The 50,379-nt window shown below is 65.5% G+C and carries 45 protein-coding genes, 1 pseudogene and 1 riboswitch; of the genes and pseudogenes, 15 read left to right on the top strand and 31 right to left on the bottom strand.

Annotation, left to right across the window (positions count from 1 at the left end; translation table 11 throughout):
* Positions 1 to 77: 77 nt before the first annotated feature.
* Positions 78 to 323: pseudogene (locus AC1Q64_RS21835) on the bottom strand (transposase); the annotation flags it as partial.
* Between the two features lie 236 nt (positions 324 to 559).
* Between AC1Q64_RS21835 and AC1Q64_RS21830 the strand changes: the two are divergent.
* Entirely contained in the window at positions 560 to 844 is a 285-nt protein-coding gene (locus tag AC1Q64_RS21830) for an antitoxin (RefSeq protein WP_056638830.1), read from the top strand.
* 234 nt (positions 845 to 1,078) lie between these two features.
* Here the strand turns inward: AC1Q64_RS21830 and glmS are convergent, their stop codons facing one another.
* Complete coding sequence (gene glmS, locus AC1Q64_RS21825) at positions 1,079 to 3,013, bottom strand: glutamine--fructose-6-phosphate transaminase (isomerizing) (protein WP_492252806.1); 1,935 nt, start codon at positions 3,011 to 3,013, stop codon at positions 1,079 to 1,081.
* 139 nt (positions 3,014 to 3,152) lie between these two features.
* Between glmS and AC1Q64_RS21820 the strand changes: the two genes are divergently transcribed.
* The 4 genes from AC1Q64_RS21820 (at position 3,153) to AC1Q64_RS21805 (ending at position 6,438) form a co-directional block, all read left to right on the top strand.
* Positions 3,153 to 3,641, top strand: coding sequence for an Lrp/AsnC family transcriptional regulator (locus tag AC1Q64_RS21820; RefSeq protein WP_492252805.1), 489 nt, complete (start codon positions 3,153 to 3,155; stop codon positions 3,639 to 3,641).
* A 181-nt stretch (positions 3,642 to 3,822) separates the two neighbouring features.
* Complete coding sequence (locus tag AC1Q64_RS21815; RefSeq protein WP_291436786.1) at positions 3,823 to 4,851, top strand: DnaJ C-terminal domain-containing protein; 1,029 nt, start codon at positions 3,823 to 3,825, stop codon at positions 4,849 to 4,851.
* Positions 4,848 to 5,228 (top strand): MerR family transcriptional regulator, encoded by a 381-nt coding sequence (locus tag AC1Q64_RS21810; RefSeq protein WP_492252804.1) that lies wholly within the window; start codon positions 4,848 to 4,850, stop codon positions 5,226 to 5,228. The genes AC1Q64_RS21815 and AC1Q64_RS21810 overlap by 4 nt, the downstream gene beginning before the upstream one ends.
* Before the next feature lie 157 nt (positions 5,229 to 5,385).
* Positions 5,386 to 6,438: a sensor domain-containing diguanylate cyclase gene (locus tag AC1Q64_RS21805; RefSeq protein ID WP_291436790.1), complete on the top strand. Its 1,053-nt coding sequence runs from the start codon at positions 5,386 to 5,388 to the stop codon at positions 6,436 to 6,438.
* Between the two features lie 21 nt (positions 6,439 to 6,459).
* Here the strand turns inward: AC1Q64_RS21805 and AC1Q64_RS21800 are convergent, their stop codons facing one another.
* From AC1Q64_RS21800 to AC1Q64_RS21790, 3 genes are all read right to left on the bottom strand, one after another.
* Positions 6,460 to 7,269, bottom strand: a complete 810-nt coding sequence (locus AC1Q64_RS21800) for a sensor histidine kinase (protein WP_492252803.1) — start codon at positions 7,267 to 7,269, stop codon at positions 6,460 to 6,462.
* Positions 7,266 to 8,696, bottom strand: a complete 1,431-nt coding sequence (glmU, locus tag AC1Q64_RS21795) for a bifunctional UDP-N-acetylglucosamine diphosphorylase/glucosamine-1-phosphate N-acetyltransferase GlmU (protein ID WP_492252802.1) — start codon at positions 8,694 to 8,696, stop codon at positions 7,266 to 7,268. The genes AC1Q64_RS21800 and glmU overlap by 4 nt, the downstream gene beginning before the upstream one ends.
* Before the next feature lie 176 nt (positions 8,697 to 8,872).
* Entirely contained in the window at positions 8,873 to 9,628 is a 756-nt protein-coding gene (locus tag AC1Q64_RS21790) for a Crp/Fnr family transcriptional regulator (RefSeq protein ID WP_492252801.1), read from the bottom strand.
* Between the two features lie 127 nt (positions 9,629 to 9,755).
* Between AC1Q64_RS21790 and AC1Q64_RS21785 the strand changes: the two genes are divergently transcribed.
* A complete protein-coding gene (locus tag AC1Q64_RS21785; protein ID WP_291436798.1) occupies positions 9,756 to 10,154 on the top strand; it encodes a BLUF domain-containing protein in 399 nt (132 codons plus the stop codon).
* Between the two features lie 59 nt (positions 10,155 to 10,213).
* Here the strand turns inward: AC1Q64_RS21785 and fabF are convergent, their stop codons facing one another.
* Positions 10,214 to 11,488 carry a beta-ketoacyl-ACP synthase II gene (gene fabF, locus AC1Q64_RS21780; protein WP_492252800.1) on the bottom strand — a complete coding sequence of 425 codons (1,275 nt, stop codon included), beginning with the start codon at positions 11,486 to 11,488 and terminating at the stop codon, positions 10,214 to 10,216.
* Positions 11,489 to 11,648: 160 nt separating this feature from the next.
* Between fabF and AC1Q64_RS21775 the strand changes: the two genes are divergently transcribed.
* A complete protein-coding gene (locus AC1Q64_RS21775; RefSeq protein WP_492252799.1) occupies positions 11,649 to 12,263 on the top strand; it encodes a TetR/AcrR family transcriptional regulator in 615 nt (204 codons plus the stop codon).
* Positions 12,264 to 12,380: 117 nt separating this feature from the next.
* On the opposite strand, the gene AC1Q64_RS21770 is transcribed toward AC1Q64_RS21775, so the two are convergent.
* Both AC1Q64_RS21770 and AC1Q64_RS21765 read right to left on the bottom strand, forming a co-directional pair.
* Positions 12,381 to 12,758 (bottom strand): DUF2917 domain-containing protein, encoded by a 378-nt coding sequence (locus AC1Q64_RS21770; RefSeq protein WP_291436804.1) that lies wholly within the window; start codon positions 12,756 to 12,758, stop codon positions 12,381 to 12,383.
* A gap of 105 nt (positions 12,759 to 12,863) precedes the next feature.
* Positions 12,864 to 13,403, bottom strand: coding sequence for a DUF2917 domain-containing protein (locus AC1Q64_RS21765; protein ID WP_492252798.1), 540 nt, complete (start codon positions 13,401 to 13,403; stop codon positions 12,864 to 12,866).
* A gap of 132 nt (positions 13,404 to 13,535) precedes the next feature.
* Between AC1Q64_RS21765 and AC1Q64_RS21760 the strand changes: the two genes are divergently transcribed.
* Positions 13,536 to 14,540, top strand: a complete 1,005-nt coding sequence (locus AC1Q64_RS21760; protein ID WP_492252797.1) for a LysR substrate-binding domain-containing protein — start codon at positions 13,536 to 13,538, stop codon at positions 14,538 to 14,540.
* A gap of 90 nt (positions 14,541 to 14,630) precedes the next feature.
* On the opposite strand, the gene tyrS is transcribed toward AC1Q64_RS21760, so the two are convergent.
* On the bottom strand, positions 14,631 to 15,863 hold the full coding sequence (gene tyrS / locus AC1Q64_RS21755) for a tyrosine--tRNA ligase (protein ID WP_492252796.1): 1,233 nt from the start codon (positions 15,861 to 15,863) through the stop codon (positions 14,631 to 14,633).
* 204 nt (positions 15,864 to 16,067) lie between these two features.
* Between tyrS and AC1Q64_RS21750 the strand changes: the two genes are divergently transcribed.
* Positions 16,068 to 17,438, top strand: coding sequence for a peptidoglycan DD-metalloendopeptidase family protein (locus tag AC1Q64_RS21750; protein ID WP_492252795.1), 1,371 nt, complete (start codon positions 16,068 to 16,070; stop codon positions 17,436 to 17,438).
* A gap of 35 nt (positions 17,439 to 17,473) precedes the next feature.
* Positions 17,474 to 18,583, top strand: coding sequence for an anhydro-N-acetylmuramic acid kinase (locus tag AC1Q64_RS21745; protein ID WP_492252794.1), 1,110 nt, complete (start codon positions 17,474 to 17,476; stop codon positions 18,581 to 18,583).
* A gap of 33 nt (positions 18,584 to 18,616) precedes the next feature.
* Here AC1Q64_RS21745 and mdtD read toward each other — a convergent pair whose 3' ends face one another.
* The 7 genes from mdtD to AC1Q64_RS21710 form a co-directional block, all read right to left on the bottom strand.
* Positions 18,617 to 20,038 carry a multidrug transporter subunit MdtD gene (gene mdtD / locus AC1Q64_RS21740; RefSeq protein WP_492252793.1) on the bottom strand — a complete coding sequence of 474 codons (1,422 nt, stop codon included), beginning with the start codon at positions 20,036 to 20,038 and terminating at the stop codon, positions 18,617 to 18,619.
* Positions 20,039 to 20,141: 103 nt separating this feature from the next.
* Positions 20,142 to 20,507 (bottom strand): iron-sulfur cluster insertion protein ErpA, encoded by a 366-nt coding sequence (gene erpA, locus AC1Q64_RS21735; protein WP_008907234.1) that lies wholly within the window; start codon positions 20,505 to 20,507, stop codon positions 20,142 to 20,144.
* Positions 20,508 to 20,567: 60 nt separating this feature from the next.
* Positions 20,568 to 20,966: a bactofilin family protein gene (locus AC1Q64_RS21730; protein ID WP_056057955.1), complete on the bottom strand. Its 399-nt coding sequence runs from the start codon at positions 20,964 to 20,966 to the stop codon at positions 20,568 to 20,570.
* A gap of 154 nt (positions 20,967 to 21,120) precedes the next feature.
* On the bottom strand, positions 21,121 to 21,831 hold the full coding sequence (locus AC1Q64_RS21725) for a DUF6776 family protein (protein ID WP_291436516.1): 711 nt from the start codon (positions 21,829 to 21,831) through the stop codon (positions 21,121 to 21,123).
* A 157-nt stretch (positions 21,832 to 21,988) separates the two neighbouring features.
* On the bottom strand, positions 21,989 to 22,381 hold the full coding sequence (gene rpsI, locus AC1Q64_RS21720; RefSeq protein ID WP_005798582.1) for a 30S ribosomal protein S9: 393 nt from the start codon (positions 22,379 to 22,381) through the stop codon (positions 21,989 to 21,991).
* A gap of 11 nt (positions 22,382 to 22,392) precedes the next feature.
* A complete protein-coding gene (gene rplM, locus AC1Q64_RS21715) occupies positions 22,393 to 22,824 on the bottom strand; it encodes a 50S ribosomal protein L13 (RefSeq protein WP_015015720.1) in 432 nt (143 codons plus the stop codon).
* A gap of 191 nt (positions 22,825 to 23,015) precedes the next feature.
* A complete protein-coding gene (locus AC1Q64_RS21710) occupies positions 23,016 to 24,983 on the bottom strand; it encodes a serine/threonine protein kinase (protein ID WP_492252792.1) in 1,968 nt (655 codons plus the stop codon).
* A gap of 249 nt (positions 24,984 to 25,232) precedes the next feature.
* Between AC1Q64_RS21710 and AC1Q64_RS21705 the strand changes: the two genes are divergently transcribed.
* Positions 25,233 to 26,120 carry a 23S rRNA (adenine(2030)-N(6))-methyltransferase RlmJ gene (locus AC1Q64_RS21705; protein WP_291436518.1) on the top strand — a complete coding sequence of 296 codons (888 nt, stop codon included), beginning with the start codon at positions 25,233 to 25,235 and terminating at the stop codon, positions 26,118 to 26,120.
* Between the two features lie 24 nt (positions 26,121 to 26,144).
* On the opposite strand, the gene AC1Q64_RS21700 is transcribed toward AC1Q64_RS21705, so the two are convergent.
* The 4 genes from AC1Q64_RS21700 to ahcY form a co-directional block, all read right to left on the bottom strand.
* Positions 26,145 to 26,705, bottom strand: coding sequence for a septal ring lytic transglycosylase RlpA family protein (locus AC1Q64_RS21700; RefSeq protein ID WP_492252791.1), 561 nt, complete (start codon positions 26,703 to 26,705; stop codon positions 26,145 to 26,147).
* Positions 26,705 to 27,556 carry a methylenetetrahydrofolate reductase [NAD(P)H] gene (gene metF / locus AC1Q64_RS21695; protein ID WP_291436520.1) on the bottom strand — a complete coding sequence of 284 codons (852 nt, stop codon included), beginning with the start codon at positions 27,554 to 27,556 and terminating at the stop codon, positions 26,705 to 26,707. The genes AC1Q64_RS21700 and metF overlap by 1 nt, the downstream gene beginning before the upstream one ends.
* Complete coding sequence (locus AC1Q64_RS21690; protein WP_492252790.1) at positions 27,553 to 28,539, bottom strand: TlyA family RNA methyltransferase; 987 nt, start codon at positions 28,537 to 28,539, stop codon at positions 27,553 to 27,555. Before AC1Q64_RS21690 ends, metF begins: the two co-directional genes overlap by 4 nt.
* Positions 28,540 to 28,690: 151 nt before the next feature.
* Positions 28,691 to 30,124 carry an adenosylhomocysteinase gene (gene ahcY / locus AC1Q64_RS21685; RefSeq protein WP_492252789.1) on the bottom strand — a complete coding sequence of 478 codons (1,434 nt, stop codon included), beginning with the start codon at positions 30,122 to 30,124 and terminating at the stop codon, positions 28,691 to 28,693.
* 73 nt (positions 30,125 to 30,197) lie between these two features.
* Positions 30,198 to 30,277, bottom strand: a riboswitch (S-adenosyl-L-homocysteine riboswitch).
* A gap of 178 nt (positions 30,278 to 30,455) precedes the next feature.
* On the opposite strand from ahcY, the gene AC1Q64_RS21680 reads away from it, so the two are divergent.
* Positions 30,456 to 32,084, top strand: coding sequence for a peptide chain release factor 3 (locus AC1Q64_RS21680; protein ID WP_492252788.1), 1,629 nt, complete (start codon positions 30,456 to 30,458; stop codon positions 32,082 to 32,084).
* Positions 32,085 to 32,090: 6 nt separating this feature from the next.
* Positions 32,091 to 32,900 (top strand): HAD family hydrolase, encoded by an 810-nt coding sequence (locus AC1Q64_RS21675; RefSeq protein ID WP_492252787.1) that lies wholly within the window; start codon positions 32,091 to 32,093, stop codon positions 32,898 to 32,900.
* Between the two features lie 190 nt (positions 32,901 to 33,090).
* Here AC1Q64_RS21675 and AC1Q64_RS21670 read toward each other — a convergent pair whose 3' ends face one another.
* The 5 genes from AC1Q64_RS21670 to AC1Q64_RS21650 all read right to left on the bottom strand — a co-directional run bounded on the left by AC1Q64_RS21670 (position 33,091) and on the right by AC1Q64_RS21650 (position 37,665).
* Positions 33,091 to 34,332, bottom strand: coding sequence for an ROK family transcriptional regulator (locus tag AC1Q64_RS21670; RefSeq protein ID WP_492252786.1), 1,242 nt, complete (start codon positions 34,330 to 34,332; stop codon positions 33,091 to 33,093).
* A 13-nt stretch (positions 34,333 to 34,345) separates the two neighbouring features.
* A complete protein-coding gene (locus AC1Q64_RS21665) occupies positions 34,346 to 34,798 on the bottom strand; it encodes an RbsD/FucU family protein (protein ID WP_492252785.1) in 453 nt (150 codons plus the stop codon).
* Positions 34,799 to 34,808: 10 nt separating this feature from the next.
* On the bottom strand, positions 34,809 to 35,612 hold the full coding sequence (locus AC1Q64_RS21660; protein WP_291436533.1) for an ATP-binding cassette domain-containing protein: 804 nt from the start codon (positions 35,610 to 35,612) through the stop codon (positions 34,809 to 34,811).
* Positions 35,612 to 36,571: an ABC transporter permease gene (locus tag AC1Q64_RS21655; RefSeq protein ID WP_492252784.1), complete on the bottom strand. Its 960-nt coding sequence runs from the start codon at positions 36,569 to 36,571 to the stop codon at positions 35,612 to 35,614. Before AC1Q64_RS21655 ends, AC1Q64_RS21660 begins: the two co-directional genes overlap by 1 nt.
* A gap of 80 nt (positions 36,572 to 36,651) precedes the next feature.
* Entirely contained in the window at positions 36,652 to 37,665 is a 1,014-nt protein-coding gene (locus AC1Q64_RS21650; RefSeq protein ID WP_492252783.1) for a sugar ABC transporter substrate-binding protein, read from the bottom strand.
* A gap of 136 nt (positions 37,666 to 37,801) precedes the next feature.
* Here AC1Q64_RS21650 and AC1Q64_RS21645 point away from each other — a divergent pair, with 136 nt between their 5' ends.
* The gene (locus AC1Q64_RS21645) at positions 37,802 to 38,860 is read left to right on the top strand and encodes a PfkB family carbohydrate kinase (RefSeq protein ID WP_492252782.1); all 1,059 of its coding nucleotides are present in this window, start codon (positions 37,802 to 37,804) and stop codon (positions 38,858 to 38,860) included.
* Positions 38,861 to 38,863: 3 nt separating this feature from the next.
* Here AC1Q64_RS21645 and AC1Q64_RS21640 read toward each other — a convergent pair whose 3' ends face one another.
* The 3 genes from AC1Q64_RS21640 to AC1Q64_RS21630 form a co-directional block, all read right to left on the bottom strand.
* Positions 38,864 to 40,381: an NYN domain-containing protein gene (locus AC1Q64_RS21640; protein ID WP_492252781.1), complete on the bottom strand. Its 1,518-nt coding sequence runs from the start codon at positions 40,379 to 40,381 to the stop codon at positions 38,864 to 38,866.
* 72 nt (positions 40,382 to 40,453) lie between these two features.
* Entirely contained in the window at positions 40,454 to 41,416 is a 963-nt protein-coding gene (locus AC1Q64_RS21635; protein WP_291436542.1) for a Bug family tripartite tricarboxylate transporter substrate binding protein, read from the bottom strand.
* 141 nt (positions 41,417 to 41,557) lie between these two features.
* Positions 41,558 to 41,989 carry an Lrp/AsnC family transcriptional regulator gene (locus AC1Q64_RS21630; protein WP_056057905.1) on the bottom strand — a complete coding sequence of 144 codons (432 nt, stop codon included), beginning with the start codon at positions 41,987 to 41,989 and terminating at the stop codon, positions 41,558 to 41,560.
* A gap of 128 nt (positions 41,990 to 42,117) precedes the next feature.
* On the opposite strand from AC1Q64_RS21630, the gene ctlX reads away from it, so the two are divergent.
* Positions 42,118 to 43,056 (top strand): citrulline utilization hydrolase CtlX, encoded by a 939-nt coding sequence (gene ctlX / locus AC1Q64_RS21625; protein ID WP_492252780.1) that lies wholly within the window; start codon positions 42,118 to 42,120, stop codon positions 43,054 to 43,056.
* A 76-nt stretch (positions 43,057 to 43,132) separates the two neighbouring features.
* Here ctlX and AC1Q64_RS21620 read toward each other — a convergent pair whose 3' ends face one another.
* The 3 genes from AC1Q64_RS21620 to uvrA all read right to left on the bottom strand — a co-directional run bounded on the left by AC1Q64_RS21620 (position 43,133) and on the right by uvrA (position 50,254).
* A complete protein-coding gene (locus tag AC1Q64_RS21620) occupies positions 43,133 to 43,483 on the bottom strand; it encodes a hypothetical protein (protein WP_291436547.1) in 351 nt (116 codons plus the stop codon).
* A gap of 197 nt (positions 43,484 to 43,680) precedes the next feature.
* Positions 43,681 to 44,187 (bottom strand): hypothetical protein, encoded by a 507-nt coding sequence (locus AC1Q64_RS21615; protein ID WP_492252779.1) that lies wholly within the window; start codon positions 44,185 to 44,187, stop codon positions 43,681 to 43,683.
* A gap of 193 nt (positions 44,188 to 44,380) precedes the next feature.
* Entirely contained in the window at positions 44,381 to 50,254 is a 5,874-nt protein-coding gene (uvrA, locus tag AC1Q64_RS21610) for an excinuclease ABC subunit UvrA (protein WP_492252778.1), read from the bottom strand.
* Between the last annotated feature and the right edge of the window lie 125 nt (positions 50,255 to 50,379).

The following is a 50,379-nucleotide window of genomic DNA, read 5'->3' as shown; positions in this document are numbered from 1 at the left end:
GGGTAGGTAAAACACCTGGCTCAGTTTTAGGTCGGCATCACACCAAAAAGTGGCTCAGTTTTCGGTCGGCGTCAACAGATCGGGGTGTCAAAGAGGGCTTCTTCCATCGCCAGATCCGACAAGGTAAACCACTGCTGCATGCAGTGGATGCGCAGCATGGTCTCCAGGGCAAAGGGTGGGCGGCCGTTCTTGCCCTCGGGGTAGTACGGGGCAATGACATCGATCAATGCAGCCCAGGGAACCACCCGATCCATCTGGACCAGCAGTTCCTGTTTGCGGGTCTTCTTGGTGCTCAGATTCAGGTCAAGGCTGCTTTGCTTCATGGCCTGTGAGGATGCCATTGCATGCTGACATGTACCAAACACTGCGGGGGGTTTTGCAGGATTTCCCTAGATGCTTGTTTACGACTTTAATTGCGTGTTTACGACTTTAATTACCCAGAATACCGACGATGGGCCGCTATCTCCTGCGCAGATATCGGTGCTTCAGGCAGTGGCCAATGAGGATCTGCCGAAGGGGGCAGTTGTTCGCATAAGCAGTCTTTTTGCTGGAGGATGACATGCCGAAAAAGCACACCACCAACCCTTTGCTGATAGCCCGCGTCGGCTGGAGCAATGGCTCCCAGACGGTAGTGTTGCCGCCCGGATTCAGGTTTGCCGATTCCGTCCGTGAGGTGTTCATCCGCCGCGATGGCGAGAGGCTGGTGTTGACCCCGCGTCCAACCGATTGGTCTGACTTCTTTGCTTCGGGGGTGAAGACCTCGGCCGACTTCATGGCGGTGCGCGAACGCTTGCCAAATTCAGGAACGTGTGGTTTGACGTCCAGCCTGTTGAGCCCGAGGTAGTGCGTGGATTCACGACTCCTTGTCGTTCATGCGTCCGTCCGAACCGCTTCCGGTGACAGGTACCCTTGGGGCTTTATCTACAGGCTGCAGAGCTATCTTTACGACCCACAGTGCATGAGTCAAATTTGTAGAAAATTCCCACAATCGAAAAATAATTGTTGAAATCTAATTTTTATACATGAAAAAGTCCATAACTTTAGTCAATTAAGGATGAAAAACGGCCTGTTCACCAAGTCACTCCACGGTGACGCTCTTTGCCAAATTCCTTGGCTTGTCCACATCCGTCCCCCGCGCACATGCCGTGTGATACGCCAGCAGCTGCAGCGGCACGACATGCAGCAGCGGGCTCAAGGGGCCATAGTGCTCGGGCATGCGGATGACGTGGATGCCTTCGCTGCTTTCGATGCGGGTGTCAGCGTCGGCCAGTACGTAGAGCACTCCGCCGCGGGCGCGCACCTCCTGCATGTTGCTCTTGAGCTTCTCGAGCAAGGTGTCGTTGGGTGCCACGGTGACCACGGGCATGGCGCTGGTGACCAGGGCCAGGGGGCCGTGCTTGAGTTCACCGGCCGGGTAGGCCTCGGCGTGGATGTAGCTGATTTCCTTGAGCTTCAAGGCGCCTTCGAGTGCGATGGGGTAGTGCAGCCCCCGGCCCAGAAAGAGCGCGTTTTCCATGCGCGCAAAGTCTTCGGCCCAGCTGATGATTTGAGGCTCCAGCGCCAGCACGGCCTGCAAGGCCACGGGCAGGTGGCGCATGGCCTTGAGGTGGGCTGATTCCTGCTCGTCGCTCAAACGTCCCTTGGATTGGGCCAGCGCCAGCGTCAGCAAGAACAGGCCCGCCAGTTGGGTGGTGAAGGCCTTGGTGCTGGCCACGCCAATCTCCACCCCGGCGCGCGTGATGTAGGCCAGCTTGCATTCGCGCACCATGGCGCTGGTGGCCACGTTGCAGATGGTGAGGGTGTGTTGCATGCCCAAGGACTGCGCGTGGCGCAGCGCGGCCAGCGTGTCGGCGGTTTCACCGCTTTGGCTGATGGTGACGACCAGGGTACGGGGGTTGGGCACACTGGTGCGGTAGCGGTATTCACTGGCCACTTCCACCTGCGTGGGGATGCCGGTAATGTCTTCCAGCCAGTATTTGGCGGTGCAGCCGCTGTAGTAGCTGGTGCCGCAGGCCAGGATCAACACGTTGTCGATCTCCTTGAACACGCGCCAGGCGGCGGCGCCAGGCTCGCCGTACTGGCCCACGCCGTCGAACAGCTCGGGCACGATGCCGGCCAGGCCTTCCAGCGTGTCGGCGATGGCGCGCGGCTGCTCGAAGATTTCCTTTTGCATGTAGTGGCGGTAAGGGCCCAGCTCGGCCGCGCCACTGTGGGCGAGCACGGTGCGCACGGGGCGCTGCTCGGTGGTCAGCGCGTTGCCGTCCTTGCCTACGATCCAGTAGCGGCCCAGTTGCAGGTCCACCAGGTCACCTTCTTCCAGGTAGATGATCTGGTCGGTAACGCCCGCCAAAGCCATGGCGTCGCTGGCCAGAAAGTGCTCGCGTGACGCTGAAGCCCCGGCGACAGCGTCCTTGCCCACCCCCAGGATCAGTGGCGACCCGGCGCGTGCGCCTACCACGCGGTGGGGTTCGTCCTTGTGCATGACGGCGATGGCATACGCACCATGCAGCTCGGCCACGGTGGCCTGTACGGCTTCGAACAAGTCACCGCTGTAGTGGCTGTCCACCAGGTGGGCAATGACCTCGGTGTCGGTCTGGCTCGCAAACACGTAGCCGCGCGCCTGCAATGCCTTTCTCAGTTCTTCGTGGTTTTCAATGATGCCGTTGTGCACCAGGGCCACGCGGCCCGCGCTTTGGACCTGCGCGTCTGCGCCTGTACCGTGGCTGAAATGTGGGTGGGCGTTGTGCACGGCGGGCGCGCCATGCGTGGCCCAGCGGGTGTGGGCGATGCCGGTGGCACCGTCGATGTGCTCGGTGCTCACCTGCTCCAGCAGCTCGGCCACGCGGGCGGTGCTGCGGGCGCGCTGCAAGCCAGCGGGGCGGGTGGCGTCCAGGCTGGACGCATGCACTGCCACGCCGCAGGAGTCATAGCCACGGTATTCAAGCCGTTGCAGGCCTTGCACGAGGATGGGAACGATGTTGCGCGTGGAGACCGCGCCGACGATACCGCACATGGTGGTTGCCTCTGGGTTGGATTCGATGGGGCGATCGTAGGCAGCACGGAGAAAAATTATCGATTGATATTTATATATTTTTGAACTTTAATTTCACAGATCTTCATTAATGAAATTTTTATTCAAATTTCTCCTAGCAATGGAATCAATATCCCTCGACACGATCGACCTCCAGCTGCTCAACCTGCTGCAAACCGATGCCGCACAGAGCAATCAGTCCCTGGCCGAGCAGGTGCATGTGTCCCCACCCACCTGCCTGCGCCGCATCAAGCGCCTGCACGATGTGGGATTGATCGAGCGCCAAGTGGCCATCCTGCAGCCCGACCGGCTGGCCGCGTTGCAAGGCCATGGGCTGGCGTGCATCGTGGAGGTGTCGCTGGACCGCCAGGGCGCCGAACAGCTCGACGCCTTTGAGGCCCGCGCCGTGCAGGAGGCCGCCGTGCAACAGTGCTGGCGCGTGTCGCCCGGGCCGGACTTTGTGCTGGTGGTGCACACACGGGACATGCCAGGTTATTTGGCGCTGTCGCAGCGCCTGTTCACAGGCGATGCCAACGTGCGCAACGTGAAAGCATTTTTTGCGACCCGCCGTGCGAAATTTGAGACCAAAGTACCTGTAGCGCTAGATTGATATGCCCGAACAGCTATCAATACAGTAGCAATTTGCATTCATTGCAGTTTCGTCTGCGCCGGGTGGTCGCGTTGTCCTCGCGTTGTCCTATTGCCTTCGGGCCGCATCGGCATAGAGTGTTCCGATACACAGGGTGTGCGCCGCGCATGTTGCCAACGCTCCTTGTGCAGGAGCCTGCTGCATGGAGTTCAAGGACTACTACCAGACCCTGGGCGTGAGCCCCACGGCCACGGCCGACGAGATCAAAAAGGCCTACCGCAAGCTGGCGCGCAAATACCACCCCGACGTGAGCAAAGAGCCCGACGCCGTTGCCCGCATGACGGCGCTGAATGAGGCCAACGCCGTGCTGTCAGATCCCGAAAAACGCGCCGCTTACGACCGCCTGGCACAGGAGCCCCACGCACGGCCCGGCCAGGAGTTTCGCCCGCCGCCCCACTGGGATGCCGGTTTCGAATTCTCCGACGGCGCAGGCAGCCATGGCGGCACCCACGGGCCCGGCGGTGCGTCGGGCGACTACAGCGACTTTTTTGAGCAGCTGTTTGGCCGAGCCGCGCGGGCACGTGGCACATCAGGCCGCGCCGAGCGGGGTGATGGACCGCAGGGCCCGCAAGCCCACGCACAGCGCGGCACCGACCACCATGCCCGCATCGAACTCGACCTGGCAGACGCCTACCGGGGCGCCGAGCGCACCCTCACACTGCAAAGCGCACACCAGGCCGACGACGGATCGCTGGTGCGCGACGAGCGCCAGCTGGCCGTCAAGATTCCCCAGGGCGTGCGCGAGGGCCAGCTCATCCGCCTGGCTGGGCAGGGCAGCCCGGGCTGGGGCGGCGCACCAGCGGGCGATTTGTTTCTGGAGGTGCTGTTCAAGCCCGACCCGCGCTGGCGCGCCGAAGGGCGCGATGTGTACCAGCCACTGGCCGTGACCCCGTGGGAGGCCGCACTGGGCGCGTCCGTCGAGGTCACCACGCCCGGCGGATCGGTGATCGAAGTGAGCGTGCCCGCAGGCTGGAAGTCCGGGCGCAAGCTGCGCCTGAAGGGCCGTGGCATTCCAGGCCACCCCCCGGGCGACCTGTACCTGGAGCTGCACCTGGCCTTGCCCCCAGCCACCAACGACGCCGAGCGAGCCGCCTACGCCGCACTGGCGCAAGCCTTTGCCCACTACCAACCGCGCCCCACCTCCACGGCGCAGCCAGGAGCCCAGCCATGAGCCCAACCATGAGCCAGCCCACGCCCACCACCCCGCTCGCCGAGCTGCTGGACGATACCGACCACGCTACTGACCACACTACAGCCACCCCGCCCAACGGCGCGGCCCTGACGCTGGACGCCTTGGCCCGCGCCTGCCGCATGGACGCTGACTGGGTTATGGCCCGGCTGCAGGACGGCCTGCTCCAGCCGGGCGCCGTAGGGGTTGACGACCCCAGCACCTGGCGCTTCAGCGGCGCCACCGTGGTGCGCGCGCGGCGCATCGCTCACCTCGAAGTCACCTTTGACGCCGACCCCCACCTGGCCGCGCTCACGGCCGACCTGATCGAGGAAGTGGCGACGCTGCGCCAGCAACTGCGGCACCTGCGGGCGCATTGAAAGAGCCATAGCCCCCAGTAGCGCGCTGCAGTAGCCGCGTGCGCGTGGGTGGTCATTTCGTGCTGGTATCGCTTCGCAGCGCGTTGTAAGCTCCGTCGCACTTTCTACCCATGGCCGGTGGACGCCCCGGTGGCGCCCCTGGCTCCCTTTCACATCCATGCCCACACCCCGCCGCCAGATGCCCCGCCGCATCTACCCCTTGCGCATCCTGGGCATGGGGCTGGGCGGCATGGTGGTGGCGATGGTGCTATGGGAGCGCCAGGCATCCGCCATGGCCTGGGCGGCGCTGCTGCTGCCAACGCTGGTGTGGCCGCATGTGGCCTACCTGCTCACACGCCGATCCGCCGACCCCTATGCCGCCGAGGTGCGCAACCTGCTCATCGACTCGGCCCTGGTCGCCACGCTGGTGCCGCTGATGCACTTCAACCTGTTGCCCAGCGTGCTGCTGCTCACCCTGACCATGGTGGACAAGATCACCACCGGCATCCGGGGGCTGTGGGCGCGCGCCCTGTGGGTGATGCTGGCGGCCGGCATCGCCAGCACCGCCGTCATGGGACTGCACTGGTCGCCAGAGACCTCCATGCGCGTGATGGTGGCGTGCCTGCCGGTGATGTCGCTGCATACGCTGTCGGTCAGCATCGTCAGCTACCAGCTTATCCGGCAGTCTGCGCGCCATAACCAGATGCTGGACGAACTGCGGCGGGTGGACGCGCTGACCGGCCTGTTCGGGCGCGGCCACTGGCAAGAACAGGCCGAGGCCGCACTGCGCCGCCACCACACCACCGACGAGCCAGCCTGCATGCTGATGCTGGACATCGACCACTTCAAGGAGATCAACGACGCCTACGGCCACACCGTGGGTGACGAGGTGATCCGCGCGCTCGCCCATGTGGTGCGGGGCAACGTGCGCGCGGGCGACTGCGCGGGGCGCTACGGCGGGGATGAATTTGCCATCGTGCTGCCCGGCATGCAAGCACGGGATGCGCTGGCCATTGCCCAGCGCATCCGCGAGCAGACCGAAGGCGTGCGCTTGCGCAGCCTGCCCGAGCTGCGCATCACCAGCAGCATCGGCGTGGCCCCGGCCGACCACCGCCACAGCAGCCTGCGTGCGTGGATCGACGCGGCCGACGCAGCGCTGTATGCGGCCAAGAATGGTGGGCGCAATCAGGTGGCCGGGTGCATGGAGCCGGCGCTGGTGCCGGCTGTATAAAGGCCACCACGGCGGGTAGCTTCAGATCTCGTTGGCGGCTGCAGGACTCACCGGCCACTGCACCCTTACCGTGCAGCCTGCCCCCGGCACTGCCGTCGCACTGATCTGTGCGCCGTGGCGCTGCGCAATGGCACGGCACAGCCCCAGGCCTGTGCCCACACCCTCGAACTCGGTCTCGCGGTGCAGGCGCTGGAACACGCCAAACAAGCTGCCCGCGCGTGCCGGGTCGAACCCCACACCGTTGTCCTGCACGGTGAAGGCGACCTCGCCTGCCGGTGCCGCGTCCGCCGACACCGTGATGCACGCTTGCGCCACGGGGCGGGTGAACTTGAGGGCATTGCCCAGCAGCTGCACCAACAGCTCCTGCAGCAGCGTGGGGTCGGCCTGCAGCGTGGGGAGGTCCGCGCCTATGCGCCACTCCACAGCTCGCCCTGCTTCGGCAGCGTCCAAGGTGATGCGTGCCTGCGCGATGGCATCGACCAGCGGCACGGGCTGCAGCCGCAGAGGCGCGCGTGTGGCACGCACCAGGGCTTGCAGGCCGTCGATCATGAGCCCCATGCGCCGGGCCGATTGGTCCATGGTGGCGAGGAAGCCCAGTGCCTCTTGCACCTCAGCGCCCTGCACCACCTCGGGTGGCAGGTCGCCCAGCACCTCGCGTACCAGCGTGCCGTACGAGGTCACATGCCGCAGCGGCGCACGCAGGTCGTGCGACACCGCGCGCAAGAACTCCTCTTGCGCAGCCACCATGTCGGCCACCTGCTGCTGGCTGCGGGCGAGTTCGGCGCGCAGTTGCTGCAGATCCTGCCCGGCGCTGGCGTCTGGCTGGTTCATGGCTTGGGTTGTTTGGCGGGGCGATTCCAGTTGGCAATACTGACTTGCTTGCCCCGCGCCACGCTCAGCGCGCCGGGCGCCGTGCTCTTGGTGATGGTGCTGCCGCCGCCCACCGTACCGCCAGCGCCAATGGTCACAGGCGCCACCAGCACGCAGTTGCTGCCCACGTGTACGTCGGCCTCGATCACCGTGCGGTGCTTGTTGGCGCCGTCGTAGTTGGCGGTGATGCTGCCTGCGCCATAGTTCACGCGTTCGCCCACGGTGGCGTCGCCCAGATAGGCCAGGTGGTTGGCTTTCGCACCATCGGCCAGGGTGCTGTTTTTCACTTCCACAAAGTTGCCGATGTGCACCTCGCGGCCCAGCTGCGCGCCGGGGCGCAGGCGGGCAAAGGGACCGATCAGCGCACCTTCGCCCACCGTGACGCCAGCCTTTTCGCCATCGATATGGGTGTAGGGGTGAATCACAGCGCCGGCCGCGATGCGCGCATTGGCAATGCAGCAGTTCGCGCCGATGCTCACGCCCTCGCCCAGCTCCACGCGGCCGGTGAAGACGCAGTTCACGTCGATCTCCACGTCCTGCCCGCAGACCAGCTCGCCACGCACGCCGGTGCGGGTGTCGTCGCGCAGGTCAAAGCGTGCTGGGTCGGCCAGTCGCACGCCCTGCTCCATCAGGCTGCGCGCGGTGCGCAGCTGGTGGGCACGCTCCAGCTCGGCCAGTTGCAGCGGGCTGTTGACGCCCGCCACCTGCAGTGCGTCGGTGATGCGGTGGGCCACCACGGGCACACCGTCGGTCACGGCCATGGCGACGATGTCGGTGAGGTAGTACTCGCCCTGGGCGTTGTCATTCTTCAGCCGCGCCAGCCAGGGCGTGAGCAGCCGCGCAGGTACGGCCATGATGCCGCTGTAAACCTCGGTGATGGCTCGCTGGGCCTCGGTCGCATCCTTGTGTTCGACGATGCCTTGCACGGCGCCTTCTGCATTGCGCACGATGCGGCCGTAGCCCGCGGGGTCGGGCAGGGTCACGGTGAGCAGCGCCAATTGCTCGCCTGCACTCGCAGCCACCAGCGCGCGCAAGGTGTCGGCCTGGGTCAGCGGCACATCGCCCGACAGCACCACCGCCGTGCCGTCGTCACGCAGGTGAGGCACGGCCTGCAACACGGCGTGGCCCGTGCCCAGCTGGGGCTCCTGGCGCACAAATTTCAGGTCAAAAGTGCCGGTAGCGCCGATCGCTCCTGCGGTAGCTGCTTCTACTTCTGCAGCACCATGGCCCGTGATGACGATGGCGCTGCGGGCCTGCAGGTGCGCGGCCTGGTCCAGCACATGGTGCAGCAGCGGGCGCCCGGCCAGGCGCTGCAGCACTTTGGGGGTGCGGCTTTGCATGCGCGTGCCCTTGCCGGCCGCCATGATGAGGATGTCGAGTGGGGTCATAAACAGATCGGTGTGGTGAGCGCGGTCAGGGCACGCCGCGCGGGCATGGCGAGGATTATCGTGCTGCCACCTGCAGGGCACCCAGCGCTATTTATTTGATAGCTGCTGGCGCTTTCACTATAGGCGCCTTCGCCCCCTGGCACACGAACTTTGTCGCGTTCAGGAGTCTGCGTGGCCTACAGCAGCGGCATCAACCGTGGCGGGGTGTCGTAATACTCGGCGATGCGCGCCAGCGCGCGGGTGTTGAGCAGGCGCAGCCGCCCGTTTTTCAGCTCGTGCAGGCCCAGCATGGCCAGGCGCCGAAGCGTCTTGTTGGTATGCACCAGCGACAACCCGAGCGCATCGGCAATGTGCTGCTGGTTGAGCGGGAACGCCACCGAGCCCTCTTCCACCAGCCCGATGCGGTCCAGCCGGCGGTACAGGTGCATGAGCAGCATGGCCACACGCTCAGTGGCGTTGCGGCGGCCAGCGGTGAGCAGGTTGTCGTCCACATGGCCCTCTTCGTGCGCGGACAGCCAGGTGATGTCGTAGCCCAGGCGCGGATGCTCGCGAAACAGCGCCCACAGACTGTCGTTCTGGAACACGCACAGCGAGCAGTCGGTCAGCGCCTCGATACCGTGGGCCGACACATCGCCAAACTCCTGCTGCAGGCCTACCAGGTCGCCGGGCAGCAGGAAGTTGAGGATCTGGCGGCGCCCGTCGCTCAGCGTCTTGTAGCGAAACGCCCAGCCCGCATACAGCGTGAACAACTTGGCGTTGGTCTGGTTCTCGCGCACCAGCGCACCGCCCGCTTCCACGGCGAGGCTGTCGGTACGAAAGCCTTCAATGAAATCCAGCACCTCCGGTTTCACGGCCGTGAAGGCTCCCGTTTTGCGCAAGCGGCATTGCTGGCAGGCAGGCGGACACGCGTGGGGCGGCAGGGAGACGTTCATGGTGGCGCCATTCTAGGGACCAGGGCCGTGACCGCGAAGCAGTGCAGCGGCCCCGCAACGCCTGCCGTACCTCTATGTCTTTTGACATTGCACCGCGCAGGCGGCCCTCCTACATTGGGCGCTACTTATGAAAATCAGCTCCGCCCTCTACGAAGTTCTCTACGTCAGCACGCTGGCGCCCGACCAGCCGACCGCCGTCGTGGCAGAGATTGCCGCGAAGGCGCGCCAGGTCAACGCCGAGCTGGACGTCACGGGCCTGCTGATCTTTGACGGCCAGCGCTTTTGCCAGCAGCTCGAAGGCCCGCAAAAATCGGTGCTCAAGCTCATCGAACGCATCCGCAACGACCCGCGGCATGTGAATGTGGAGGTGGTGCACAACGGCCCGTTGGCGGGGCGGCGGTTTCAGCAGTTCAGCCTGGCGTTCAGCACGGTGGAAGACGCCGACGCGCTGTCCCGCATGGAGCGGCTCGATGGCGAAGCGGCACTGGCCGCGTTTGAAGCCATGCGCGGCGAACTCGTGATCTGAACAGGCGCTGCCCTGCGCCCGTTGCGCACCGTGCGGCACATGCGCCCGCGTGGGCAGTCTCAAGCCGTTGGCAACCAGCGCCGCAGGATCAGCGTGGCATTCACGCCACCGAAACCAAACCCGTTGAGCATGGCGTGCGTGACCGCCATGGGCCGGGGCCGCAGCGCCACCAGGTCCAGCCCCTCGGCCAACGCATCGGGCGTGTGCAGGTTCAGCGTGCCCGGCACCACCTGGTCGCGCAGCGCCAGCGTGGTGAAGATGGCGGCCACCGCGCCCGCCGCTCCCAGCAGGTGGCCGGTGGCCGACTTGGTGGAGCTGATGGCCACCTGTGCCCCCGCGCCAAACACACGGCGGATGGCGGCCAACTCACCCCGGTCGCCCACACCCGTGGAGGTGGCGTGTGCGTTCAGATGCTGCACGTCCTGCGCCGTGAGGCCCGCCTGCGCGAGCGCGGCCAACATGCTGCGCGCGGCGCCGTCACCATCTTCGGGGCCTGAGGTGATGTGGTACGCGTCGGCCGACGTGCCGTAACCCACCAGCTCTGCGAGTGGCGTGGCGCCGCGCGCGAGGGCGTGGTCCAGCGCCTCGATCACCAGCATGCCCGCGCCCTCGCCCATCACAAAACCGTCGCGCTGCGCATCGAACGGGCGCGATGCCTGCTCGGGGGTGTCATTGAACGCCGTGCCGAGCGCCTTGGCCGCCGCAAAACCGCCCAGGCTCACACGGTCGATAGCGGCCTCGCTGCCGCCGCACACGGCCACATCTGCCTCGCCGCTGCGGATCAGGCGTGCGGCATCGCCAATCGCCTGCACGCTGGCGGCGCACGCGGTGACCGGCGCTCCCAGCGGTCCCTTGAGGCCATGGCGAATCGACACCTGCCCGGCGGCCAGATTGACGAGGAAGGAGGGCACCGTGAACGGCGACAGGCGCTGCGGGCCGCGCGTGTCGGTGGTGCGCACGGCCTCGGCAATCGCGCCAAAGCCGCCAATGCCCGAAGCGATCACCGTGGCCGTGCGCTCGCGCGCACGCTCATCGGCGGGCGGCCAGCCGGCCTGCGCCAGCGCCTGCTGCGCCGCGCCCAGCGCAAAGGGGATGAAGCGGTCCATCTTGCGCTGGTCTTTGGACGAGACGATGGCGTCCACATCCCAGCCGCCCTCGGGGTCTTGCGCTATGCCGGGAACCTGCCCGGCGACCTTGGCGGCAATGCCTTCCGTCACCGCGTCCGGCAAGCGCGAGAGGCCGGAGCGCCCAGCCAGCAAGCGCTGCCACGCCAGTTCCACGCCGCAGCCCAGCGGCGACACCAGGCCCATGCCCGTGACCACCACGCGGCGCATCAGGCCACGCCCTCGTTGCTACACACGCCACTCGCTTTTTTCATGGATTCACCTCGTCAGACAGTTGCGGCACAGAGGTTCTGCGCCTTTATGATTGCAATCGTCATCATAAACCGCGAACCCACTTTTTGCGTACGACCGCAATCAATAAGAGGCTTTCATGAAGGTTTCCAAAGCACAGGCCGCAGAAAACCGGCAGGGCATCCTGGACGCAGCATCCCGCTTGTACCGCGAGCGGGGGCTGACCGGCGTGGGGGTGGCCGACATCACGCGCGATGCCGGGCTTACGCATGGCGGGCTGTACCGGCATTTCGCGTCCAAGGATGCGCTGGTGCAGGAGGCGTGTACACGAGCGTTTGACTGGTCGATGACCCCGCTGGAAGGCGCAACACCCCACACCACCGTGGGCGAGCGCATCCAGCGCTACCTCTCGCCCCAGCACCGCGACGCGCCGGGCACAGGTTGCCCCGTCGCTGCGCTGGCGGTGGACGCCGCACGGGCGGGCGGCGGGCTGTCGGAAGTGTTTGCCCAGGGCATCGAGCGCAACATCCAGCGGTTTGCCCAGTTGCTGGCAGACGGCAGGGCCGAGGCAGGCAGCGCTACGGTGCAGCCACAAGACCGGGAGCGCGCGATACAAGTGCTGGCCACCATGGTGGGCGGGCTGGTGCTGGCCCGGGCCACCGCTGCGGCGCAGCCCGCGTTGTCGGATGAATTGCTGGCGACGCTGCAGACCCAGTTGATCGGGCTGTTGGGCGAAGACCCGCAGACGGCCTAGCGCTTGCCCCAATGCTATCAAAAAAAGAGCTGCTACCGCTTGACGGACAAGCGCTAGCAGCTCTTTTGGACTCTGACTCCACGCCCCCACCGAGGCACCCAAGCCCCTCAGACCAGGTCAGGCGCAGCAGGCGTCGCCCCAGGCGGGAGCCCCATTGCCCACAGACGCACGGCGCCACCACGATGCAGGGCGGGCACTGGCGGCATCGCCGCGCACCCAGCGGTATTGCAGGCGGCGCCCGTTCAGGGGCTCAACCACCACCGACTGGCCTGCCGCCACAGGCAGCGACTGGCCGGCACACAGAAACACGTCGCTGCTATCGCACAGGCCCTTGCCCAGCGTAACCCAAGCCTGGCCTTCGGAGATGCGCAAGGTCATCGCGGCCCTGGGGGCCAGAGTGACGGCGGCGCCAGCGGCCACGCTGCCAGCCTCACCGGAGGCAGCGCCCATGGCGCGGGAAGATGCGAACAGATGCAGAGCGTGAGAGGTTGTCATGATTTTCTCCGGGTTAACCCTAATAAGACCGTATGGTGCGCGGGTTGCAGAACAACGTCCAATGAAAAGCACGGCACCGATTGATGCTTTTCCTGCATGTCGTCGTCAAGCAGCCCTGCGCTGCCACTGGGGCGCTATCCGATTGAGAGCAAACCGGGCCAGGCCAGCGGCAAACCGCCCGCCTGCGCCCGTCACATCGGCCAGTGCCGCACCCAGGGCGCGTCCGCCTTGGGCGAGCGCCTGCACCAGGTCGCGCAGCGGCTGCACCACGCCACATTCCCAATCTCGGGCGGCCAGGCTGGCAGGCGGCACCAGGGCGGGGGATGCCATGACGTCCCAGCGGAAAGCCACAGCCTCGGCGCTGCCCCGGGGGTTCCAGGCCTCCATCACCACATGCTGGCCCGGCGCAATGGTCAATTGCTCGCCAGCCCGCAGCACATGGTCGGCCGCCGCACCCGGCAAATCCGCCAAAGACCCGCTCAAAGTGAGCCAGACCTGCCCCTGGGCAATCTGCAACACACCATGGGTGTGCGGGCGCAGCGACAAGGCCCGGCCTGTGGCAAGTTTCCAGCAACCGGCCGCACGACGGCCAGCCAGGGCGGCGTGGACGGATTGTTGCGATTCCAGAACGTTGCGGGGGGACATGACAGGCTCCTTGGCTTCAGTAAAACGTGTTGAAGAGCCTGAATGGTGCGCCTTGCACCGTACACAGTCCAATGAAAACGCGGTACGCTATTCATTCCGTCAACGCATGAATCGCCTTCCAGGACAACTGCCATGGCTTCTGCCGAATATTCCCCCGCTGTACTGCGCACCCGCCCCGTGGCCACGGGCCACTGGCGTGCCTTTCTGGCCGTGGCCAAACACCTGAACTTCCGCGCGGCCGCCGATGAGCTAGCGCTCACCCAGTCGGCCGTGAGCCGCCAGATCCAGGCGCTGGAAGAAGAAGTGGGCGTGCCCCTGTTCCTGCGCCATACCCGTGCCGTGGAGCTGACCAGCGCGGGCGCGCAGCTGCAACGCGCCGTGGGCCCGGCGCTGGAGCGCATGGACGCCGCCGTGCGCCTGGTGCGCCAGACGGCAGGACGCCGCAGTGTGGCCATCACCACTTGGGCCAGCTTTGCGTCGATGTGGCTGATCCCGCGCATGGAGGAGTTCCAGCGCGACAACCCGGGCATCGACATCCGCATTGATGCGAGCGACGTGCAGGTGGACCTGGAAACCTCGGACGTGGACCTGGCCCTGCGCTACGCCATGCCCGCCGGAGCCACCCAGGGCGGCATCCGCCTGTTTGGCGAGCAACTGGCCGTGGTGGCAAGCCCCTGGCTGCTCAAGAGCGGCAAGCCGCTGCGCACCCCCGCCGATGTGGCGCAGTTCACCCTGATCGAGGCGGGCGACGCCCACCGCACGCACTACCTGGAATACCTGAGCTGGCGCCGCTGGTTCGACACCCGCGACCTGACCAAGCTACAGCCCCAGCGCTGGCTGTACTTCAACTACGCCCACCAGATCGTGCAGGCCGCGCTGGCCGGCCAGGGCCTGGCCCTGGCGCGCATGCCACTGATTGCCGATGCCCTGGCCTCGGGCGACCTGGTGGAGGTGCTGCCCGGCCACCGCATCGACTCGCCCCTGGCCTACTGGCTCATGGTGGGGCCGCGCAGCGCGCAACGGCCGGAGATCAAGGCGTTTTGCGCCTGGCTGCAGGTGCAGGCCGAGGCCACTCGCCAGGCGATTGGCGATGTGCCCGACCCGGACCTGAACGACAACCTGGACGGCTCCCAATGAAAAAAGCGCTGGGCCCTTCGGCCTCAACGCTTTCATTTTGATAGCTATCAGCGCTTATTCTTCTAGCGCTTGCGGCTGTTTTGACCCAAATCAGGTCAAAGTCACCCGTGCAAACTTGCGCTTGCCCACCTGCACCACGTAGGTGCCCGCTTCGAGCTTCAGGCCCTTGTCGCTGACCACACTGCCCTCCACGCGCACGCCGCCGCCGTCGATCAGGCGATTGGCCTCACTGCCGGACGGAGCCAGGTTGGCCTGCTTGAGCAAGGCGCCTATGCCCAGCGGCGCGCCGGACAGGGACACTTCGGGAATCTCATCGGGCACGCCGCCCTTGCTGCGGTTGATGAAGTCCTGCTCGGCCGCATCGGCGGCTGCCGCGCTGTGAAAGCGCGTGGTGATCTCCTTGGCCAGCATCACCTTGGCGTCCTTGGGGTTGCGTCCACCAGCGATCTCCGCCTTGAGCGCGGCGATATCGGCCAGGCTCTTGAACGACAGCAGCGTGTACCAGTCCCACATCAGGGTGTCGCTGATCGACAGCACCTTGGCGAACATGGTGTTGGCGTCTTCGGCAATGCCGATGTAGTTGTTCTTGGACTTGGACATCTTGTCCACGCCATCCAGACCCACCAGCAGCGGCATGGTGAGCACACACTGTGGCTCCTGGCCGTATTCCTGCTGCAAATGGCGGCCCATGAGCAGGTTGAACTTCTGGTCCGTGCCGCCCAGCTCCAGGTCGCTTTTCAAGGCCACCGAGTCGTAGCCCTGCATCAGCGGGTACAGAAACTCGTGCACCGCGATGGACTGGCCGGTGGTGAAGCGCTTGTGAAAGTCGTCGCGCTCCATCATGCGCGCCACGGTGTACCGGGAGGCCAGCTGGATCATGCCGCTGGCGCCCAGGGGTTCGCTCCACTCGCTGTTGTAGCGGATCTCTGTGCGCGCGGGGTCCAGCACCATGCTGGCCTGCTTGTAATAGGTCTCGGCATTCACCTTGATCTGCTCGGGCGTGAGCGGCGGGCGGGTGCTGTTGCGGCCCGAGGGGTCACCGATCAAGCTGGTGAAGTCGCCGATCAAGAAGATGACCTGGTGGCCCAGATCTTGCAGTTGCCGCATCTTGTTCAGCACCACCGTGTGGCCGATGTGGATGTCGGGGGCCGTGGGGTCCAGGCCCAGTTTGATGCGCAGCGGCTGGCCGGTGGCCTCCGAGCGCGCCAGCTTCTTGACCCATTCGTCCTGTGGCAGCAGCTCCTGCACGCCACGCAGCGAGATTTCAAGGGCTTGTCTTACACCATCAGAGACCGGGGTTGTTGTAACAGCAGATTGATTCATAAGGGTTTTTTGGGATGTCTAGACAGCATGCACCGCTATACTTCAGCCCACATTGCAGAGGCGGATTCTAGTGGGCCCGCCGTTTCGACCTGTTTTTCATCAACCTGTCGAATGGCTGCAGCCTGACAGTCTGTGCTCCTGGCCCCGCCCCGCATTCACACCGGGGGTGTGCCACGGATCCGCAATCACCCTGGGGATAGACCTTTGATTCACGGCCTCACTACGGTCCGCACCGCCAGCATCGCTTTGCTTGACCGGCTGTCCCGCACGATCCAACAACACCCCAAACGCATCACTGCCGCTGTCGCAGCCATTCTGCTGACTGGCGGCGGCGGAGCATTTGCCGTGGCATCCTTCGCGCCCGATCCGGCAGAGCTGCCGGTGCGCATGGTGAACTACCCGGTCGAATCGCTGGCCGAGAACCTGGTGCTGGGCCAGCTGGATGCCCCCAGTTTTTCGCTGTTCCGCTCCGAACAGGTGCGCAGCAGCGACACCCCCGAGTCCCTGCTGCAGCGCATGAGCGTGGCCGACCCAGCCGCCGCCGCCTTCATGCGTGGCGACACGCCGGTGCGCCAGAACGTGCTGGGCCGCACCGGCCGTATCGTGTCGGCAGAAACCACCGATGACCACCGTCTCATCCGCCTGACGGTGCGCTGGGTAGCGGACGACAGCGGCAATTTCCGCCGCCTGATCGTCGAGCGCAAGAGCGACAACCAATTTGCGACGCGCATCGAAACCGCCAAGATGACGACCAACAGCCGTCTGGCGGGCGGCATCATTCACAGCTCGCTGTTTGCCGCCACCGACGCGTCGAACATCCCCGACGCCGTGGCCGTACAAGTGGCCGAGCTGTTCTCGGGCAATATCGACTTCCGCCGCTCGCTGCGCAAAGGCGACCGCTTCTCGGTGGTGTACGAAACGCTGGAAGCCGATGGCGAGCCTTTGTCCAGCGGCCGCGTGCTGAGCGCCGAATTCGTCAACAACGGCAAGACCCACCAGGCCGTCTGGTTCCAGGAACCCGGCGCTACCAAGGGCGCGTACTACACCCTGGACGGCGAAAGCATGCGCCGCGCCTACCTGACCTCGCCCGTCGAGTTCTCGCGCGTGACCAGCGGCTTCAAGATGCGCCTGCACCCCATCCTGCAAACCTGGCGCGCCCACCTGGGCACCGACTTTGCGGCCCCCACCGGCACCGCTGTGCGCACGGTGGGCGATGGCGTGGTGGAGTTTGCGGGGGTGCAGAACGGCTACGGCAACGTGGTGTTCATCAAGCACCGCAACCAGCACGTCACGGTCTATGCCCACCTGAGCCGCATCGACGTGCGTCAGGGCCAGTCGGTCGAACAGGGCCAGACGCTGGGTGCCGTGGGTGCCACAGGCTGGGCCACCGGCCCCCACCTGCACTTTGAGTTCCGCGTCAACGGCGTGCACCAGGACCCGATGACCATCGTGGCCCAGAGCGAAGCCGCCGCCCCTGTATCGGCGGCTGCGCGCCCTGCGTTTAACCGCCTGGCTGCCAACATGCGCGTTCAGCTGAACGCCGCAGCGCTCATCGAGCAAGCCAGCGCAGACTGATCTCGCACCCGCTCGCCAAGACACCACATCAGGCCATGTCCGATCTGTACATCGGCCTGATGTCAGGCACCTCGCTCGACGGGATCGACGGGGTGCTCGCAGATTTCTCCGGCCCGCACCTGCGGGTCACGCACCATGCCAGCACCGCCTTTGCGCCTGCGCTGCGTGCCGAGCTGCTGGCCCTCAACACCCCGGGCGACAACGAGCTGCACCGTGCGGCCCTCGCAGGCAATGCCTTGTCGCGCGCCTATGCCGAGGTGGTGCATACCCTGCTGCAGCGCAGCGGCCAACCGGCCAGCGCCATCCGCGCTATCGGCGCCCATGGGCAAACCGTGCGGCACCGCCCCCAGGAGTTCGACGGAACGGGCTACACCCTGCAACTGGGCAGCCCTGCACTGCTGGCCGAGCTGACGGGCATTGCCGTGGTGGCCGACCTGCGCAGCCGCGATGTGGCGGCAGGTGGCCAGGGCGCACCGCTGGTGCCTGCCTTCCACCAGGGCGTGTTCGGCCGGCCGGACGAAACGGTGCTGGTGCTGAACATTGGCGGCATCTCCAACCTCAGCGTGCTGGGGGCAGATGGCAGCGTGCTGGGCTTTGACTGCGGCCCTGGCAACGCCCTCATGGACCACTGGTGCCAGCAGCACACCGGCCAGCCGTTTGACAAGGACGGGACCTGGGCCGCCACGGGCCGGGTGCTACCGGGCCTGCTGGCTGCGTTGCTGCAGGAGCCGTACCTTCACAAGCCCCCCCCAAAAAGCACGGGCCGCGACCTGTTCAACCCCGCCTGGCTGGCCGCGCACCTGCAGCCCTTTGCACAGGCCGCTGCGGCCGATGTACAGGCGACATTGACAGAATTCACCGCAAGCGCTAGTGCCATATGCGCCAACAGCTATATAAATAATAGCAAAACCCTGGCCGTATGCGGCGGTGGCGCGCTCAATGGCCAGCTCATGCAACGACTGCAGGCTGCCTGCCCGTCCTTGCAGGTGGTGGCCACCGATGCGCTGGGCCTGCCAGCGCTGCAGGTGGAGGCCGCCGCGTTTGCCTGGCTGGCACGCCAGACGCTGCAGGGTGAACCAGGCAATCTGCCCAGCGTGACGGGTGCAGTTGGCCACCGCGTGTTGGGTGCGGTGTACCCGGCCTGAGGCGTCAGGCCCACACAGCCTTTGGCACGGCGATCAGCCGTGATCCCCGGCATTGACCGAGGCCCCAGCCTGTGTACCGGAACGGTCTTGTGGCGACAGTTGCCAGAAGATGCCCGCCGAAGCTACCGTGATCAGCCCCATGCAGGCAAACGTGGCCTGAAAGGCTTGCAGGGTCTGAGCCGTGCCTGGGGGCTGGAAAAAATCGGTGAATGCCGCCAGCACCGCCCCCGCCGCAGCCACCCCCATGCCCATGGCCACCATCTGCACCATCGACAGCAGGCTGTTGCCGCTGCTGGCCATGTCGTGCCCCAGGTCCTTGAGGGTCACGGTGTTCATGGCCGTGAACTGCAGCGAGTTCACCGCGCCAAACACCGCCAGCTGCACCACATGCACCCACATCGGCTGCGCGGGCGCCGCCAGCCCGAAGCTGGCCATGGTCAGGCCGACCAACAAAGTGTTGCCCACCAGTACCTGGCGGTAACCAAAGCGGGTGATCAGCGTCGTGGTGAACCGCTTCATGGACATGCCCGCCACCGCCACGGGCAGCATCATCATGCCTGCCTGCAGGGGCGAGTAGCCCATGGTGACCTGCAGCAGCAGCGGAATCAGGAACGGCATGCACGAGCTGCCCAGCCGCGCAAACAGATTGCCCAGCAGCCCGATGCGCAAGGTATCCACCGAGAAAAGCCGGGGCGAAAACAGCGGGTCAGGCCGCCGCGCCGCATGCAGCCAATAGGCCACCAGGCTGGCCAGCCCAAAGATCATGAGCACCAGCACACTCGCCTGCCGCAGCCCCAGGCTGGCCAGGCCATCCAGCGCCAGCGACAGCGCCACCATGCCAAAGGCCAGCATCAGGTAGCCCGCGAGGTCAAACCGCGCCACCGTCGGCGCAGGTACCCCCGGCATGTAGCGCAGGGTGGCGGCACAGCCCAGCAGGCCCACCGGCACGTTGATCAGAAAGATCCAGTGCCAGGAGGCCACCTCGACCAGCCAGCCCCCCAGGGTGGGACCGATCAGCGGGCCTATCAGCCCGGGAATGGCCACAAAACTCATGGCCTGCAAGAACTTCTCGCGCGGGAAGGTACGCAGCACCACCAGCCGCCCCACTGGAAGCAACAGCGCGCCACCCAGCCCCTGGAGCACCCGGGAAGCCACCAGCTGGGTCAGGCTGTGCGACAGGGCACAGAACACCGAACCCGCCACAAAAAAGACGATGGCCAGAAAGTACACCCGGCGCGCACCAAACCGGTCGGCCACCCAGCCCGACGCGGGGATCAGCATCGCCATGGCCAGCGAATATGCGACGACCACCGACTGCATGCGCAGCGGGCTCTCGCCCAGGCTCTGAGCCATGGCGGGCAGCGCGGTGTTGACGATGGTGGCGTCCAGCGTCTGCATGAAGAAGCCAACGGCCACCAGCCACAGCAGCACTTTCTGGGAGGGTTCCTGATGCATGGTTTGCAGGGTTTCCAAAACGGGAAAACGACTCCCATGAAAAAACCGCCCGAAGGCGGTTGATTCATTCAGGAGTGCAGGACTGAGCCTGGCACGGTGACCCTCAAGCCGAAAAACTGGAGCCGCAGCCGCAGGTGGTGGTGGCGTTCGGGTTCTTGATCACGAACTGCGCGCCTTGCAGGTCTTCCTTGTAATCGATCTCGGCGCCCACCAGGTACTGGTAGCTCATGGCGTCGATGAGCAACGACACGCCATTCTTGGTCATCGTGGTGTCGTCTTCGTTGGTGATTTCATCGAACGTGAAGCCGTACTGGAAGCCGGAGCAGCCGCCGCCTTGCACAAACACCCGCAGCTTCAGGTCGGGGTTGCCTTCTTCGGCAATCAGGTCCGCCACCTTGGCCGCCGCGCTGTCCGTGAACAGGATGGGGGCGGGCATTTCGGTCTGGATGTTTTCGGCAACTGCGCTCATGGGGTACTCCGGGTTCAGGGTTTGCACGGAATACTACTGCAAACCTCTCGGGAATTCAGGTCACTGACTGTTTGACGCTAACTTGAGTGGGGGCTTTTCCTCCACCAGCACGGCCATCGGAATCAATTGTCCCGCGATCACTGCGCCCTGGTGCATCTCCAAGGCCTTGTAATGCACATTGCCCGTGATCTGCGCCTTGGGCTGCAACTCCAGCAGTTCGCCCGCATGCACAGGGCCCAGCACCTGGCCGTTGATGATCACATGGTCGGCATGTACCGCTCCCTCGACCCGCGCCGTCTCGGAAATCACGAGGATGCTGGGCTGATCCGCCGCCGCACGGATATCGCCGACCACCTCACCATCAATGCGCATACCCTCAGCAAAATGTACATTGCCTTCGATCTTGGTGCCCTGCGCCACCAGGCTTTTGATGGGCGGCTGCTTTTTACGCGAGAACATGGTCAGGGGACTCCTTGAGGAGCAGGCGGACTGGGAGGCCCGCTTGCGGATGGAATGTGTGCCAGATCGGCTGCAGGTGGTGGAAGACGGCAGGTGACGGGCCAGCAGGGAGAGTGCGTCGGGACCTTGCCGGGGCATCACCACCAACATCACACTATTCGATGGCCATGGTCTGGCTGGTGCGGACGGTTGTTCCCTCCAGCACGCGCGCGGTCACGGTTTTTACCACGGCCTGGGGCGGCAGATCGAGCACACCCTCGACGCGGCGGTACTGCTTGACCTGCAGCGACTGGCCCTGGGGCGGCTGGGTCTGTGTCCATGGCTTGCCATCCAGAGTGCCCGCCAGCACCAACTCCAGCCGCCCGTTGAACTCCGGCGCATTGCGGGCGGCCTGGATCACCAGTACCTGCCAACGCAGCTGCATCCCGCCCAGCACCTCGGCCTGCAAGGCGCGAATGGCTAGCCCATCGGTCTTGGCGGCAGGGATCAGCTTTTCAAAGAAGCCCAGGTCCTCGCGCAGCGTGCGGTTGTCGGCTTCAAGCTGGCGCACCTGGGCCATCAGGCTCTCCTTGGCAGCGCGCTCGGTAGCCAGCAGGCTCTCGGCGGTCAATGCCACCGTCTGGCGCTCCTGGCCCTCTTCGCGCAGGCGGCTGATCTCCGCCTTCATATGGATCACCTCGTCACGCGAAACGGTATCAAGCCCCGCAATGGATTTGCCGAACTCGAAAGCCCACAACGCCACGGCAGCGCAGAAACCCATCACCACGGCCAGGGCCAGCCAGCGAAAGGGCCAGGGCAATGCACTGCGGATGGCCACCCGGGGGGCACTGATGGTCAACCGACGGCGAAGCAGGCGAAAGCGCATAGGCTTGAGTGGCGGACCATGGAAGGACTCCCCCCAAAAAGAAAAGAGCGCACCATAAACGAAAAAACCGCCCGAAGGCGGTTTTTTTCTGTAAAGCACTCGCGGGGAGTACCTTGCAGTGGATGCTGCCCAAGGCAACATCCGGCAGGGCCACAGCTTAACGCTTGGAGAACTGCTTGGCGCGGCGTGCAGAGTGCAGGCCGACCTTCTTACGTTCGACTTCACGTGCATCGCGGGTCACGAAGCCGGCTTGGCTCAGGACGGGCTTGAGGGATGCGTCGTAATCGATCAGAGCGCGGGTGATACCGTGGCGGGCAGCGCCAGCCTGACCGGATTCACCACCACCGTGCACGTTGATCTGGATGTCGAAGGTTTCGACATGGTTGGTCAACGCCAGGGGTTGCTTGGCAATCATGATCGAGGTTTCGCGGCCGAAGTAGGACTGGATGTCCTTGCCGTTCACCGTGATCTTGCCGGAGCCTTTTTTCAGAAACACGCGGGCGACGCTGGACTTGCGACGGCCGGTACCATTGTTCCATTCACCAATCATCTCAAGGCTCCTTAGATTTCCAGCACTTTGGGCTGCTGGGCGGTGTGGGGATGCTCGGCACCACCGTACACCTTGAGTTTCTTGATCATCGCGTAGCCAAGGGGGCCCTTGGGCAGCATGCCCTTGACAGCCTTTTCCAGCGCGCGGCCGGGGTGCTTGGCTTGCATGTCGCGGAAGTTCGTAGCCGTGATACCGCCGGGGTAACCCGAGTGACGGTAGTACACCTTGTCCAGGGACTTGGTGCCGGTGACCTTGAGTTGGGCTGCGTTGATAACGACGATGAAGTCACCGGTATCGACGTGAGGCGTGTAAATGGCCTTGTGTTTGCCGCGCAAACGGAGAGCAACTTCGCTGGCTACTCGTCCGAGGACCTTGTTGGTCGCGTCAATCACAAACCACTCGTGCACGACCTCAGCGGGCTTTGCGCTGAAAGTAGTTGTCATGAGTTTTCTCTTCAAAAGAGGGTTTGGCGGGTCCTTTTCCACGGTCGGTGCTTCTCTGAAGGAAGCCTCTTAGGTGGCAAAAAGTCTTCGCCGCGGGACCACAAAAGCGCTGCGAAGCCTTCCATTATACGAAAGAGCCATGCTTTAGCGCAATAGCACCCCAGCAATTGTCCGCAGGCAGCCTGCTAAGGTCAGTTCGGCGTCTGGCGGCGGCGCTGCTCGTCGGCCTCGTAACGGCGACGATTTTCCACGCAGACAGTTTGATTGGCCTGGGACGGCTTCTGGCATTCCTGGTGAATACACATAGGGCGGGCCAGGAAGTTGGCGTCGGCACACACCTCCTGCGGCGAGGGCAGACGGGGCGGCGGCGCGGGGCGGGGCTTGGGCTCGGCCACCACCGGAGGCGGCGCAGGCACGGGCTCTTCGTGCACCACGATAGAGGTGGGTGCAGGCTCTGCATTTGCGCGCTTGGCGGCCCGGGGGGAAGCCTTGGGCGCAGAGGCGACTACAAAAGCGGGCACGGCCGCAGTGGTTGACGCGGCGTTGGCGGACGCCACAGCGCCATCCGAGACCACTACCACTGCATCGCCCCCGGCAGCTGCAGGAGCGCTGGCTTCCACCAACGCGGAGTCTGAAGAAGCCGCTGCCGCAGGCCGCTCGGCCATCTCGGTGATGATGTCGTCGCGCAGTGGCTTGCTGCCCTGGCTCCAGCGCCAACCGGCTCCGGCCATCACAGCCACCAGGGCCGCCACCACAATGCCTGCAACCAGGGGTGAACGCCGCGGCGATTTGGAAGGCTTGCCGTTGCCTCGCACCACATCACGCTCCAGCGGCGCAGGGCGACGGTCGGCAACGCGCGGCCCGGACACCCCCAGGGAGCGATGGTGCGGCAGGTCTTCGAAACGCGAGTCGTCATCGGCCACGACGGTGTCGCCTGCATCGATGAACACCGTGTCGCCGGCGTCGGCCGCCACCGTGTCCGGGCCGGCGAGCATGACCGTATCGTCGCCAAAGTCATCGACGGCGCGACCGGGATCCGGCGCTGCCACCACCGCAGCCGCTTCGGCGCGCTGGGCTTGAGCCTGCATCTCTGCCACGATCTTGGGGGCGGAGGTCACGTCCACGGTGGGTGTGGTCAGGCCCGGGCCAGGCTGGTCGGCGGGTTCCACCCAGATGTCGCCCAGCTCTGCCCGGAAGTCGAAGTGCTGCACATCGTCCGGCGCCGAGGTCATCTCCATGGTCTGGAGAAAGGCATCAATGCTCTGCGGGCGGTCTTCGGGCCGCAGGGCCAGGGACTGAGCAATCGCCGCGACAAAAGGCGCTGAATACTCCACGCCAAACTGCCGCTTGACGGTTTTGGCGATGCGGGAGAACGACACCATGCGGTCGCGGATGGAACGCAGCGTGGCGGGCAAGGGCGTGTCGTTGGCCAGACAGCCGTGCATGACCGCCGCCAGCGAGTACAGGTCGCTCCAAGGGCCCTGGCGCAGTTCCTCGTCGCCGTCGGAATACTGCTCGATGGGTGCGTAGTTCACCTTCAGCACGGCCGTGTGCTTGCGGTCCTGGTCGTTGATGGCGTGCCGGGCGGCGCCCAGGTCCAGCAGCACCGGCGGGCCGTTGTCCTGCAGGAAGATGTTGTCCGGCGAAATGTCGCGGTGCAGCGTGTTGCCATCGTGCAGCACGCGCAGCGCGTCCAGCACCGACCACAGCAGCTTGCGCAGCCAGGCCTCGGGTGGGGGGGTGCGCATCTGGGCCCGGGCCTGCTTGAACGTCATGCCCGAGTACAGCGGCATGACCATGTAGGCCGTGTTATTGGCCTCCCAGAAGCGGAACACCTTGACCAGCGAGGGGTGGTCAAACTGCGCCAGCAGACGGGCCTCGCCCACAAAAGAGACCAGCCCGGCCTGGAAGGTCTGCTGGTCGGACGAGGACCGCACCCAGAGCGACTGCCCCTGCGAGCGTCCGGCCAGCGCCGAGGGCATGTACTCCTTGATGGCCACCGCCCGGTGCAGGGAATGGTCAAACGCCTTGTAGACCATGCCAAAACCGCCCACCCCCAGCAACGCCAGGATCTCGAACTCCGCCAGGCGGGTGCCAGGGGGCAGCGCATCAATATGGCTGACACCACTGGCGGGGGCTGTGCTGGAGCTTGCGGTCATGGTCAGAGGACGGGGCGTGCTGGCAATTTCAAAATCAAAAGCAAATCAATGAGGGCGGCGGCGAAACGCTGGCCCCGCCGCAGGCGCGATCATGAAGCATGGCCGCACCGAATTTGGCAACAAATGGCTAACAAAGTGCGACATGTCTGCCAAAAACATCACGTACACAGCCGCCACGCAGCCCCCAATTGTGCCGCGCACTGACATGGACGCTCCCCCCTCCCAGACCACACTCGTTACCATTGGGCCATGTTCAGTTATCGCCACGCCTTCCACGCAGGCAACCATGCCGATGTGCTCAAGCACACGGTCCTGATTGCCGCCTTGCAACACCTTACCGAGAAAGACGCGGCGCTGACCGTGCTGGACACCCATGCGGGCGCAGGCCTGTACCGGCTGGACGGAGACTATGCCAGCACCAGTGGCGAAGCTGCCGACGGCGTAGCCCGGCTGTTTGCACCGACCACGCCCGCCCTCACCCCGGCCCTGCAGGCCTACGTGGACATGGTGGGCGCCTTCAACCAGGGCAAGGCACTGCGCGTATACCCCGGCTCGCCCTTCATCACCCAGCGCATGCTGCGCGACCACGACAAACTCAAGCTGTTCGAGCTGCACCCAACCGACCTGCGCGCGCTGGCCGGCAACGTGGCCCAGCTGGAGGCTGGCCGCCAGGTGGCGGTGCTGCACGAAGACGGCTTTGAGGGCATCAAGAAGTTTTTGCCCCCACCTGCCCGGCGAGCCCTGGTGCTGTGCGATCCCAGCTATGAAATCAAGAGCGACTATGCCAAGGTGCTCGACATGGCGGCCGACTCCCTCAAGCGCTTTGCCACGGGCACCTATGCATTCTGGTACCCCATCATTCCTCGCCCCGAAGCCCATGATCTGCCCCGCCGCCTGAAAACGCTGACCACCAAGGCAGGCAAAGGCTGGCTGCACGCCACGCTCACGGTCAAGTCCAGCAAGATCACCGAGAACGCCGCTGGCGACACCAAGCGCCCCGGCCTGCCGGCGAGCGGCATGTTCCTGATCAACCCGCCCTACACCCTGAAGGCTGCACTCAAAGACGCCCTGCCCCAGATGGCAGAGCTGCTGGCGCAAGACAAACACGCCACCCACACACTCGAATCGGGCGGCTGAGCGGCCATGAGGCCCCGCCTGGCGTCACGGCGCCGGGCAGTCCTTGTCGTCTTCCTGAAGGGCAAACAACTCCACCGGCTTGAGCCCCAGGCCGACCATGCCCAGTGCCTCGGCAGCACCCCGGCTCAGGTCGATCACCCGGTTGCGGGTGTGTGGACCGCGGTCGTTGATGCGCACGATCACCGTGCGCCCCGTGGCCTGGCTGCGCACACACACACGCGATCCAAAGGGCAGCGTAGGGTGAGCGGCCGTGAGCGCCCGCATGTCAAACAGCTCCCCGCTGGCAGTTCGCCGCCGGTGGAACTGCGCCCCGTACCACGAAGCCAGGCCCACCTCGTCGGCAGGCAGTCCGAGGGGTGCCCCGTCGGCGGCGGTGGGCTCAGGTTTGGCCGGGGGATCGATCAGCATGGCCTCACCCGGCACGGACAAAAGGTTGGGGGCCAGCGCATCCGGCTCTGCCTGCAACCCCTGGGCCTGAACAGCGGTGCAAGCGCTGCACAGCAGCCACAGACCCACCGCTCGCCGCAGCAGCACCCGCAGGGCAGCGCCGCGATGGGCCCCGGGAGGCTGTGTGCCCCCCGCCATCAGATCCCCAGCCGGCGACAGATCTCCAGCGTCGCGGCGCTTTGGTTCATTGTGTAGAAGTGCAGCGCGGGCACGCCGGCCGTGCGCAACTGGTCGCACAGGTCGGTCACAACATCCAGGCCAAACGCCTTGATGCTGGCCGTGTCGTCCCCAAACGACTGCAGGCGCAGACGGATCCAGCGTGGAATCTCGGCACCGCAGGCGTCCGAGAACCGCATCAGCTGCGTGGAGCTGGAGATCGGCATGATGCCCGGCACCACCGGCACGTCGGCGCCCAGCTGGTGGGCGTCTTCGACGAAGCGGAAATACGCGTCGCTGTTGTAGAAGTACTGGGTGATCGCGGAGTCCGCGCCCGCACGCACCTTGGTCACGTAGGCCTGCAGGTCCGCCTCGGGCGACCTGGCCTGGGGGTGCACCTCGGGGTATGCCGCCACTTCAATATGGAAATCACGGCCCGTTTCGGCGCGGATGAAGGCCACCAGATCGCTGGCGTACTGGAACTCGCCACCCGCGCCATAGCCGCTGGGCAGGTCGCCGCGCAGTGCCACCAGGCGCTTGACGCCCATGGCCTTGAGTGTTGCCAGCTGCTCGCGCACCGACTGGCGCGTGGCCCCGATGCACGAAAAGTGCGAGGCGGCCCCCACGCCTTCGGACAGGATCTCACGCACCGTGCCGAAGGTGCCTTCCTGTGTGGAGCCCCCTGCGCCATAGGTCACCGAGCAGAAGTCGGGGTGCAGGGCATACAGCTGCTGGCGCGCCACGCGCAGCTTGTCTGCCCCTTCAGGCGTCTTGGGCGGAAAAAACTCGAAACTCACCGGGAACCCGGTGCCTTGCGCGTGGGCTGCATTCATGCGGCTCTCCTTGCGTGTACAAAAAATTCTCGGTTGCCATCGCCGCCCTGGATGGGGCTGTCGATCCACGCAAACACCTCCAGGCCCAACGTGGCGCAGCAATCGCGGATGCGCTGCTCCACCACCGCATACAAGGACTCGTCGCGCACGATACCGCCCTTGCCCACCTGCCCGGGCTGCAGCTCGAACTGCGGCTTGACCAGCATGACCAGGTCGCCCTGGGGCGCCAGCAAAGGCACCAGCGCAGGCAGCACCAGGGTGAGCGAAATGAACGACAGGTCGCCGGTCACCAGCGCAAAACTGGGGGTGATGTCCACATCGGCGCACTCGGGCCGGCGGCGGCGCTCCACCGGCAGCGTTCCCTGGGCGCGCTGCGCGCGCTCGGACTTGAAGGCCTCGATGTCCTGGTCCTTGGCATCGTCGCTGTCGTCGTACGCCTCGTCCACCAAGCCACCGTTGCGCATCCAGCTGTAGGGGGCCTCGGGTTGGGTCTCGTTGTCCTCTTCGGGCACGATGACTTCGGACAAGGCCATCTCACAAGCCTGCACCAACGCATCGGGCGTGAGCGAGCGGGCATTGACGCCTTCCACACACACCACACGCAGATCGCTGCGCAGCCGGTCGTGCAACTGGGCGTGGCCCACATCCACCCCAATCACCTGGGCAGCGCCCTGCTGCAGCAGGCAGTCGGTAAAGCCGCCTGTGCTCTGCCCGACATCCAGGCACCGCAGGCCAGCCACAGACAGGCCCAGCGCCTTGAGCGCGCCTTCCAGCTTGAGCCCGCCGCGCGAGATGTACTTGGCTTCTGCATCGTCCAGCAGCTGCACCTCGGCCACTGACGGAATGTCGTCACCGTTCTTCACCACCTTCTGCCAGGGCGCCAGCGGCGACAGGCGCCACTGCACGCCCGAGGCAATCAGGCGCTGCGCCTGCGAGCGCGTGGCAGCGTGGCCACGCTCCACCAAAAATACATCTGCGCGCATCGCGCCCATCCTTTTTTGAGTCCAATGAGCCGATAGCGCTAGTGAACTATGCGCTAGCAGCTACAAAAATAAGAGCATTCGAACCCTGCACCGCATGAGCGCACAGGGCCGCGACGACCGCCCCCACACGGGGGCGAAGGCGCGGGTTGGCTCAATAGCGGTAGGTATTGGCCTTGTAGGGGCCTTGCTTGGACACGCCAATGTAGGCGGCCTGCTCGTCGGTGAGTTCGGTCAGCATGGCGCCCACCTTCTTGAGGTGCAGGCGCGCCACTTTCTCATCGAGGTGCTTGGGCAGCACATAGACCTTGCCGGCCTGGTACTCGTCCTGCTTGGTGAACAGCTCGATCTGCGCGATGGTCTGGTTGGCAAAGCTGGAGCTCATCACGAAGCTGGGGTGGCCAGTGGCGCAACCCAGGTTCACCAAGCGGCCCTTGGCCAGCAGCGTGATCTTCTTGCCGTCGGGGAAGATGACATGGTCGACCTGGGGCTTGATCTCGTCCCACTGAAGCTTCTCCAGCGACGCCACATCGATCTCGTTGTCAAAGTGGCCGATGTTGCAGACGATCGCTTCATCCTTCATGGCGGCCATGTGCTCGTAGCGGATCACGTTCTTGTTGCCGGTGGCCGACACGAAAATGTCGCACTTGTCGGCGGCGTATTCCATGGTCACGACCTTGTAGCCTTCCATCGCGGCCTGCAGGGCGTTGATAGGGTCGATCTCAGTCACCCACACCTGAGCGCTCAGCGCTCGCAGGGCTTGGGCCGAGCCCTTGCCCACATCGCCATAGCCAGCCACGCACGCCACCTTGCCGGCGATCATCACGTCGGTGGCGCGCTTGATGGAGTCCACCAGCGATTCGCGGCAACCGTACAGGTTGTCGAATTTGCTCTTGGTCACCGAGTCGTTCACGTTGATGGCGCGGAACATCAGGCTGCCCTTGGCGGCCATTTCGTTCAGGCGCAGCACGCCGGTGGTGGTTTCTTCGGTCACGCCGATGATGTGGGCGCTCTTGCGGCTGTACCAGGTCGGGTCCACGGCCAGCTTGGCCTTGATGGCGTTGAACAGGCAGGTTTCTTCTTCGCTGGTGGGGTTGGCGATCAGCGAGGCGTCTTTTTCGGCGCGCTTGCCCAGATGCATGAGCAGCGTGGCGTCGCCGCCGTCGTCCAGGATCATGTTGGGGCCTTCGCCTTCAGTGCCGGCGGCGCCAAAATCAAAGATGCGGTGGGTGTAGTCCCAGTAATCGGCCAGGGTTTCACCCTTGATGGCGAACACGGGCGTGCCAGCGGCAGCAATCGCAGCCGCAGCGTGGTCTTGTGTGGAGAAGATGTTGCACGAGGCCCAGCGCACTTGTGCACCCAGCGCCTGCAGGGTTTCGATCAGCACGGCAGTCTGGATCGTCATATGCAGCGAGCCGGTGATGCGTGCGCCCTTGAGCGGCTGCTTGGCTGCGAATTCTTCGCGGATGGCCATGAGGCCGGGCATTTCCGTTTCGGCAATGCGAATCTCTTTGCGGCCCCATTCGGCCAGACCGATGTCGGAGATGATGCAGTCGGTGTTGACCGGGGCGTTGACGCGTGCGTTCATGATGGTGTGCTCCAAAGCATGTTTGAAAAGCCACTGCGCGAAGGGGACGGTCGATACGACTCACCGCACGCGAAGTGGATGAGCGTCGTTGCTAGATGACTCCGAGCCTCACGCCCCGCCTGCGCTGGGGACGCTGCAACGCTCCTCGGATCGGCGGATTATAAAAGCAAGTGCCCGCCCGGCGCTACGCCACCGGTTGATTCCATCCCCCTGGCCTTGCACGGAACAGTAAAATCCCGCGTTTGCCGACCTCGTAGCCTCCCCGCAGGCCCCGGCCCCAAGATTCTTGTACAGGGCACGCTGCCCTGCTCCATCCCATTCAGGAACCCCTGTGTCCTACGCCCCAGAAACCCGGCGCCGCCGCACCTTCGCCATCATTTCCCACCCCGACGCCGGTAAAACGACGCTGACGGAAAAGCTGCTGCTGTTCTCGGGCGCCATCCAGATCGCAGGAGCCGTCAAGGGCCGCAAGGCCAGCCGCCATGCCACGTCCGACTGGATGGAGATTGAAAAGCAGCGCGGTATCTCGGTGGCGTCATCGGTCATGCAGATGCTGTACCGCGAGCATGTGATCAATCTGCTCGACACGCCCGGCCACAAGGACTTCTCGGAAGACACCTACCGCGTGCTCACCGCCGTGGACTCGGCCCTGATGGTGATCGACGCGGCCAACGGTGTGGAAGCGCAGACGCGCCGCCTGATTGAGGTCTGCCGCCAGCGCGATACACCCATCATCACGTTCGTGAACAAGATGGACCGCGAAGTGCGCGACCCGCTGGACATCATGGACGAGGTTGAGCGCGAGCTGGGCATGCCCTGCTGCCCCATGACCTGGCCCGTGGGCCAGGGCAAGAGCTTCGGCGGCATCATCAACCTGCGCACCAAGACCATGACGGTGTTCGAGTCCGGCAGCGAACGCCGCCCACAGGACTTTGAAGCGATACCCCTGTCCGACGAAGCCACACTGCGCGCGCGCTTCGGCGCCGAGTTTGACGCTGCGCTCGAAAGCATGGAACTGGCCGTGGGCGCATCGCCCGCCTGGGACCACGAAGCCTTCCTGGCTGGCAAGCTGACCCCCGTGTTTTTTGGCTCTGGTGTGAACAACTTCGGGGTGATGGAGGTGCTGGACGCACTGGTAGACATGGCCCCGCCGCCCGGCCCACGCGTGAGCACACTCGAAGTCAACAAGCAGCCAGTGGTCAAAACCATCCAGCCCGAGGACGAAGGCTTTGCCGGCGTGGTGTTCAAGGTGCAGGCCAACATGGACGCCAACCACCGCGACCGCATCGCCTTCGTGCGTGTGGCCTCGGGCAAATACACCCCGGGCATGAAGCTCAAGGTGCAGCGCACCGGCAAGGAACTGCGCCCCACCTCCGTCGTCACCTTCATGTCGCAGCGCCGCGAGGCCGTGGAAGAAGCCTACGCGGGCGACATCATTGGCTTTACCACGCACGGCGGCGTGCAGCTGGGCGACACCATCACCGACGGCGCCAACCTGCAGTTCACCGGCCTCCCCTTCTTCGCGCCCGAAATGTTCATGACCGTGGTGCTCAAGAATCCGCTGCGCACCAAACAGCTCCAGCAAGGCCTGGCCCAGCTGGGCGAAGAAGGTGCCATCCAAGTCTTCAAGCCCGACGCCGGCGGCAACATGCTGCTGGGTGCTGTGGGCCAGCTGCAGTTCGAAGTGGTGCAACACCGCCTGAAGGCCGAATACGACGCCGACGTGCGCCTGGAAGGCTGCCAGTACACCGGCGCACGCTGGATCACTGCAGACACCCCGGCCGACCTGCGTGCGTTCACCGACGCCTACCCGCTGCGCCTGGCGCACGACGCGGCAGACACGCTGGCGTACCTGTGCACCAGCCCGTATGACGTGCGGCTGGCGCAGGAGCGGTTTCCAAAGATCCATTTCCACCCACTGCGTGAGCATGCGGGGCTGGCGCTGCAGAAGGCGGGCTAAACCCGCATGTTGCCCTTGAGCCTCTGGCCGCCAGCGGCCCGCCGTGACTTAGTAGGCGTCTTTACCGACATCGACGACACCCTGACCACCGAGGGCGCCATCACGCCCAACGCACTGCAGGCGCTGGCTGACCTGAAGGCGGCGGGCCTGGTGGTCATTCCCATCACCGGGCGGCCGATTGGTTGGTGCGAGCCTTTCATGGCGGGGCCTGCCGGTTCGACCTGGCCTGTCGATGCCATGGTGGCAGAGAACGGTGCCGTGGCATTTACCCGCAGCTCTGGCGCTCAACCAACGCTGGTCAAGCGCTACCAGCAAGACGCCGCCACGCGCAATGCCAACCAGGCGCGCATGCGTGAGATCGCCGCCCAGGTCGCTGCGGAAGTGCCAGGCGTCGCCCTCAGCCGCGACAGCGCCGGGCGTGAGACGGACCTGGCCTTTGACTACGCAGAGTTCGACCGGCACGCGCCCGACACCGTGGAGCAGGTGCTGGCTGTGCTGCAGCGCGCTGGCATGCAGACCACGGTGAGCAGCATCCACATCCATGGCTGCTTTGGGGACTTCAATAAATGGCAGGGTGCCAACTGGATCGTGCGCGAGCTGATGGGCCGCGACCTTGCGCAGGAGCTAGACCGCTGGGTGTTTGTGGGCGACTCGGGCAATGACCAGGCGATGTTCCAGCACTTCACCCACAGCGTGGGCGTGGCCAACATCGCGCGGTTTGTGCCGCAGCTCAAGCACCTGCCACGCTATGTGACGCAGGGCGAACGGGGCGCGGGGTTTGCCGAAGTGGCGCGGGCGATCCTGGCGGGCCGCTAACCGTCAGCGAAGCAAGCGCAGCAAGCAACAGGGCGCAGTCGCCACAGCCCCTGGCTGGTTCACGCAACGGGGCCAGCGCCCCCGGGACGGCACAGTGCACGCAAGACCGCCAGAAAGCAGTTTTGACGAGAAACGCCCGCTTGCGCTAGTGGAATATGCCGTGGTAGCTATTATTTTAATAGCAATGCCATCAAGCCTTGAGGAAGATATCGGTATCTGGCGCAAAACACGCATGCAGCGGCAGCAGCGCTCCGCCCAGCGCGCGGGCGTCCGAGCCCATGGTGCCCAGCTCCAGCCGGGGGGGCTGGTGCAGGCCTTCCCAGTTGTAGTCGGCCAGCGCGTGGCGGGCACTTTCGCACAGGGCCTGCAGCAGCTCAGGGGCTGCGGCGCCATCGACCACCACGGCATCCAGGTCCAAAAACGCCGTGGCCGAGACGATGCAGTGCGCCAGGCCGGCCGCAGCGCGCGCAATCCAGCCCCGGCTGTGTTCCAGCCACGGGGCCTGCAGCACACGTTTGTCGTAGGCGGCCATGGGGTCCAGGCCATGTTCGCGAAAGCGCTGCTCCAGCTCCCACAGCGAGGCCTGGCTGATGAGCTGAGCAGGGGGCAGGCCCGGCTGGGCGGGTGACAGCGGCAGCGACGCCACGGCGCCTGCGTTGCCATGCAGACCGCGATGCAGGTGCGAATTGATGACCAGCCCGCCGCCCACAAAGGTGTCCATGAACAGGTACAGAAAACTCGGGATGTCGCGCCCGCGCCCCTGCAGCAGCTCGGCCACGCAGGCGGCGGAGGTGTCCTTGGCAAAACTCACGGGCAACTCGGTCATCTGCTGCACCTGCTCGGCCAGGTCGATGTTGTTCCAGGCTTCGGACTGCGCCTCGGTCAGCCCCAGCATGCGGTGCCAGCCGCCGAGCTGGAACGGCGCGGCCACGCCCACACCCACCACGCGCGAGCGCAGCGGGCCCAGGCCGTCGAGCAGCTGGTTGAGGTGCGTGCGGATGGCGGGCAGCAGCACGTCGATGTCAGGGAAGGCGTAGTCGAGCACGATGCGCTCGCGCACATGGCCGGTGAAGTCCACCAGCAGCCAGTCGGCGCTGCGGCGGCCGATCTTGATGCCGATGGCAAAGGCGCCGTCGGGGTTCAGGCCAATCGGCACCGAAGGCTGGCCCACACGGCCGCGCACGGGCGCTTCGCGGCGCAGCAACTGGTCTTCGTCGAGCCGAGCGGTAATCAGGCCGATGGTCTGCGCCGTCAGGCCCGTGACCCGCGCCATCTCGGCCTTGGCCAGGCTGCCGTGGGTGCGCAGCGCCTGCAGCACCACGCGCTCGTTGAACTGGCGCAGCCCCACGTGGTTGGAGCCACGCTGGCGCAGCAGCGCGGGGCTGGCGGCGGTGTTGTCAACGGCGGGTGGAGATGCGTCGGTGTCCAGCATGGTGATGAAGCGGTCAGGCGTTCAGAGTGTCGCCGATGACGCCCTTGCGCAGCAGGAAGTTGCCCCAGGGCTGCAGCTCGCCAGTGACCACGATGGCATAGGCCTTCTTGACACGCTCGTAGAACGCAAAACGCTCCACGCCTTCGGCCTGCTCACTGGCCACGCCCTCGCGCGCCAGCACGTCCATGGTTTCGCGCTGCAGGGCTGAGCGGTACGGCACCTCGGTGCCACCCACCTGCATGTAAGCCACGGGGTGCGACACATCTTGCGCCAGCGGCAGCACGCTGGCCACGGCCTGCACAGCGCGCGCCATGCCAATGCCGGGCAGGCGCAGCACGGGCTTGCCCGCGCCCAGGCTCATGGCGGTGAAGTTGGCGTCGGCCAGCACGATGGCGTCGTCGTGGCCCATCTCGGCCAGCACCTTGAGCAGGTCGGGGGTCAGCAGAGGGTCAATGTTCTTGAGCATGGCGTTGTCTTCAGGCAAGGCATTCGGCGGGGAGGTCAGAGGCCGCCATGGCCCCCGTCATCACAGCCACGGTGTCGCTCATGCTGATCTTCTTGGGGTTGACCACCGCCGCACGTTTGCCCAGGCGGGCGATGTGGATGCGGTCGGCAATCTCGAACACATGGGGCATGTTGTGGCTGATGAGAATCACGGGCAGGCCCTTGTCGCGCACGCGGCGGATCAGCTCCAGCACCATGTTGCCCTCCTTCACGCCGAGAGCGGCGGTGGGCTCGTCCATGATGACCACGTGCCGCGCAAAGGCCGCGGCGCGCGCGACAGCCACGCACTGGCGCTGGCCGCCCGAGAGCGTCTCGACCGCCTGCGTCATGGAGCGGATGCCGACCTTCAGCTCGGCCATGCGGGCAATGCTTTCTTCCAGCATCTTTTTCTTGTCGAGCATGCGCAGCACGCTGCCCAGAAAGCCGGGGCGCAGCAGCTCACGGCCCAAGAAAAGGTTCTCGGCAATCGTCATCGCTGGGGCCACGGCCAGGTCCTGGTACACGGTTTCGATGCCCGCTTTGCGTGCGTCGATGGGGCTCTTGAACTGGATGCGCTGGCCGTCGAGCAGTATCTCGCCTTCGTCTGGCACCGTGGCACCCGACAGCGCCTTGATGAGGCTCGACTTGCCAGCGCCGTTGTCGCCGATCACGGCCAGGATCTCGCCCGCGCGCAGTTCAAAGTCGACACCATCGAGCGCGACCACTTGCCCGTAGCGCTTTACCAGACCCTTGGCCTGCATCACCAGCGGGGCAGTCGTTTGAGTGGAATTCGTCATCACCGCACTCCTTTGCGCGAGAGTTGGTCGGTGGCCACGGCCAGGATCACGAGGATGCCGGTCACCAGGATCTGGTACACCGACGACACGCCCATGAGCGTGAGCCCATTGCGGAACACGCCCACAATCAGCGCCCCTACCAGCGTGCCCAAAATCATGCCGCGCCCGCCAAACAGGCTGGTGCCGCCCAGCACCACGGCGCTGATGGCGTCGAGGTTTTCGGTCTGGCCCGCGTTCGGGTCACCCGCGCCAGTGCGGGCCACCAACAGCACCGACGCGATGCCGTAGAACAGGCCGGCCAGCACATACACGCCCAGCAACACCTTGTCGGTGGCAATCCCGGTGAGTCGCGTGGCCTCGGGGCTGTTGCCCACGGCGTACACATGGCGGCCGGGCGCGGTCTCGCGCAGCGCAAACCAGGTGACGAGGTACAGCACCAGCATGAGCACCGCGCCCCAGACGATGGCGGTCTGCCCCAGCTGGAAGGTGTTGCCCAGTGCGGTCATGCCAGCGGGGATGTCGGTGATGGTCTGCGCGCCCGAATACAGCTGCGTGGCGGCAAACGCGATGTTGAGCGTGCCCAGCGTGACGATGAAGGGCGGCAGCTTGATCTTGGTGACGAGCAAGCCGTTGATCAGGCCGAACAGCATGGTCACCGCCATGCCGCAGGCAATCGCCAAGGGGGCCGAAAGGCCGTAGTCCGCCGCCATCTTGGTCATCACGATGCCGCCCAGCGCCATCACCATGCCACACGACAGATCAATGCCCGCCGTGAGGATCACCAGTGTCTGGCCGATGGCAATGACCGCCACCACCATGACCTGCTGCAGGATGAGCGCGAAGTTCTGCGCCGACAGAAAACGCTCGCTCTGCGTGGCAAAAAAGGCGCACGCCAGGATCAGCGCGATGAACGGCCCCAGCGTAGCCAGGGGCGGTAGTTTGAAAGCGGGCGATGTCATGGCGGCTCCGTGCGGGTGTACAAAGGTGGCACTAGGCAAGCCCGTTGCGGCTTGCCTGGTGCCAGGCCAGCTGAGGCTGCTTATTTAGCGCCCCAGCAGAGGTCGGTGCCGGTCTTCACATCCTTGCTGTCCACACCCGCCATGGGCTTGGCAGCGATCAGCGTCACGCCGGTGTCGGTGTATCCGCTGACCTTTTTGCCGGTCTTGGCATATTCCACGCCAGCCGCCACACCCATCGCCGCCATGCGCAGCGGGTACTGCTGGCTGGTGGCGGCGATCATGCCCTTGCCCACGTCGGCAATGCCTGCGCAGCCACCGTCCACCGAGACGATGAGCACGTTCTTCTCCTTGCCAGCGGCCTTGAGCGCGTTGTAAGCACCGGCTGCGGCGGGCTCGTTGATGGTGTAGACGATGTTGATGTCGGGGTTTTTCTGCAGGCAGTTTTCCATGCCGGTCTGGCCCTTGGCGCGGTCGCCAAAGCTGTCTGCCATGCAGACCACTTCGGCGGGGCGCGACAGCTCATTGCTCTTGGCGTCATTCGCCTGCAGGCCAAAGCCTTTCAGAAAGCCGTTGTGCCGCTGTGCGCCCACGGGGTGGCCGGGGAACAGGTCCAGCGTGGCAATCACGGGCTTCTTGCCCGCAGCGGCGGCCTTGGCGTACTGGCCGATCAGCTCGCCCGCCTTGTAGTTGTCGGTGGCAAACAGCGCGTCGGTCGCATCCATGGGCTCGGTGGGACTGTCGAGCGCAATCACCATCACGCCGCGCGCCTGCGCCTTCTTGATCGCGGGCACGATGGCCTTGGCGTCGCTGGGGGTGATGAGGATGGTCTTGGCACCCGCGGCGATGAGGTTCTCCATGGCCGTGACCTGGCCCGCGTTGTCGCCATCGGTCTTGCCCGCGGCCGACACCAGCTTGGCGCCCAGCTTCTTGGCCTCGGCCGTAGCGCCCTCTTTCATCTTCACGAAGAAGGGGTTGGTCTCGGTCTTGGTGATGAGGCCGATGACGGGTTCGGATGCTTGTGCCTGGGCCGGGCCACAGGCCAGGGCGCCGGTGAGGGCAAGGGCAGAAAGCGCGAAGGCGGGGGTGCGTTGCATGGCGTTGTCTCCGGGTTGTGGGATGGCAGATTCCTGTCGGCCCGGTGCTGCGCGGCTGGCAGGTGAACCACTCTTGTCGGGTGGATGGGATCGAACTATAGTGGCCGACAAGTTAATAAATCAAGTGGATTTACTTATGGTTTTCCCTATCCAGTCTGCCAGTTCTGCCCCCGCACACACCGCACCGTCGCTGCGTGTGGCCACGGCGGGCGAGGCCTTGTTCGACCTGATCGAAGAGCCTGATGGCCGCCTCAAGCCCTGCGCGGGCGGCGCGGTCTACAACCTCACGCGGGCACTGGGACTGCAGGGGGTGGGCACGCAGTACCTCAACCCTCTGTCGGGCGACCTGCTGGGGCGACAACTGGCGCGCGGCCTGAACGATGCGGGCGTGGCCCTGGCCGCCCCCACACCGGTGCGTGCGCCCAGCGCGCTGGCGCTGGCCGCACTGGATGCCGAGGGCAAGGCCAGCTACAGCTTCTACCGCGATGGCGTGGCGGACCGCCAGGTGACGGCAGCCGCTCTGACGGCCGCCTGCGCTGCGCTGCCTGAGCTGCAGGTAGTGGCCACGGGCTGCCTGGCGCTGGTGGCGCAGGACGCCGCCATCTACCTGCCCTGGCTGGCAGCGCAGCGCGCAGCGGGCCGCATGGTGGTGGTGGATGCCAACATGCGCCTGTCGGCCGTGGACGATGCCGACGCCTATCGCGCCAATGTGATGGCCGCCCTGCAGCACGCCCACCTCATCAAGGTGAGCGACGATGACCTGGAGGCTCTGGCCGTGCCGGGTGCCAATGCCCTGGAGCGCGCCCACTGTTTGCAGCAACAGACACAGGCCCAATGGCTCGCCCTGACCCTGGGGCCGGAAGGTGCCTGGCTGCTGCAGGGTGATGGCTTGGCCGTGCATGCGCGCGAGGAGGCACCGATCACGGTGGTGGACACGGTGGGTGCAGGTGACTGCTTTCTGGCAGGTTTGATCACTGCCCTGCTGGCAGGGCCCGAGCGTGGCGAAGAAGCGTTGGCCCTGCGCACGGGTGGCCTGACGGCGCCCGTCCCAGAGACCCGGTTGCGGGCCGTGCTGCACCACGCGCTGGCCAGCGCCAGCCACTGCGTGGAGCGCGCGGGCTGCACGCCACCCCGTTACGAAGAGGTACGCCAGCGGCTGTCGCTGCGGGGCGCAGCTACCGCAGCGGGCCGATAGCCCTTACTCGGCGGGTTTGGCGGTCGGCTTGCGGGACCGGCTGCGCGGGCGTGCAGCGGGCGACTTGGCTGGTGCGGCACCTTCTGCCTCCGTGGCGGGGGCCTCGGCTGCCGAAGCTGGCGCCTCGGCCCTGGCGGCATCGCCAGCATCCGCCACGGCACGCGCACCACGCGCGCGGGGCGTGGCGACAGCCTTGGGGGAGCTGGCAGCTGGCTTGGCGCCATTACCATTGCGCGCGCGGCTGCGGCGAGGGGCGACGGCCTCGGCCCCATCGTTCTCAGAAGGCATCTGCTCTACTGGGGCCTCGGTACCCTCGAACACCTCCGAGCGCGCATCCTGCTCTGGAATTCCATCAACCGCCCGCTCCAGTGGCGCGGCCTCGGGGGTCACGGGCTGGCTGAAATAGCGGCTGGCCGGGCGTTCTGACGGAGCATCAGTCTGCTCAGACTCCTGTGGCTCATGGTATGCGTCATTGCGCGACTCGTTGCGCTGCGTGGAGCGCGTGTCTGGGCGGTCTGCGCCCTCGCTGCGGCGCCCTCGGTTCCGCCCCGAAGGCCCCTGCACTTCGACACCGTCAGAACGCAGGTCGGGCGCCGTCGCCACCGCATGAAAGTCATGCCGCGTGGCCCCACCTTGGGTGGCACGCTCGCCCGTAGCCTCAGACCGTACGGGTGCCGCCGCTGCAATGGGTTGGCCATGGCTGCGGAACACATACGCACCCGATTTTTCATCGCGCCCAAACTCCAGCAGCCCACGGGCCTGCGCTTCCTCCAGCAGGTTGCCAAAGGTGCGGAAGCCATAACGGCCCTCGCTGAAATCGGGCTTGCGGCGCTTGATGGCCTCCTTGAGCACCGAGGCCCAGATCTTGCCGGTGTCGCCGCGCTCAGACAGCAGGGCCTCAAACGTCTCGGCCGCCAGCTCCACGCCCTGGGTGCGGCGCGCGTCCTGCGTTTCCTTGCGGCTGCGCTCCTCCTCGGGGCTGCGGCGCGGTGCGGCTGGCGGGTTGCTACCGGGGGTTTGGCGTCGTGCCTGGGCGCGCTGGTTCTCACGCACCAGATCGTCGTAAAAGATGAACTCGTCGCAGTTGGCGATCAGCAGATCGGACGTGGATTGCTTCACACCCACGCCGATCACCTGCTTGTTGTTCTCGCGCAGCTTGGACACGAGCGGCGAAAAATCCGAGTCGCCGCTGATGATGACGAAGGTGTTGACGTGCGACTTGGTGTAGCAGAGGTCCAGCGCGTCCACCACCAGGCGGATGTCGGCCGAGTTCTTGCCCGACTGGCGCACGTGCGGGATTTCGATCAGCTCGAAATTCGCCTCGTGCATGGTGGCCTTGAAGCCCTTGTAGCGCTCCCAGTCGCAATAGGCCTTCTTGACCACGATGGAGCCCTTGAGCAGCAGTCGCTCCAGGATGGGCTTGATGTCGAACTTTTCGTACTGCGCATCGCGCACGCCCAGGGCGACATTTTCAAAGTCGCAGAACAGGGCCATGCTGATGCTGTCGGAGGGGGATGCCATATCGTGTGTGAGTTCCGTTCAATGCTGCAGATCATCACACGGAACGCATTGCTCCCTCCGAAGGGAGTGGCATCAGGTGGGTTTGGCCAAGCCCAATTTCTCTACCAGCGCCTTCTCGCGCGTGAATGTGTCCTGCGCAAACTTCTTGTACGCCGACGTGCTCATGTACATCGGCACCATGTCATAGCGCGCCAGGGCCGTGCGGTAGCTCTCTTGCTCCATGGCCTGCTTGAAGGCGTCGTGCAAACGCTTGACCACCGCATCGGGCGTGCCCTTGGGTGCGCCGATGCCAAAGGGCGAGTTCTGCACCAGGTTCAGGCCCAGCTCCTTGAGCGTAGGCGCATCGGGGAACTTGGCCAGGCGCTCGGCGCCCCAGGTGTTGAGCACGCGCAGCTTGCCCGCCTCGACCTGGGGTGCAAAGCCCGTGGAGTCGGCCGCCGCCATGATCTGCCCGCCCAGGATGGACTGCATGAGGTCGGCGCTGCCCTTGTAGGGCACGTGCAGCAGCTCAATGCCCAGCTGCTGCGCGATGAGCTCCATCGTCAGGTGTGGGCTGGTCATGGTGCCGGTGGAGCCGTAGCTGAGCTTGCCAGGGTTGGCCTTGGCCCAGGCCACGAAGTGCGTCCAGGTCTTGAGGGGCGAGTCGGCGGGCACCACCAGGCCAAAGGCATAGCCGGTGACATTGAGCACGTAGCTGATGTCCTTGACCGGGTCCCAGTTGATCTTGGTGGTGTAGGGCAGGCGGAACACGCCCAGCGGAATCTGCGCCACCGTGTAGCCATCGGCCGCTGCACTTTGCAGCTGCTGCGCAGGCAAGGTGCCACCCGCACCGGGCTTGTTCTCGACGATCACGGGCTGGCCCAGGATCTTGCTGGCGTTGTCGGCCAGCGACCGCATGGTGATGTCGGTGGGGCCACCGGCCGGAAAGGCGATGACCAGCTTGATGGGTTTGTTGGGAAAGCTCTGGGCCTGCGCCATGAATGCAGGGGCGGCGAGGCTGGCGGCTCCCCATTGGATGATCTGGCGACGTTGCATGGCGGGGCTCCTGAAAATGCAAAAACAAAGATTTCGCTATTGGACTGCAGGCCGCGCTGCGAGGGCATGCGGAAACCCCCTAGCCGCTGTCGCCCAGGTGCCAGCGCGCAGCCCTTGCGCTGGTGCACCGCCGGGGCCGCATCACGCCTTGTAGGTGGACAACAAGATGCTGGTTTCGGTGTTGCCAATGCCGGGCGTGAGGCGAATGCGGCCCAGTGCCGCGTCAAACGCCTCCAGGCTCTCGGCACGCACCTCGGCCACGATGTCCCAGCGGCCATTGGTGGTGTGCAGCGTACCCACCGTGGGCTCGCCGCGCAGCGCGCGGATGACGGCGGGGGCGGCATTGCCTTCGACCGCAATGCTCATCCATGCACGGATGCGCTGCGGCTCGGAATCCGGCCGCAGGCGCACGGTGTAGCCGGTGATGACGCCGCTCTCCTCCATCTTGTGCAGGCGGTTCTGCACTGTGCCGCGCGATACGCGCAGCTTTTGCGCCAACGTGGCCACAGGGGTGCGCGCGTCGGCGCGCAAGATGCTGATGATTTCGCGGTCGGTGTCGTCGAGCTTGGTCATAGTGGGCTTCAGAACTGGCAGAACGGCAATTTATCAGCCATTTTGACCAGTTCTGAGGCTAGGGGATAGCAGGGGCTGCCAAGAAAATTCTGAGACTTCTTCCCTCTTCTTTCACACCCCGCTCCACCATGCATGCCTCAGTCCAAGCCCCCAGCGCCGTTGTGATGGTGCGCCCGCACCGCTTTCACCCCAACCCCGAAACCGCTGGAGACAACGCCTTTCAGGTGCGCACCGCGCAACCGGCTGCCAGCGACACCTCATGCCGCGCTTTTGCCGAGGTCACTACCGCTGCAGAGTGCCTTGAGGAGGCGGGTGTGCGTGTGCACCTGTTCGACGACCCCGGCGAGCACGACACGCCCGACGCAGTGTTCCCCAACAACTGGTTTTCCACCCACGCGGGCGGCCATGTGGCGATCTACCCCATGTACGCCAGGAACCGCCGGAGAGAGCGGCGCAGCGATGTGATCGAACTGCTCAAGGCCGAGTACCGCGTGCAGGACGTGATCGACTACTCGGGCCTGGAGGCCGATGGCATGTTTCTGGAAGGCACGGGCGCCATGGTGCTCGACCACATCCACCGCATTGCCTACACCGCGCAATCCAACCGCGCCGCCCCCGTGGCTCTGGAGCGCTTTTGCACGCACTTCAACTACGAGCCCATGGCCTTTGCCACAGCGGACGAGGAGGGTCAGCCCTGCTACCACACCAACGTGATGCTCTGCATCGGCACCGCGTTTGCGCTAGGGGGCTTTCACATGATCACCGACCCTGGGCGCCGCGCTGCCGTGTGCGAGCGCTTGCGCGAGACGGGCCGCGAGCTCATCGCACTGAGCCCCCACCAGATCGGAGAATTTGCCGGCAACGCCCTCGAACTCTCTGGCACCCAGGGCCGGGTGCTGGCACTGTCGGCGCGCGCTGCCGCCAGCCTCACGCCGGCGCAACGCGCCACCATCGAACAAAGCGCACGCCTTCTGCCACTGAACGTACCAACCATTGAGCTGGCGGGCGGATCGGTGCGCTGCATGCTGGCGGGCGTGCATCTGGCTCGGCGCAGTGCCGGGGTGTGAAATTTCAGTCAAACTGGCTGCTTGTGCTAGTCGAACGTGCCTGAATAGCTATCACATTCATAGCGAATCGCTTCAGCTATTTGCCATGCGGCACAGCCTGCACGTCCAGCCGCGCATCGCAACCCACACCCGATGCGATCCAGCGCTGCGCCAGGGCCGACATGGCGCGCACTGCCCAGGGGTGGGTGAGGCCCGTCACCCCGGCCGGGTCAGCCACCATGCCGCACCAGTAGCGCTGGTCCGCATCGCTCCAGCGCAGGGCCACGCAAGCGCCTCGGCGGCGGCGCGAGACCAGTGCACCCAGCGGACAGGGCTCAGCCAGGCAACACAGGCCACAGCCGTTGCAGGGCGCACCCTCGGCTGGCTTGGCGGGGGCTTGGGGCTGCAGCCACACCACGGTGGATTGAGCGGAGGGTTTTGCGGGCATGGGCGACGGGAGGAGCACAACGCAGCAACTGGCACGGCATGCTCACCGGCGCATTGTGCCGCCGCGCGGCTGCGGATACCCGGCTGCGCAGCAACGAGGCGCGCAAAAAAGGCCCCTGCCGCTATCGCCGCAGGGGCCGAACCGGTCGAGGGGACCGGGGAGGGAGACAAAACAATGAAAGGGATCGAAAAGCGAACTCAGCAGCCCGATGGCCGGTTGGGCCGCATTGGCACGATGCCGGTCACACGGATGGTGGCATTGGAGCCGTCGGTAGCAGTCAGCGTCTTGCCGTTGAACCGTACCTGGTCGCTTTCGCGCAGCACGGCCGTGTCGGTGGGTTCACCACTGCCGTATTCCTTGCCGTCAAACGTCAGAAAGGCCTGGTGCAGACCGGTCGCATCGGGACGATAGCGGATATCGCCAAATGCCGTGGCCGATGAGCCCACCTTGTTAGCGCCGTCAAAGCGGAACGCGCACAACTCGGGCACAGAGCCGACAGGATTCTGCTTGTCCACGTTGGTGAGGTTCAGCGCGCCGTTGCCGTACACGCCGTTCAGACCGCCGACGGTGGCATTGCTCACCGTGAGCACGCCGGGCTCGTTGCTGGGCGATGGGTCGTCGTCATTGCCGCCGCCGCAGGCGACCAGCAACACCGAGGTGGCGGCCAGGGCTGTGCAGGTCTTGAGGAAATTGAAAGCGTTCATGGTGATGGGCGTCCTTGGAGGTGAATGGAAGATGGGGAGCCGATCCCCTGCACCCCATCGTAGGAAGCCCATCCCATGCAGCGCGTGCGCCATGTTCCGCGCAATGCGTAGGACAGGGGCCGACAGGGCTGTGCGCCAACCACCAGGCTGGCCTCAGCCCCCTGCCCTCAGCCCCTCACAACACCCGCCCGCCTCAGCGGGCCAGCACGGGCGCGAGGGCCTTGCCCGTGTGCGTGCCCGCCGCCACCACGTCTTCGGGCGTAGCCGCCGCCACGATGCGGCCGCCTGCGCCACCGCCCTCGGGCCCCAGGTCCAGAATCCAGTCGGCCTCGGCGATCACGTCGAGGTCGTGCTCGATCACGATCACGCTGTGGCCGCCATCGACAAGACGGTGCAGCACGCGGATGAGCTTGTCCACATCGGCCATGTGCAGGCCTACCGTGGGCTCGTCCAGCACGTACAGCGTGTGCGGCACCTTCTGGCCCCGGCGGCCCACCTCGTCACGCACCTTGGTCAGCTCGGTCACGAGCTTGATGCGCTGCGCCTCGCCGCCGCTCAGGGTGGGGCTGGGCTGGCCCAGCGTGAGGTAGCCCAGGCCCACGTCCTGCAGCAGCTGCAGTGGGTGCGCAATGCTGGGCATGGTGGCGAAGAAGCCCACGGCCTCATCCACCTCCATCTGCAGCACGTCGCCAATGCTCTTGCCGCGCCAGGTCACGGCCAGCGTTTCGGGGTTGAAGCGCGCACCGTGGCAGGTCTCGCAGGGCACCTTCACATCGGGCAGGAAGCTCATCTCGATGGTGCGCACGCCCGCACCTTCACAGCTGGGGCAGCGGCCTTCGCCGGTGTTGAAGGAAAAGCGCCCCGCCGCATAACCGCGCGCCTTGGCCTCCAGCGTTTCGGCAAACAGCTTGCGGATGGTGTCCCAGAAGCCGATGTAGGTGGCAGGACATGAACGCGGTGTTTTGCCGATGGGCGTCTGGTCGACTTCGAGCACGCGGTCGATGCTCTCGAAGCCAGACAGGCCGGTGCAACCCACCAGCGGCGGCGCCTTGCCGGCGTCCATCGCATCGCGCCCGGCCTTGGTACTGCGCTGTTGCACCCAGGCCTGCACATTGGCCAGCAGCACATCGCGGGCCAGGGTGGACTTGCCCGAGCCGCTCACGCCCGTTACCGCCACCAGGCGGTGCAACGGCACGGTGGCGGTCAGGTTCTGCAGGTTGTGCAGCTGTGCGCCATGCACGGTGAGCCAGCGCATGGCAGCGCGTTCCTTGGCCTCGGTCAGTGCGTCAGCGGCCAGCGATGCAGCTTGGGCTGCGCGCTTCTTCACCGCGGCGCTTTGCCGGCCGGTGGGTGCTGCGGCCTCGGCTTGGGCAAAGGCGGCCGTCGCTTCGACACTGACCTCGCTGGCCGACATGCTGCGGCGCAGTTGCAGCGGGTGCTTCATGGCGTGCAGCAGGTAGCGGCCGGTTTGCGAATCCTCCGCGCCCGTGATGTCGGCCACGCTGCCCTGCGCCACCAGGCGCCCGCCGCGTTTGCCGGCGCTGGGGCCGATGTCGATGATGTGGTCGGCACGGCGGATGGTGTCTTCGTCGTGCTCCACCACCACCAGCGTGTTGCCCTTGTCACCCAGCTTGTGCAGGGCGTTGAGCAAAATCTGGTTGTCGCGCGCATGCAGGCCGATGGTGGGCTCGTCGAGCACGTAGCACACGCCCTGCAGGTTGCTGCCCAGCTGCGCGGCCAGGCGGATGCGCTGCGCCTCGCCGCCGCTGAGCGTGGGCGCACCCCGGTCCAGCGTGAGGTAGCCCAGGCCCACTTCTTCCAGAAACTCCAGGCGGCTCTGGATCTCGGGCACCAGGTCGCGGGCAATATCCGCCTCCCGTTGGGTCATGCCGCCTTCGATGCGAAGCGTCTCGACCCAGCGGCGCACGTCCGTGACGGACAGCGCGGCAATGTCGGTGATGCCCACACCGGCAAACTGCACGGCGCGCGCCGTGGCGTTCAGCCGCGTGCCACTGCAGCTCGGGCAGGCCGTGTCGGCCAGGTCTTCCACCTCGGGCTCGGCAAAGGTCTGCTCGCGGCCTTTTTCCTTGTCGTCCTGCACCGAGTCGTCAAACACCTTGCGCTGGTCCTTGGTGAGCTTGACGCCGGTGCCCACGCAGTCGGGGCACCAGCCATGCTTGCTGTTGTAGCTGAACAGGCGCGGGTCCAGCTCGGCATAACTGGTGGCACACACGGGGCAGGCGCGCTTGGTGGAGAACGCCTGCAGCGTGCCAATACCGGCCGTGGGCTGGCCGCCCTCCATGGCTTCACGCAGACCTGTGATGCCTGAGAGAACATGCACCACGCCCTTGCCGTGGGTGAGCGCATCGGCCAGCGCGGTGCGGAGCTGGGCTTCGTTATCGGGCGACACATCGAGGCTGGCCACGGGGAGCTCGATGGTGTGTTCCTTGAAGCGGTCGATGCGCGGGAAGTTGGTAGTGGGCAAGAAGTTGCCATCCACGCGCAGGTGTGTGTAGCCGCGCGGGCGGGCCCAGTCGGCCAGCTCGGTGTACACGCCCTTGCGGTTCATCACCAGCGGCGCGAGCAGGCCGATGTGCTGGCCGCGGAACTGCGTGAGCAATTGCGCGGCGATGCTCTCGGGCGTCTGCGGCTGCACGGCAGCGCCGTCTTTGGTGCAGTGCTGGGTGCCCAGCTTGACGTACAGCAGCCGCAGAAAGTGCCACACCTCGGTGGTGGTGCCCACAGTGGACTTGCGCCCGCCGCGCGACAGGCGCTGCTCGATGGCCACGGTGGGCGGGATGCCGTAGACCGCGTCCACCTCGGGCCGCCCGGCGGGCTGCACGATGGAACGCGCATAGGCGTTCAGCGATTCGAGGTAACGGCGTTGACCTTCGTTGAACAAAATGTCGAACGCCAGCGTGGACTTGCCCGAGCCACTCACGCCCGTCACCACATTGAACTTGCCACGCGGGATGTCCACGCTCAGGTTCTTGAGGTTGTGCTCCTTGGCGTTGACAATTTCAATGGCGTTTTTGGCCGCAGGCGCTAGATCCATATGCGCAAGGTGCTCTGATTTTCGTAGCGCCGCAGCCTTTTCGTGCACCGAGTGGCCGCCCACGCCCAGCGCCAGTTCGTAGTCGCGCAGCGCCTGCCCGGTGTGGGATGTAGCGTGGGCTCGCACGTCCTCGGGCGTGCCCTCGGCCACGATGAGGCCACCCGCATAGCCGCCTTCCGGCCCCAGGTCGATCAGCCAGTCGCTGGCGCGGATCACGTCCAGGTTGTGCTCGATGACGATGAGCGAGTGCCCTGCGTCGATGAGCTTGCGAAGCGCGCGCATGAGCTTGGCGATGTCGTCAAAGTGCAGGCCGGTGGTGGGCTCGTCGAACAGGAACAGGGTGCCCTTGCGCGCCACCGTCTGGCGCGATTTGCTTTGTACGCGTGCAGCCTCGGCCAGAAAACCAGCCAACTTGAGGCGCTGCGCTTCGCCACCCGACAAGGTGGGCACAGGCTGGCCCAGCGCCACGTATTCGAGCCCCACATCCACGATGGGCTGCAGCGCGCGGATCACATCGCGGTCATTGGCAAACACGGCCGCTGCTTCGGCCACGGTCAGGGCCAGAACGTCAGCCACATTCATCGTGCGTCCACCCCGCTCGATGGTGATCTCCAGGATCTCGGGCCGGTAGCGCTTGCCGTCGCAGTCGGGGCAGCGCAGGTACACGTCGGAGAGGAACTGCATCTCCACATGTTCGAAGCCCGAGCCGCCGCAGGTGGGGCAACGCCCGTCGCCGCTGTTGAAGCTGAACTTGGCGGCGGTGTAACTGCGCTGCCTGGACAGCGGCGCCACGGCGAAGAGTTCGCGGATGCTGTCCCACGCGCCCACGTAGCTCACCGGGTTGGAGCGTGCAGTCTTGCCGATGGGCGATTGGTCCACGAACACCACGTCCGACAGGTGGTCGGCGCCCAGCATGCGGTCGTGCGCGCCCGGCGCATCCGTGGCCTTGCCAAAGTGGCGCAGCAGCGCAGGGGCCAGCACGTCCTGGATCAGGCTGGATTTGCCCGAGCCGCTCACGCCCGTCACGGTGACCAGACGCTGCAGCGGGAACTCCACGGTCACATCCTGCAGGTTGTGCTCGCGCGCGCCTTCCAGGATGAGGCGTGGGGTCGATTCCGTCACCATGCGCTTGAATCCAAAGCCCACATGCTTGCGCCCGCCCAGGTAGGCGCCCGTGAGCGTGTCGGCCTTGCGCAGGTCGGCGGTGGTGCCGTCGAACACGATCTGCCCACCCAGGCGGCCCGGGCCGGGGCCCATGTCGATCATGCGGTCGGCCGCAAGCATGACGGCAGGGTCATGCTCCACCACCACCAGGGTGTTGCCCGCGTCGCGCAGGCGCAGCATGGCCTCGGTGATGCGGTGCATGTCGCGCGGGTGCAGGCCGATGCTGGGTTCGTCCAGCACAAACAGCGTGTTAACCAACGAAGTCCCGAGCGCGGTGGTCAGGTTGATGCGCTGCACCTCGCCGCCGCTGAGCGTGCGGCTTTGGCGGTCCAGCGTGAGGTAGCCAATGCCCACGTCGCACAAGTACTTGAGGCGCGTGGTGATTTCTTCGTGCAACAGTTTCAACGCCTGGGCATCGCCGCCCTTGGCGTCGTCACCCACCGGCAACTGCATGCGCGCAAAGAACTGGCGCAGGCGGTCGATGGGCAGCAGCATCAGGTCGTGCAGGCACAGACCGGGCAAGGCCTCCAATTGCTCACGGCTCCATTGCACGCCCTCGGGCAGGAAACGCTTGCCGGGCTCCAGCACCGCATCGGCATCTTCCTTGCGGCCAATGCGCCAGAGCAGGCTTTCGGTCTTGAGGCGTGCACCGGCGCAGGTGGGGCACGGCGTGTAGCTGCGGTACTTGGACAAGAGCACGCGGATGTGCATCTTGTAGGCCTTGCTCTCCAGGTATTCAAAAAAGCGCTTGATGCCGTACCACTGCTTGCTCCACTGCCCGTCCTTGTAGCCCGGCGCGCCGCCGATGACCCATTTCTTCTGATCGTCCGTGAGCTTGTTCCAAGGCGTGTCGCGCGGGATGCCTGCCGCCTCTGCGTGGCGCATGAGGTCGTCCTGCGCTTCCTTCCATGCAGGCGTCTGGATGGTCTTGATGGCACCTGCGCGCAGGGTGAGCTTGTCGTTGGGGATGACCAGACCATAGTCCACGCCGATCACGCGGCCAAAGCCCCGGCAGCTGTCGCACGCGCCCACGGCGGAGTTGAACGAGAAGGCGGAGGGGATGGGATCGCTGTAGCGCAGGTCGCTGTCGGGACAGTGCAGGCCGGTGGAGAAGCGCCAGAGTTCGGGCTCGCCCTCATCCACCAGCCGATAGACGTTCAAGCGCCCGGTGCCGCGTTTGAGCGCCACCTCGATGGCCTCGATCACCCGCACCTTTTCGGCATTGCCCAGGCGGAAACGGTCGGCCACCACATCCAGCACCTTGCGCGGGCCGGTGGGGGTGGCCACTTCGCGCTCGGCCTGCACTTTGGTGAAGCCGCTGGCGGACAGCCACTGCTCCACCTGCTCCGCGCTGGTGTTGGCAGGCAACTCGACCGGGAAGGTCAACACGATGCGGGGGTCACTGGCGGCAGCGCAGCGCGCGGCCAGCTCCGCATAAATGGTCTCGGGCGTGTCATGCCGCACTGGCTGCGCCGTCTGCTTGTCGAACAACTGACCTGCGCGTGCGAACAGCAACTTCAGATGGTCGTTCAACTCCGTCATCGTGCCCACGGTGGAGCGGCTGGAGCGCACGGGGTTGGTCTGGTCGATGGCAATGGCCGGGGGCACCCCTTCGACCTTGTCCACGGCAGGCTTGTCCATACGGTCGAGGAACTGGCGCGCGTAGGCGCTGAAGGTCTCCACGTAGCGGCGCTGGCCCTCGGCATAGAGCGTGTCGAACACCAGGCTGGACTTGCCCGAGCCGCTGGGGCCTGTGACCACCGTGAGTTCGCCGGTGCGGATGTCCAGATCCAGGTTCTTGAGGTTGTGCTGGCGTGCGCCGCGGATACGGATCAGTCCCTGGGTCATGGAAGCAGTCTTTCGGGTGTGAGGCGGGACATTCTAGGGACGCGCCCGGCGTTTGCGCCTGCCCGCGCCGATTACCCCCGAGGCGCGCTGCGGTGCTTTGACCGTGGGCAAAGCAGGGGCAATGG

The organism is Acidovorax sp. GW835-FHT14G06, from assembly GCF_058793595.1.
Note: the sequence above shows the minus strand (reverse complement) of the source record. Positions and strands in the feature narration are given on the sequence as shown.

What these genes read in the sequence shown, in the direction of transcription:
- AC1Q64_RS21675 (WP_492252787.1), top strand. Translation starts at nt 32,091, where the DNA reads ATGTTGCCCTTGAGCCTCTGGCCGCCAGCGGCCCGCCGTGACTTAGTA.
- rplM (WP_015015720.1), bottom strand. Translation starts at nt 22,824, where the DNA reads ATGACAACTACTTTCAGCGCAAAGCCCGCTGAGGTCGTGCACGAGTGG.
- mdtD (WP_492252793.1), bottom strand. Translation starts at nt 20,038, where the DNA reads ATGCATCAGGAACCCTCCCAGAAAGTGCTGCTGTGGCTGGTGGCCGTT.
- AC1Q64_RS21830 (WP_056638830.1), top strand. Translation starts at nt 560, where the DNA reads ATGCCGAAAAAGCACACCACCAACCCTTTGCTGATAGCCCGCGTCGGC.
- AC1Q64_RS21665 (WP_492252785.1), bottom strand. Translation starts at nt 34,798, where the DNA reads ATGCTCAAGAACATTGACCCTCTGCTGACCCCCGACCTGCTCAAGGTG.
- AC1Q64_RS21730 (WP_056057955.1), bottom strand. Translation starts at nt 20,966, where the DNA reads ATGTTCTCGCGTAAAAAGCAGCCGCCCATCAAAAGCCTGGTGGCGCAG.
- AC1Q64_RS21630 (WP_056057905.1), bottom strand. Translation starts at nt 41,989, where the DNA reads ATGACCAAGCTCGACGACACCGACCGCGAAATCATCAGCATCTTGCGC.
- glmU (WP_492252802.1), bottom strand. Translation starts at nt 8,696, where the DNA reads ATGACCCCACTCGACATCCTCATCATGGCGGCCGGCAAGGGCACGCGC.
- AC1Q64_RS21820 (WP_492252805.1), top strand. Translation starts at nt 3,153, where the DNA reads ATGGAATCAATATCCCTCGACACGATCGACCTCCAGCTGCTCAACCTG.
- AC1Q64_RS21745 (WP_492252794.1), top strand. Translation starts at nt 17,474, where the DNA reads ATGTCCGATCTGTACATCGGCCTGATGTCAGGCACCTCGCTCGACGGG.
- AC1Q64_RS21655 (WP_492252784.1), bottom strand. Translation starts at nt 36,571, where the DNA reads ATGACATCGCCCGCTTTCAAACTACCGCCCCTGGCTACGCTGGGGCCG.
- AC1Q64_RS21725 (WP_291436516.1), bottom strand. Translation starts at nt 21,831, where the DNA reads ATGCGCTTTCGCCTGCTTCGCCGTCGGTTGACCATCAGTGCCCCCCGG.
- AC1Q64_RS21690 (WP_492252790.1), bottom strand. Translation starts at nt 28,539, where the DNA reads ATGCGCGCAGATGTATTTTTGGTGGAGCGTGGCCACGCTGCCACGCGC.
- AC1Q64_RS21760 (WP_492252797.1), top strand. Translation starts at nt 13,536, where the DNA reads ATGGCTTCTGCCGAATATTCCCCCGCTGTACTGCGCACCCGCCCCGTG.
- AC1Q64_RS21705 (WP_291436518.1), top strand. Translation starts at nt 25,233, where the DNA reads ATGTTCAGTTATCGCCACGCCTTCCACGCAGGCAACCATGCCGATGTG.
- AC1Q64_RS21765 (WP_492252798.1), bottom strand. Translation starts at nt 13,403, where the DNA reads ATGTCCCCCCGCAACGTTCTGGAATCGCAACAATCCGTCCACGCCGCC.
- AC1Q64_RS21670 (WP_492252786.1), bottom strand. Translation starts at nt 34,332, where the DNA reads ATGCTGGACACCGACGCATCTCCACCCGCCGTTGACAACACCGCCGCC.
- ctlX (WP_492252780.1), top strand. Translation starts at nt 42,118, where the DNA reads ATGCATGCCTCAGTCCAAGCCCCCAGCGCCGTTGTGATGGTGCGCCCG.
- glmS (WP_492252806.1), bottom strand. Translation starts at nt 3,013, where the DNA reads ATGTGCGGTATCGTCGGCGCGGTCTCCACGCGCAACATCGTTCCCATC.
- AC1Q64_RS21785 (WP_291436798.1), top strand. Translation starts at nt 9,756, where the DNA reads ATGAAAATCAGCTCCGCCCTCTACGAAGTTCTCTACGTCAGCACGCTG.
- AC1Q64_RS21620 (WP_291436547.1), bottom strand. Translation starts at nt 43,483, where the DNA reads ATGCCCGCAAAACCCTCCGCTCAATCCACCGTGGTGTGGCTGCAGCCC.
- AC1Q64_RS21645 (WP_492252782.1), top strand. Translation starts at nt 37,802, where the DNA reads ATGGTTTTCCCTATCCAGTCTGCCAGTTCTGCCCCCGCACACACCGCA.
- AC1Q64_RS21810 (WP_492252804.1), top strand. Translation starts at nt 4,848, where the DNA reads ATGAGCCCAACCATGAGCCAGCCCACGCCCACCACCCCGCTCGCCGAG.
- AC1Q64_RS21640 (WP_492252781.1), bottom strand. Translation starts at nt 40,381, where the DNA reads ATGGCATCCCCCTCCGACAGCATCAGCATGGCCCTGTTCTGCGACTTT.
- AC1Q64_RS21700 (WP_492252791.1), bottom strand. Translation starts at nt 26,705, where the DNA reads ATGGCGGGGGGCACACAGCCTCCCGGGGCCCATCGCGGCGCTGCCCTG.
- AC1Q64_RS21710 (WP_492252792.1), bottom strand. Translation starts at nt 24,983, where the DNA reads ATGACCGCAAGCTCCAGCACAGCCCCCGCCAGTGGTGTCAGCCATATT.
- AC1Q64_RS21805 (WP_291436790.1), top strand. Translation starts at nt 5,386, where the DNA reads ATGCCCACACCCCGCCGCCAGATGCCCCGCCGCATCTACCCCTTGCGC.
- tyrS (WP_492252796.1), bottom strand. Translation starts at nt 15,863, where the DNA reads ATGAATCAATCTGCTGTTACAACAACCCCGGTCTCTGATGGTGTAAGA.
- AC1Q64_RS21650 (WP_492252783.1), bottom strand. Translation starts at nt 37,665, where the DNA reads ATGCAACGCACCCCCGCCTTCGCGCTTTCTGCCCTTGCCCTCACCGGC.
- ahcY (WP_492252789.1), bottom strand. Translation starts at nt 30,124, where the DNA reads ATGAACGCACGCGTCAACGCCCCGGTCAACACCGACTGCATCATCTCC.
- rpsI (WP_005798582.1), bottom strand. Translation starts at nt 22,381, where the DNA reads ATGATTGGTGAATGGAACAATGGTACCGGCCGTCGCAAGTCCAGCGTC.
- metF (WP_291436520.1), bottom strand. Translation starts at nt 27,556, where the DNA reads ATGAATGCAGCCCACGCGCAAGGCACCGGGTTCCCGGTGAGTTTCGAG.
- AC1Q64_RS21790 (WP_492252801.1), bottom strand. Translation starts at nt 9,628, where the DNA reads ATGAACGTCTCCCTGCCGCCCCACGCGTGTCCGCCTGCCTGCCAGCAA.
- AC1Q64_RS21775 (WP_492252799.1), top strand. Translation starts at nt 11,649, where the DNA reads ATGAAGGTTTCCAAAGCACAGGCCGCAGAAAACCGGCAGGGCATCCTG.
- erpA (WP_008907234.1), bottom strand. Translation starts at nt 20,507, where the DNA reads ATGAGCGCAGTTGCCGAAAACATCCAGACCGAAATGCCCGCCCCCATC.
- AC1Q64_RS21770 (WP_291436804.1), bottom strand. Translation starts at nt 12,758, where the DNA reads ATGACAACCTCTCACGCTCTGCATCTGTTCGCATCTTCCCGCGCCATG.
- AC1Q64_RS21660 (WP_291436533.1), bottom strand. Translation starts at nt 35,612, where the DNA reads ATGACGAATTCCACTCAAACGACTGCCCCGCTGGTGATGCAGGCCAAG.
- AC1Q64_RS21615 (WP_492252779.1), bottom strand. Translation starts at nt 44,187, where the DNA reads ATGAACGCTTTCAATTTCCTCAAGACCTGCACAGCCCTGGCCGCCACC.
- AC1Q64_RS21800 (WP_492252803.1), bottom strand. Translation starts at nt 7,269, where the DNA reads ATGAACCAGCCAGACGCCAGCGCCGGGCAGGATCTGCAGCAACTGCGC.
- fabF (WP_492252800.1), bottom strand. Translation starts at nt 11,488, where the DNA reads ATGCGCCGCGTGGTGGTCACGGGCATGGGCCTGGTGTCGCCGCTGGGC.
- AC1Q64_RS21815 (WP_291436786.1), top strand. Translation starts at nt 3,823, where the DNA reads ATGGAGTTCAAGGACTACTACCAGACCCTGGGCGTGAGCCCCACGGCC.
- uvrA (WP_492252778.1), bottom strand. Translation starts at nt 50,254, where the DNA reads ATGACCCAGGGACTGATCCGTATCCGCGGCGCACGCCAGCACAACCTC.
- AC1Q64_RS21635 (WP_291436542.1), bottom strand. Translation starts at nt 41,416, where the DNA reads ATGCAACGTCGCCAGATCATCCAATGGGGAGCCGCCAGCCTCGCCGCC.